This window comes from Marinomonas arctica (genome assembly GCF_003259225.1).
GTDB classification, from domain to species: Bacteria; Pseudomonadota; Gammaproteobacteria; order Pseudomonadales; family Marinomonadaceae; genus Marinomonas; species Marinomonas arctica.
This window is the reverse complement of sequence record NZ_QHJF01000027.1, coordinates 1-57,671: the sequence shown is the minus strand read 5'-3', so window position 1 is coordinate 57,671 and position 57,671 is coordinate 1. Positions and strand designations below refer to the sequence as shown.

Genomic DNA, 57,671 nt, shown 5'->3' with positions numbered 1-57,671 from the left:
GGTTAGGGGTAGCGACTGGCGCCATCTCGATGCTGGTGTTTTGTTTACCACTCATGTCCCATTTAATAAAGATTTCGCCCTTATCGGTATTGCAGCCAAATGCCAAAGTTGAGCTAAATACGGTATTTATTTACGTAATCGGTTTTATGGGTATGTACGGATTAATGTGCGTATACACCAATGGTTTTCTATTGCCGAGTATTATGACGGCCGCGATCTCAGCGATTGCGCTGTTTGTTGCCGGTATTGGTTGGATGGCGTTTAAATTAGGCCGCTCGCTAACATCGGGGGCAACAAGTGGCTGGCAAATTGGGTTAGCGTCTTTGTACCGCCGATTGGTCCCGAATTTATTTCAGCTGCTGGTGTTCACGCTTATCATCATGCTCACCTTGATTTTGATCGGTGTAAAATCTAATTTGATTGCAGACTGGCAACAACAGCTGCCAGAAGACGCACCAAACCATTATCTTTTCAATGTTCAAGCTGAACAAATTGAGTCCATCAATGACGCGACCGACGCGTTAAACGTACCGCGATCAGATTGGTATCCTATGGTCCGTGGTCGAGTTATCGAAGCCAATGGCGAGTCAGTTGAAGCGCTTTATCCAGAAGAAAGAGGAGAGCCTGAGCTGTACGAACGAGAGCTAAACCTTACTTGGTCGGACAGTATAGGAAAAGGCAATGAACTGGTGGCAGGAGATTTTTCGGCCAATGGGCTGTCAGTGGAGCAAAAAGCGGCCCAAGAAGCCAAGCTTTCATTAGGTGATGAGCTTACTATTAACATAGGGGGCAATATTATTACCTTGCCGATTACATCGATACGCACAGTAGATTGGGGCTCGATGCAACCTAACTTTTATCTGATGCTGCCGAAGAGTGCGTTGGAAGATTATCCTGCCAATTTTGTTAGCAGTTTGTTTATCGATGAAACGGCAGCACAACCATTCTACAAAGCTATGTCACAGTTCCCAACTGTGTCTATTTTGAACGTTGGTGACATTCTTAAGCAGATTCAGAGCATTATTGGCCAGTTGTCAAAAGCCATTCAACTTGTGTTGTTTTGCATCTTGAGTGCAGGTGCTCTGGTGCTGCTCGCAAGTGTACGGTCGACGCTAGAAGAAAGGTTGGAAGAAGGGGCCTTGTTACGAGTGTTAGGAGCAAAAAGTGCCTTGGTCAGACAGGCTCTTTTAGTAGAATTTGGTGCGCTTGGCTTCTTTGCGGGTATTATTGCCGCGCTTGGTGCTGAGGCGTGTTTGTTTGGTTTGCAAGTCTTTGTGTTTAACTCACAAGCCAGTGTTCATCCATTACTGTGGGTATTGGGCCCTGTTATTGGTGTGTGTGTCATTTCAACCATTGGTATATTTGCCAGTCGGACTGTGCTAAAAGTGCCTCCCATGCTGTTATTGCGTGGGTTGTAATGACAAGGCTTTGTGACATGGCAACGGATTTGCCAGTCGGACTGTGCTAAAAGTGCCTCCCATGCTGTTATTGCGTGGGTTGTAATGACAAGGCTTTGTGACATGGCAACGGATTTGCCATGTCACAAAGCGGTCTCTGGTACTTTTTCATAGAGTAGACGGGTTGCTATGTTTGTAGAAAAAATGGGCTATATTGTCAGTCGTCAAACGCGTGATGTTGACGGCTACATTGAAATGAGTCTCTTCATAAAAACACCTCAAGGAACCGTTAAAGTTCTTCCTGACCGACAACTGAGTGTGTTTTTTACCAATGCACCGCTTGCTAGTTTGCCACAGGACGTGGTGGGCGTTCAGTGTACTGAAACACATTACCGATCCTTTGATAACGACCCCGTTATATTGGTGCAAAGTCATAGCCTGACGCTCCACCAGCAAATGCTAAACTTCATTAAGCAAAAGAGGTATGCGGTTTTTGAAGAAGATATCAAGGCGCATAATCGTTATTTAATGGAGCGTAATATTCGAGGCGCTGTTCGCTTTATTGGCGTTCCAGATGCAAGCGAGCAGGTTTTTCGTCAAGCCCGTGTCATTCCGAGTAATTGGCAGCCCGAATGGAAGGTTTGGTCACTCGATATCGAGACCTCTGTGTCGAGCAATACCTTGTTGTCTATCGGCATTACCGCTAAAGATCAGCGGGTAGCATTTGTGGTGACTGAACAATCGCCTTCCTCCTCGCTGATTCTGCGCTTCTCTGATGAAAAAAGTTTGTTGTTGGCTTTTATTCGTTTCGTAAAAAAACATTCTCCTGACATTTTTATTGGCTGGAATTTGATTGGCTTTGATTTGCAGTTTATCGATCAACGTTGTCAGGCATTAGGCATTCGTCCAGCATTTGGTGTTAATGGCGAGAGCTGGAGTATTCGTTCGTCTGATAATCAGGGAAAATATTTTGCAAGTATTCCCGGACGAGTCGCCTTAGATGGCATTACTTTATTAAAAGTTGGAGGCTATCATTTTGAATCATATAGTCTGAATCATGTGAGCCAAGAAATTCTAGCTGACGGTAAGTTGCTTCATGGCAGTGAACGTTGGCAAGAAATCGAGCGACTTCACAAAGAAGATTTAGACGCTTTTGTTGCCTATAATCTGCAAGACTGCGATCTGGTTATGCGAATTTTTGAAAAACTAAAACTCATTGAATTGCAACAAACACGGGTTGATTTAACGGGGATTCCGCTTGAACAGACCGGAGGTTCTGTGGCCGCGTTCGAAAATTTGTATTTGCCCAGATTGCATTCTGCGGGTTGGGTCGCTCCAGCCTGGAGTAATGATGAGTTCGTTGCCAGCCCGGGTGGTTTTGTTATGTCCTCGATTCCAGGCCTCTATAAGAATGTATTGGTATTCGATTTCAAAAGCTTGTACCCCAGTATTATTCGGACCTTTCATGTGGACCCTTTAGCGCGAATTATGGCTCAGGTTTTGCCGGTTTCAGTTGAGGTGAAATCAACCACCCAAGCACCGCTTGTTCCTGGGACTCTTGTTCCTGGGACTCTTATTCCTGGGTACTTGGGCGCACACTTTCATCGTCAATACGCTATTTTGCCAGCACTGGTTGGTGAGCTTGCTCAGGCAAGAGAAGTGGCGAAAAAATCGGCCAATAGCATTTTAAGTTACGCCATCAAAATCATTATGAATTCATTTTATGGTGTACTGGGATCAAATGTTTGCCGTTTTTATCATGCTGAATTGGCGAGTTCGATCACCATGCGAGGCCATGAATTACTTGCCAAAACCCAAGCTTGGATGGAAGAACGAGGAGCCAAAGTCATTTATGGAGATACAGATTCTTTGTTTGTCACCTTGGATGATACTGATGAAAATCCTTACCACCAAGGAAAGCAGTTGTGCGCACAAATCAACGCATGTTTATCACAATGGTGCCAAGATTATGCGCAGTTGGATTCTCACTTAGAATTGGAATTTGAACGTGTCTACGAACGTTTTTTTATGCCAACGATCAGAGGTCAAGAGGAGGGCAGTAAAAAGCGCTACGCCGGTAAATCAGACGGGGAGCTGGTGTTTAAAGGTTTAGAGGCGGCTCGCACCGATTGGACACCGCTGGCAAGACAGTTCCAACGTACCTTGTTTGAGAAAATTTTTAACGATGAAAACCCAATTGCTTACATCCAAGAAACCATTGCGAAACTGAGGTCTGGTGAGTACGACGAGCAATTGGTGTACAGCAAACAACTCAGCCGCCCGTTGTCTTCCTATACCAAAAATAAGCCGCCCCATGTCAGAGCGGCCGCCATTATAGATCAAAAAAGAGCAGAACAAGGTTTGCCCTTAGAATATAACAAGGGACGAAAACGAGTTTATTATGTCTATCAGCGGTCTGGCGTGGTGCCTTATGAGAGTGATAAGGACTTAGTGGAACTAGATTATGAGCATTACATCGAAAAACAGATCGAGCCCATTGCCGATAGTATATTGCCGTTTTTTAAGACGAATATGGCCAGTTTGCTATCACAGCAATTTTCCTTACTTTAAATACTTAATGCAATGGGGCTCCCGATGACGTTCTGATGTCAAACTACACGCTAATGCCAAATAGGGTTTCGGCATTCATTGTGGTGGCTTTGATCAATTCGTCTAATGAGATGCCTTTCAATCTGGCAACTTCCTGAGCCACCCAAGGCAAATACTTTGGATGATTTTTTTTCGGACGGGGACGAATGTTTCTTGGTAGAAGATAAGGGGCATCCGTTTCTATAAGTAATCGATCTAATGGTATATGAGGAATAGAGGCCTGTAAGTCGGCGCCACGACGCTCATCGGATACCCAGCCTGTCACCCCGATATACAGTCCTAATGTTAAGTAGTTGTCTAGCTCTGCTTGACTGCCTGTAAAGCAATGGATCACGGACTTTTGTGCTCGCTCTGGGTGCTTACTAAGAATGGCGATCATTTCCGTGTGGGCATCACGTTCGTGAAGGTAAAGTGGCAGCTGATAGTCATAGGCCAATTCAATTTGCTCATTAAATGCATAGCGCTGTTCGTCTGGTGTTGAATAGTTGCGATTGAAATCCAGCCCTGTTTCGCCGATAGCAACGGGTCTCGCGGTTTCAATCAGTGCCGAAAAATGACGTTTGCTGTCAGCGTGCCATGTCTTCGCCTGATGAGGATGGCAACCTAAGGTGTTCCAAATATTAGGGTGAACCTGACTTAACTCTTGAATTTGTTTGCTCTCGTTGAAGTCTGATGCAATACAAATCATGCCTTTTACACCCGTTTGCTGCATGTCTGCCAGCGTGGCATGTAAGTCATCAAGAAACATTCTGTGATTAAGGTTAACACCAATGTCTATCATAAATTACCTATCTGTTTGGCATTGTCCAAGCTTTCAATGTACAAGTCTTTTAGCGTCTGTTGCGAGATGCCTTTGGTTTCAAGGCGATCGAATGGGATTTTTTCCCAGCGTCCAGCTTCGTATTCTTCGACAATTTTTAATACCCCACCTAAATTGCCTTTGTATTCTAACAGGGCCGATTTAATGTGTTGCTCTAACGGTAAATCTTTTAACAACAAAGGCAACTCTTCATCAAGAAAACTAGGCAGATAAGAAAACAGGCCAACCAGGAATGCCCCTTCTAGTTTTGGAAACAGCGCAGCTGAAAGATTTTGACAAAAGCAGGCACGAGATACAGCCATAGAAAACAGACAATCAGGTTTGCCTGATACGCTGCTTAACATGGCGACCCCGACCCATTTTATTAAATCTCTAATGCCGATGATTTCTATGGCGCGTTGCGCATTGGTCACATTAAACTGACTTCTGTAAAGCACCGACTGCGTGAGTTTTATAATACGGTAGGTCAGTGTCGGGTCTCGTTCGATATAGGTAGCTAAAACACGCGGAGAAGACTCGCTATTATTAAGGGCTGCGAGTAGATCAATTAAAATCATTTTATGGGCTAAGATTCGCTTACCTTTTATCGACGTGGTTTTGTGAATAAAATTGCCGCTAAAAAGCCCATCTGGCGACGCTTGTCGAAGCTGATCAAATTGCTCGGAACGCTCTATCGCATCCACCCAAATTGTTTTGGAAGATAAAAAAGGGTGTTCAATTCGGGCTATTGTTGTTTCAAGGTTGATTTGATCTAGACTCAACATGACATAGGAAAAAACGTTGAACAAGTCGATGGATAGCATGTCTGGCTGAGGATCGATAATGCCCAGTTGATAACCTTGCAGGCGCAGTTCGCAGAGCTCATCGAGATGATGATCCGTTAGCATCTTCGCCTCTAAAAAAACCACCATATGGATGTTAGATTGCAAAGGTAAAACGCTTAATTCGTCTAAATTGCTGTGCAAAAAAATAGTTTTTTGCTGTGTTATTTCGATAAGGTTGACATCGACAAATAAGGAGCTTAAAAAAGAGGTCTGTGGCCTTTCTGTTTCATTACTTGGATGCAATAGATAATACGCTGAGGTTTCTGACAATCGGTTTACCAAAGCTTTACGGCAAAAAAGTATATCAGTGTTCTTCATTAAGGGTCCTTGCAAGAAGAGTGACACAAAAAAATACAGTAAGATTTAGCCTTATAGAATATCATGGTTATAATGGATTAATGCCTTAATTTAAAAATGTTTGGAGTAATATATGGCAAGCATGTTAGACGCTGTAGACCAAAGAACCAAGTTGGTTGGTGAAAACCGTTTGGAACTACTGATGTTCCGTCTTGGTGGAATGCAAATGTTCGCAATAAACGTGTTTAAAGTTCAAGAAGTCGTCATGTTGCCTAAATTGAACTTAATGCCTCATAGACATCCATCTGTAGCTGGCGTCACGCATTTTCGCGGTAGAACCGTACCGGTTATTGATTTATCTGAATCTATTGGTATGCGTCCTATTGATCGTACCCAACCATGTAATTTAATTGTGACCGAGTACAATAATACGGTACAAGGCTTTATGGTGGGAGAAGTTGATCGCATCATAAACATGAATTGGAATGAAATTTTACCGCCACCTGACGGAACAGGGCGTCAGCATTACCTGACCGCGATTACTCGGGTGAATGATCGTATCGTCGAAATTATTGACGTCGAAAAAGTACTGGCTGAGATTTCACCTTATGACAGCCGAGTGAGCGACCATATCATCGATAAAGATCTACTCACTTTGGCTAAGGGCTTGGAAGTGTTAGTGGTTGATGATTCCTCAGTCGGTTTGGCGCAATGTCGTTCGACGTTAGACTTTATGGGAATTACGGTTCATGAAGCAACGGATGGTAAACGCGGCCTTGAGAAATTAAAAAAATGGGCTGCTGATGGGGAAATTGTTCCTGAAAAACTACTCATGATGATAACCGATGCCGAAATGCCAGAGATGGACGGTTACCGTCTGACCCGTGAGGTTCGCGAAGACCCTAGATTAAAAGATCTATACATTGTTTTGCATACGTCGCTGAGTGGTAGTTTCAACAAAGCCATGGTGCAAAAAGTGGGTTGTGATGACTTTTTGTCAAAATTCCAACCAGATAAACTGGCCTCCTTGATCCAAGAAAGAATTCGAAGTGTGGTTGAAAGAGAGTAGCTTCTTGTAAATTATATTTGGTGATTTGGATAAAAAGCAGGCAGATGCCTGCTTTTTTTATTCTGCTTTCTTATCGGATAGTGTGCTTGTTATGTTTACCATTGAACTTATCTTTCTATTAATTTTTATTGGTGCTGCCACAGGTGCTGCTTTTGCTTCGGTTCATGTCTCACCAGCACTCATTGCCATTCCTACTATTGGCTTCTTTTTACCTGTCTTTGGACTTTCGTTTTCAGAGTATGTGTTGCCTATTGTCGCCACTTGCATCACCGCGTTCATACCGACGCACTTATATTCTTGGATACAGGCGATGAGACGACAAGACGTCGATTCCCAGTGCCTCATTTACTTTGCGCCTGGAGTGGCAATGGGCGCAGTGATCGGTGCTCAGCTTCTCTCGATCACAAACCTATTAACCTTTAAAGTAGCGTTTTCGTTGATTGCACTCATGGCCGTGATCAATGCTGTATTCGATATGCGTCAACGGCAAAAAACAATTTCATTATTCAACAGGCTGGGGCGTTTGCCTACTGGCCTATTTATTGGTGTTTTATCTCTGTTGTCAGGTAATGGTGGCGGTGTACTGGCTAGAAGCCTTTGTACACAAAAAAACATAACATCAAAGAATCAACAAGGCACCATTGATGGCCTTGTCGTGTTTGCTTCTATTGCGGGTATGGTGGGTTTTATTTATCCTGCTCAGACCATTAATAACCTAGACGAGTCAGGCTTTGCTGGTGCTATACATTTACCTTCTATGTTGATATTGGCATGCTGTCATGGTTTTTTTTATTGGCTTTGTCGCCACCAAAACAGTCGATTGGATAAAAATGTTTTGTTGATCAGCTTTATGATTTTTATTGCTTGCTCTGCCATGCGGATGTGGTTTTTATAGACACGAGCACTGCCATTTGCCACATAGAATTTGAAAAGCTAGCCTCTAAAATGGCGCGTTTTTTCATTATTCTTCACACTCAAATGGCATATAATAGGTCAAGACTTCAAACAAAAAGGTATGACATGAAAAACACGAGCGATTATGGTGTATTGATGATGAATTTAGGGACACCGGATGCACCGCAGACAGCCGAGGTTCGCCGTTATCTAAGAGAGTTTTTGTCTGACTCTCGTGTTGTAGATTTAAATCCTTTACTTTGGCAACCCATTCTTAACCTTATTGTATTAACGTTTCGTCCACCAAAAGTCGCCAAGGTGTATCAGCAGGTCTGGATGGATGAAGGCTCACCACTGCTCGTACTCAGTCAGCGTCTAAAAGAAAATGTCAAAAAAGCCTTGCTTGAAAAAACTGGACACTCTATTCCTGTTGAATTGGCAATGACCTATGGTAATCCCAGTGTTGAAAGTGCCGCCAACAAATTAAGAGAACAGGGCGTTAAAAATATCCTTGTTATGCCTATGTACCCTCAATTTTCGGCGACCACAACGGCGGCCGCCTACGACAGATTGATGAAATCGTTGAAGCGCTGCCCACACTGGCCATCCTTACAGTTGCTCCATGATTATGCGGATCATCCTCTGTATATCAAAGCACTTTGTAATTCCATACGCGCACAATGGGACAAACAGGGAGAGCGGCGTCATCTTGTGTTTTCTTATCATGGCATTCCTAAGCGTTATGTCACCAATGGCGACCCTTATTCGCGTCGTTGCGAAACAACAAGCCGTTTGGTCGCCGAAGAGCTTGAGCTAGGAGATCATGAATGGACGCATGTGTATCAGTCTAGATTTGGTCGAGAAGAATGGTTAAAGCCCTACGCCGATGTTACATTGAAGGCTCTACCTTCTATGGGGATAAAGAAAATAAATGTGATTAGTCCTGCTTTTTCCATTGATTGCATTGAAACACTGGAAGAGGTCACATTAGAGTTAGGCGATGAGTTTAAACATAATGGAGGTTTGGCATTTGACTATATACCTGCATTAAACGATTCGCCTGATCAAGTAGACCTTTATGTGAGTTTAATTGAAAAAAATACCAAGCAATGGGCACCAGATGATCTTAAATAGCACACTAATTGACACCATCGCCTTTGATGCCGACGATACGCTTTGGCGCAATGAAGATATTTTTATTCATGCCCAAGATGCGTTTATTCATCTACTTTTGGCCTATCATGATGAGTCTTACATCCGCTCTCATCTAGGCGAGGTTCAAGTGAAAAATTTAGAGCACTTTGGTTATGGCATCAAAGGCTTTACTCTTTCAATGATAGAGACAGCCATAGAGCTGACAGAAGGGCGAATTACGGGGAATGAAATACACGAGATCATTCAGCTTGCAAAATGCATGCTAGCGTCGCCCGTTGAGTTGTTACCCAATATAAAGAACGTGTTAGAGCAACTAAAAGGACAGTATCGCTTATTGGTGATCACCAAAGGGGATCTTCTTGACCAAGAAAGTAAATTGGCCCGTTCTGGCATAGCGGATTACTTCGATGCCATTGAAATAGTCAGCGAGAAAACCTCCACCGTTTATCAGCAAATACTTCAGCGTCATCAGATACCTGTTGAGCGGTTTTTGATGATTGGAAATTCTTTGAAATCGGACATTTTACCGGTTCTTGATCTTGGCGCCCAAGCGCTTCATGTGCCTTACCACAGCACTTGGGAGCATGAACAAGTCAATGATGAGATATTGTCGCGTTATCGTAATTTGCCTACATTGAGTGATATCAGTCAGCTGATGGATTGGTTAAAAACGCCGTCTCTAGATAACAGGAGGGCTGTATAATGAAACAGATAAAAGCCGTCATTTATTCGCTTATTTTTATTTCCAGCGTTGCGATTGCAGATGAAGAAAGCCGCTTTGACAAGGCCAAAGATGGCGTACAAAAGATGTGGGAAAAAACCAAAACAACCACGTCAGAAATCGCAGATACAGCAACTGAAAAAGCATCAGAGTTTGGCAATAAAGCGTCTGAGTATGGCAGTAAGGCATCGAAAGAGGCTAAAGAGACAGGCGTAATTGTGTGGGATAAGCTGCAAGAGGCTGGAGAAGCAACAGCGGACAGTGCCAGAAAAGGTGCGTCAAAAATTAGAAGTCTAGCAGGACAAGAAGACTGCAAAGAAGACAGTGCGCTTTGTGATCAAAATAAAGAGTAGCGCGTGCAGGAAGAAGACAGCAAGTTAATAAAGGGGTCATCAAGTAACTGGGAGCAAGAGTTCCTAGAGCAGGGTGACGATGCCCATATTAAGACGGCTAAAATTCGTTATCGATGCCCAAAATGTGAGAGCCTGCTAGTGTTAAAAACAGGCGCAAATGGCGAGTTTTGGGGCTGTGAATCCTACCCAAACTGTGACTACACGGCGAATAACGAAAACGGTAAGCCTGTCAGGGCAAAGAGGTATTTTTGCCCTGCTTGTCAGTCGCCTCTTAGAAAAAAAAGCTTCAAAGACAATGTTTTTTGGGGGTGCTCCAATTACCCTGAATGCAAAGTCACCGTTGAAGATGACAATGGCATTCCTTCAAGTACAAAAAAATATCCTTGCCGGGTTTGTGGCCACTATCTAGTGAGAAAAAAGAGCAAAAACGGCTATTTTTGGGGATGTATTACGTACCCAGTTTGTACTAATACATTAAATGATGAAAAAGGGTTACCTGTTTTAAAAAAGAGGCGTTGACCCTTTTTTGCTTGTTGGTGCATTTATTTATTGGCCCATTTAACGCCCGTTCGCAATATCCGATAACGCGTCATCAATATTGTGAAATTGAAAACGAAAACCTCGTTTTTCTAATTTTTGAGGGGCGATTTTGGCACCCTCGGTCAATAAAGAGGCCATCTCTCCAAAAATAAGATTCAGTGTCCACCTAGGAGTGGGCAACACAGCCGGACGATTTAATGAGCTGGCATAGGCTTGGGAGAAGCGCTTCTGGGTAATAAACTGTGGAGCGACTAAGTTGTACGTGCCTTCATAGGATGCATCGCTCATAGCCGCCATAATAGCGCCTATTACATCGGCGATGTGTATCCAAGAAAACCACTGCTGCCCGCCCGCAATCGGACCTCCAAGTCCACATAAAAAAGGCAGGCGCATTTTTTCCAAAGCGCCTCCATTCCCCAATACGACGCCTAACCGAAAGACCACCACTTGGGTTCCGTCATCAATAAACTCATTTGCCGCGTCTTCCCAAGCACGACAAAGCTCATGGGCAAACCCTTGTTTTGGCATGGTTTCTTCAGTAAACGTGCCATGTCGAGAAATGCCATAAAATCCAACAGCTGACATGGATATGAGGCGTTTGACAGGATGCTTAAGTGACAACCGCACTTGCTTAGTCAAAGTAACACGGCTTTGAAAGAGTGCTTCTTTGCGCTTTGCCGTCCAAGGGCGTGCAGCAATATTTTCGCCCGCTAAGTTGATAAACACATCGATTTGTTCATCCAGTGTTTGTAACGATGATAATGTAAGTTGAACTATGCTTGGATCCAAGCGAGTGTCCGACGTCTTTTTAACGAGTGCGTATAGCTGATGATCGTTTTTAAGAAGCTCTTTAGTTAAATACTGACCAACAAAACCTGTCGCCCCAGACAATAGAATCTTCATTTACCTTATCCTGTGGATTGCAATGGTCCTTAGTGTACGCATAAAAAAAGAAATAGGATCAATAACTTCACAAATTCGCTTGAAGGAGCGTTTTTTTATCAATTTCGCCAGAAGATTTTAAGGTTTTTTAATATGCAGCTTCTTTTTCTAAGATAGGATGGCTAAAATGGAGGAATCGAGAAACATTAGGTATCAAAATGCTACGCAAAGAATACGATCACATCATACTTCTTGCACATGGAAGCCCAGACCCTCTTTGGAAACAGCCCTTCGAATCACTCTATCAGCAAGTTGCTCAGGCGTATGGCGAAAACAACGTTAGTTTAGCTTATATGGAGCTTACCGCGCCTTCATTAGAAGATGTGATAGATATATTGGGCAAAGAAGTCCGTCACATTGCTGTATTGCCTTTGTTTTTAGCCGTGGGACGTCATCTTCGACAAGACGTGCCAGCGCAAATAGCATTGCTGCAGTCCGATGATTTGCAAATAGAGTTATTACCACCTATTGGCGATGATGTACTAGTGAAAAACGCCATGCAAACCGTCATTGCCAATCATTTAGGTAAGGTCTAAATATGCCATTAGTTTTTGATCGTTTATGGAGCCGAGTGCATGCTATTTAGACACTTGCCTGATGAAATATTTCAGGCATTAAGCGGCTCAAATAGGGCATTGATTGAAGCGGTACTGAATGATTTGGCGGAGGTTTTTTATGACCATGCTGAAGACCCAATAAAAGACAAATCAACGATTATCGAATCGATTGAAGATACGCTTCACAAATTAGACACCCTCGCTTGGCATGATGAGCAAAAAGAGTCCTTTGACTCGCCAAAAACAATTCATGACTACGCGCTAAGAATTTACCATCGTTTAGTCAATACGGGGTGGCTGGTGGAAGAACAAGAGTTGTATCGTGTCAGTGTACTAATGACACCGCAAATCTCTATGTTACTACGCTCCCTTGTTGAAATCAGTCGCCATGGTAAACGTAATTATGGCGCGACCGTTTTAAGTATTCTTAGTAATTTGGAATCCGTGGCGAAGCATCCAAAAGAGCGTGGCGTCACATTACGCCAGTCTGCGGAGGCATCAAGGGATTTTTCTGCGCATTTGAATCAGATATTGCTGGGCATTCGGAGCTTGCAAAGAGAGCTTTTTGCCAGTCGAGATCCGAAAGCAATCGTGGCTGGATTCTTTGATTTGTTTGTAGAAGGGATATTGATCGCCGATTACAAAACCATCAAGACCAGCAACAACCCATTTCGATTTAGACGTCAAATCCTTGAATTGACTCAAGAGTTTTTAGGTAACCCTGAAACAATGGGGCAGGTCGCGCAATGCTATGTGGACCAACAGTTGATTACCATGGCGGAAGCGCAAGCTATGGTAGAAAAAGACTGCCGGGACATCATTCAAACCTTTAGTAACATAGAGCAACGTCTAGAACGCATTGACGAATATCGTTACCGTCTAGAAAAACGCGCTGCCGATACCGCCCGATACATGGACAGCTCTAGACCTGGTATGGCCAACAAAGTGGCTGGCATCATTACGGATATAGCAAAATACGAGAAATTACCTGTCTTAAAAGAAGTGATTGGTGCACGCTTTGTCGGCATGGCTTCTGCGGCACAACCAACGAAACGTCGAGAGCCACCACCACCTCGCGTGATGACACCATCAGAAGTGTCTGCCGATGCCATAAAAATGCGTGATCAGCAGCGCCGCTTCCATGAAGCCCGTCAGGTCACTATTCCCAAAATGCAGAGCTACTTAGACAAGCAAATCGCAGCAGAGAATAGCAAGCATATTCTGGATTTTACCATTGAATCCGTTGAAGATTTTGTTTGCTTTGACCATTTACGCTACGTCGGCTCTTTGGGGGTAAGCGCTAAAAAAATAGAAGACTTGTTTGAAGTCCAGTTTACCAATCAATATGTAGACGTGCATGATTTTGTTGAATGCCGGGAATTTACTGTCGTACGTAGGAGCAATGCGTAATGCTTAGAGAATTAAAAAAAGTGGTTGAAGAATCCGGCAAAGATGCTCAAGAGTTTCAACAAACAGCAAATTTCGTGATTGCCAACCAATTTGCCAGCGCCTACAAGCACGGTCAACGTAAACATTATTTGCTTTTAGAATCTTATCAGGATTACTTCGATAACCTATTTGATGCCCTAGGGATGAAGCTTTACATTAACGAAAATGAGCGTCTTGCCGGTGTCTTACCCATTCAGAAAGAAGCGTTTGTTCGTTTGAAAACCGACGAGACGCTATTTTTGCTTGTTCTTCGCCAAATCTATGAAGAAAAAATAGAGAATTTCGAAGTCGATAATGGCTTTGTGGCCACTAACACCCACACCATTCTAGATCGCTTTGTGCAGTTGGTTAAACGTGAAATTCCGAATGAGACTCGCTTCAAAGATATTTTGGCGTTATTCAGTCGGCACGGAATCGTCATTCGCGGCAAAACCTATGAAGAAGACAGCAAAAATCAAATGGTCAATATTACGCCTGTGGTTAGACTCATTGTTACCGAAGCGTACCTAAGGCAATTGGAGTCATTTAATGGCACCGATCCGGATGAAGACGAAGTGGCCGATTCAGATGCTGAAACAGAAACAACGCAAGAAACCAATCAAGACTAGGGCCAAAATATGAAAAAGTTAAATCGAATCGTATTAGTAAATTGGTACCTACTTGGTGCAGAAGAAATTAGCATTCGTGGTAATACCGCTATTATTGGACCCACGGGCTCAGGTAAATCGTCTTTACTTGATGCTATCCAAACTGTATTGACGGGCGCCAGTAAGCGTCATCTAAATTACAACGCCAGTGCAAACGATGGTAAAGCCAGCGGACGCAGTATTCGTTCTTATATATTAGGGATGATAGATTCAGGTCAAGCCAATGCAAAAGTCTTTGGCACTCAACCAAGACAAGATGCGACCAGTTACCTTGCCTTGGTATTTGAAGACAGCATCACAGGGAAAGAGTCCACTGTGGGGTTAGCGTTGAGTGCATCGCTAGCGGCCCCTGAAGAAGATGTACTAGGTCGCTTTGTACTGTCGAATTTTGGTGCCAGAAAAACGGATTTTATTGATGCGATGGAAGGTAAGAGCTACAAGGCGAAACCTTGGATCGAAGTACGAGAAACGATGAAAAAGGTGTGCCTAGACCCCTACATTAAATCCGGCAGTGCATCCGCAACGCAATACATTAATCGTTACCTTGAAGAACTCAGCCCAAGTCCAGATCATCTTATTACACTGGACAGCTTCCTAAAAAACTTCAAAAACGCCCTGAAGTTTGTGCCAATTGCGTCACCAACTCGTTTTGTGCAAGATTTCGTTCTGGCAGAAGCCCCCTTGCAGGTTGGGGCCTACCAGAAGTCTTTGAATGAATATCGTCATCTAGAGGCAAAGACGCTTGAAGTGTCTAAGCGTATTGATGACCTAAAACTGATTCAGCAAGATTGTGAAAAAAAGCATCAGCAAGAACAAAGTGCCATCAATTATCAGTGGATTGCCACCGAAGCGCGTTTTGACGAGCTGGGCAGTAAGCAAGATGACATCCAAGATCAATACGAGCTCCAAAAAGAGCGCGAAGAAGAGATTGAAGAAGAACTTGCTACGCAAAGCAGTCTGTTAAAACAGCTGCAAGCGCAGCTACTCCGCTTTGAACAACAATATGAGCATTCTGATGTTGGTTTGAAATTACAGCAGCTAGAGCAAAGTAAAAAGTTACTTACGCTACAAGGGCAGCAGGACCAAAAAGCCATTCTACAAGTACGTCAATTAACTCTGCTGCTTTCTGCACTGAGTTCTTTTGAAGATTTGCTGTCTAAAGAAACCAATACGCTTGTTAAAGAGTTTGCTGGTTTTACCCATTTAATTACTGAAGATGGACGAGTAGAAGGCAACTTAAAACCATTAACGCAAAAGCTTATTGCGCTTAATGAGACACTAGACCTTGAGAAGTCTCAGGTATTTGCGCAACGTTCCGAGTTAAATCGGACCATACTGAATTTAAAAGATGAGTGTAAACAACTAGAGTCTGATGTTTCTTCTTTGAAAGGTGGCGTCAGTCCACTCTCTCAAAATACAAAACGTTTAATGGCTTTATTAAAAGACGCCAACATTACCGCCACACCGTTGAGCCACTTAGCCGAAGTGACGGACAGAAAGTGGCAAGATGCGATTGAAGGTTATCTTGGCGCTCAGCGTGAAGCATTAATTGTAGAGCCCGAAGACGCAGAGGAGTCGATTCGAATATTCCGCGCCCATCGACGTCAGTTAATGGGATGTCGTGTTGTTGATACGACCCAAACTCGACTCTGGTTAAATCGTGGTGATAACAACTCTGCATTACGCTTTATTCGTTGCAACAACGATCATGCTCAGGCTTATCTAAATCGCCGTTTAGGCGGTATTAAACCTGTGGAAACAGAACGCGAGTTATTGCGTGAAGACAGCGCTATGACCGCCGATGGGATGTTGAAGCTAGCGGGGACCATCTCTACCATACGTTTTGTACCTCACATGATGGTGGGCATCAATACAGAAGGTATGCGTGAATCTCGTGAAACACAGCTCGCCAGCTTAAGTAACGAGCTGATGAATTTCCTTAAAGCGGATCAACGCTTAGAGCAAGCCGACTCTTTGCTTGGTCGCGTTATGGCAAATAATCAATTTGACGCGGAAAGCATTGGCAGCGCAAGTCATACGGTTACTCGCTTAGCGCAAGAACTGGAATCAGTTGAAGCAGAAATATTACAGTTACAAAAGCACGATGATACCGACCTTCAAGAACGTATTGAGGAGCTTAAATCACGCATCGCTAATGTGGAATTAGAGCGTAAGAAGCTGGACCGCGAACGTCAGCAAATTGCAGAGCAGTTTGGCGCATTAAATACACAAAAAAGCCAATTGAGTTCAGCATTAGCCGCACTTGATGAGGAGCGAAATCGCTTAACATCAAATCCAAAATACGATGCTGAATTCGCCAGTGAACGTTATGCCTTATTAGAAAGCAGCATGGTTAATGGTGCAGCCATTTATAAGGAAGCAATTAGTCGAGCTGAAAAGGCAAACGAAAAGGCCCGCAGCTTCGATCAAAAAGTGCGTAAAGAAGTCGCAGATCACTATGGTAAATATCACCATGCTAACTTAGACAACGATGTCCAATTAGACTATTTGGAATCTAAGTTTGAAGAGTTTGAACATTATGTGTCCTACCAAATAGACATCTTGAGTGAGACAGAATTGGCGAAATACGCCAAGCGAGCTGAGCTGGCTCGTAAAGAGGCAGAAGAAACGTTCCGCTCCGATTACGTGTCAAAGTTGAAAGACTCTCTTGATCAAGTGGCTCACATTATTCGAGAGCTTAATCACAGTCTGAAACGTCGTCCATTTAACCAAGAAATTTACCAATTTCGCTATTATCCGAATGGTGATATGAAGGATATTCTGGATCTTGTTGAGCGCTTCAGCGCACAAGATCAAGCCAATGTAGGCGGATTATTTGATCCTCATTTAAGCAATGACCCGGATCACATCCGCGCAATTGCTTCCATTCAGGAGCTCATATCGGATGATGAAAAGCAGCAGGATCTTGCAGACTATCGTAAATTCTACAACTTCGAAGTGGACATTTTAGACGCTGAAGGTAATAAGAAAACCACATTGAGTCAGCGCATTCAAACCGGTTCGGGTGGTGAGCATCAAATCCCATTTTATCTGGCGATTGCCGCAGCGCTATCGACTACGTATCGCTTACATGAAACGATGGAAGGTGAGATTGTGGGTGGTTTCTCGTTAGCCATGTTCGACGAAGCCTTTAATAAGATTGATATGGTAAAAACATCGACATGTATGGGATTCATGAAAGACATAGGCCTCCAAGTAATTGCGGCGGCGCCAGACGATAAACGCGCGGTGATGGCGGCTAACATGGATACTATTATCAGTGTATGGCGTGAAGGTGGAGCGGTTTCTATTGATGTGGCTTACCCGAAAGAGAAGGGGCAAGTCCTACTTAACGGTCAGTCTGAAAATCTCACTGTGCCAGTATGAGGGGGCATTCTATGCTAGTGCAAAATCAGATAGAAGAACGCATCAAGGAAAAACTCGCTGTGCATCACATGTCGCTCGAAAATGAGAGCTATATGCATAATGTTCCAGCGGGAAGCGAGTCACACTTTAAATTGGTTCTAGTGAGTGACGAATTTGAAGGGAAGAGATTGGTTCAGCGTCACCAGCTTGTTTACGGGGTTTTGCAAGACGAAATGATGAAAATTCATGCTCTTGCTATGCACTTGTATTCACTTAAAGAATGGAGCGAGCGCAATGCGTTGGCTCCTTCATCGCCAAAGTGCCACGGAGGCGAATAGGGTAAATAACCTTATTTCGGTCAACTAATGAGTATTTCAGTTTCAGTTAATGATGACACTAATGCGGTAACTATTTCTATTGTAGGTAGTTTTGATTTTTCATTATTCAATGATTTTCGAGCCGCGTATTCTAACCTTACAAAAACCTATGCTCTATATGTAATAGATATGAGTACGGTTGAATACTTAGACAGTGCCGCGCTTGGCATGCTGTTAAGCATGCGAAATGCTATTGAACAAGACAGCAACATACAACTCAAAGGGGCGAATGTTTTCATTAAGAACATTTTAATGATTTCTCGTTTCGATAAACGCTTTGATATTCAATAAAGGTCAGATGAATGAAATTATTATGCGTAGACAGTGAACCCGTTTATCGCGAAATCATTTCTTTGTGTGCTGAAAAAGAACATGTCATTGTGCAAAGTGTGGCAAGTTATGACGAGGCCATCACGGCTTTTATCGAGTATGTGCCTGACTTGGTGACACTCGATGTCATTATCAAGGGTGGTAGTGGTTTTGATTTGGTAAAACAGCTTAAAACTCTTTCGGGCAGCCGTTTTGTGCCGATGATTTTTTTGGCTTCTCATACCACAGACTCGGTAATGGATAAGTGCTTTAAAGCTGGCGCGGATGACTTTATTCCTAAGCCCTTTAATGAAGTACTTTTCAATATTCGACTGAAAACTCATATGAGACATGTCGAACTAATGAAAGAAATGTATCGAAAAAACAAAGCCTTAACTTATTATCAGACCATGATAGAGCGTGAGCATGAGATGGCACATCATGTTCTTGATCATATCCAAACGCGCAGTGAGAAAAACTCTGATCAAGTTGCAATAACAAGACTGTCTGCCGCCAGTTTTAACGGTGATTTAGCCTTAGTAAAAACACGTTCTGATGGGGCTCGCCTTGTGTTTGTCGGAGATTTTACTGGCCACGGATTGCCCGCTTCGATTGGTGCATTACCCGTGATGCAAGCTTTTTTTGATGCGGTTGATGATTTGCTCGATATCAATCAATTAGCCATCAAGATAAATAGAATATTATTTGGCATTTTACCAGATTATATGTTTTGTGCTGGCTATCTAATTTTAATGACAAAAACGGGAGAGCTAATCTATTGGGGCGGGGGAATGCCAAATGCTTTTATTCGTCGTATAGATGGCACCTTTGATTATTTGTGTTCAAATCATATGCCGCTCGGAATCTTACCAACACGAGAGTTTGATGCAGACTTACAGTACAATAGACTACACTCTGGAGATACACTGATTATTGTGTCTGATGGGGTTTTAGAGCTGAAAAATGATCAAAACGAGATGCTTGGAGACGAAAAAGTGAAGCACCTTATTGCGCATTCTTATGCCGAGGAAAACTTGTTATTAGCCCAACAATTAACGGAGAGCAAGTTGGCAGAGTATCGCGGAGAATCGGTCCAGCTTGACGATATTACTCTGGTTGCCTTAAGAAGTGCCTGCTTACAATAACTCGTGTAAGCAGGGAGGTCATTAGTTTTTCTTGCCGCTTTTTTTCTTGTTCTTGTTGCCTTGTGCTTTTGGTTGGGCCTTTGGAAATGGTCGTTTTTCAGGTTCAGTTCTTAACACTAAAAACAAATCAGTAACCACTTCAGGTATTTGAGCGATACAGGAGTTTGTCAATTTTTCGCTTTGTCTAATTTGCACAACTTCTTCATCATCAAACAAATCAGACGCTACCATAATCGGCAATAAAAGCTCGGCAACAACTTCTTCTTTTTCAGACTCAAACCAATGGCTTTCTGTCATGAATACGCCTTCCATGAAGCCTGTGGCCCACTCCTGTAATTCACTTAATTCTTCTGGTGATGAGCCCATCTCAAGCTCACAGGGCACCATAAAACCTTCTTCGGACTCTAGTTCAATTTGAATATCAATAAAAAGTCGAGAAAGATACTGAAGTATTTGTTTCTCTTGTTTTTCATTGTCAAATTTGGGAGTCTCTTCAAAAATCACTGGCAGCCACTTTTCTTCGGCTGTCAAAACTGGACAAATAGATAACGCTGTTAAAAAACCATGCGCCATAACAAAGTTCTGACATTCTTCATGAACTTGATCTGACTCCAAAAAATCTTCTAACGTCTCTAACTCAAGATCATCAAGAGGTTGGTGTGCCATGTAGATGTTTCCTTAATACAAATTAAGTGTTTGATTCTAGCGAAAAGAAGAAGAAAAATCGATGCACAAAGTGCTGCGTTAAGAGATAATTACGAAATGAACTTAAAGACACACACTCTTTTACGCCTAGGTCACAGCGAGTATCGCCCGTTGCAAGAGCAGGCGATTGACGCCCTGTGCTCAGGGCAGGACGTTTTGCTTGCCGCCCCCACAGGTGGTGGTAAATCTTTAGTCTACCAAGCTGCGGGGTTGATTAGACCTGGCGTCGCCATCATTGTCAGCCCTTTGTTGTCGCTGATGTCGCAGCAAGTAGAAGAATTGAACACAAAGGGCATTCGAGCCAAATTCCTGAACTCCACTTTGAACCCAGGTGAGCAAGACGACCTTGTTTGGGCGTTGCGTCATCATCATATTGATTTACTGTATCTCTCTCCGGAAAAACTGGTGCAATCTTCCGTTATTGGTTTTCTGCACAGTATAGATATTTCATTATTTGCCATCGATGAAGCACACTGCATTTCACAGTGGGGGCATTTTTTCCGCCCTGAATACAGCCAACTTGGTCAGTTAAAAGCGTTTTTTCCTCATGTGCCGATAATTGCTTTAACAGGAACAGTTGATAGTAAAACCATCAATACGATCCAAGAATCATTACAGCTTGTTGATTGCTTGGTAATGAAACACAGTTTTGATCGAGCCAATATTAAGCTTCAAATTGCCCAAAAACGTAAAGCAAAACAGCAAATATTGTATTTTTTGCACCATGAAGTTCCCGGTGAATCAGGCATCATTTATTGCCGTTCAAGAAAAAAGACCGACGAACTATCAAGTTGGTTACGTGGCTTAGGCTTGCCAAGTTTGAGCTATCATGCGGCTATGACCGACGAAGAGAAACAATCGAATCACGCTGTTTTCATAAAACAACATGGCACGATTATGGTGGCGACCACCGCTTACGGTATGGGAATCGATATTGCGCATGTCAGATTTGTGATTCATTTAGACTTACCAAGCAGTCCAGAAGCTTATTTTCAAGAGGTGGGAAGGGCAGGGCGCGACGGAAAGCCAGCTAAGTCGCTATTGCTTTATGGTTTGCAAGATATGCTCCAAGCCCAGCAATTCGCCGCGTTTAACCCGGTGGCGGCAGAAAAAGAGATGCAGCATTTAGGAAGCTTATTTCGCATTTTAGAGGGGCGAGGATGTCGGCGACAAAATTTACTGTCGCATTTTGATGAAGACATCCCTGCTTGCCAGCATTGTGACCGGTGCTTGACAAATCGGTCTGAGCAAAACATGACAACGGCCTGTCAAAAACTGTTGTCGCTAATTTATCACACAAAAGGTTTACAGCCGTTTGCCCTGCTTATTCAAGTTTTATTAGGCAAAAAAAGCAAATCTGTTTCTGCTATTAAGGGGGAATCCTTGCCGTTGTTTGGTAAAGGTAAGGAGCTCAACGAGGCACAGTGGAAGTCGGTTATTCGATATCTAATAGCATACGAATATATCTCCGTAGGGACGACAAGCTTCTTTACATTATATATCAATGAAAAAGCTCGGGGCGTACTGCAAGGTAAAGTGCAAATTATTATTCCTGCAGAACATTATTATCCTACACTGCCAGAAGATGTGCTGGTATCAGAGAGCACTAATTGGCACAAGATTTTGGCGTGGAAATACGCAGAGGGTATGACTTTAAGTGATACTCAGCTTAGGTTGATCAGTCTACATAAACCAACTTCGGTTGCGTCTTTAAGCCGTTTAACCGGATTGCCAAAAGAAAGTGTGGCGGTTTTTGCCGAATCGCTTATGAAAGTCATCCATGAAACTGACTCAGGTAGGTCTCATCTAGTATGTCCTTGAGTGCAAGAAAAACAACGCCAAATGACGAAATAGCAGCTGCACTTCAGCTTGTTTTTGAGCATGCGAACCAATGCTTTGCGACAGCGGATGCTTTTTTTGGCACGACATTTAAACGGTCAGTATGTAATTTGAAACAAAGAGGCAAGGCGGCTGGCACGGCGCACTTGCAAAAAAACGAGCTGCGTTTTAACTATTTTATGTATCAACAGAATCCGGCTGAGTTTTTAAACAGTGTGGTCCCACACGAAGTAGCGCACATGGTGGTCTACCAAATCTATGGCAACAGCGTAAAACCGCATGGCAAAGAATGGCAAGCGGTTATGTTTAGGGTTTTTGGTATCCGGCCAAACAGGACGCATACTTTTGATGTTCCCCCACAAAAAAGCAGCTATGAATATCACTGCTCTTGTCAAAAACATCATTTTAGCAAGCAACGTCATACTAGGGCTCAAAAAGGAACCGAGTATATTTGTAAAAAATGCCGTTGCTCTTTGCAATTTATGAGTAAAAAAAGCACTGTTGCATCGTAACTAATGATGGTAAAAATAGTGTTTTTTCATACAATTGACCTTAAGTTATCCATTTTTAATGCGATGACATCATCCTTATAGTAAGATAGGCGCGTTTTATTTACAGCGTATATATGATGGATTTATCTAATCGACCTAAAGAAAAATTGGAGCTCAATAAACTCCAAAAACGCCTTCGCAGATTAACAGGCCAAGCCATAGCTGATTTCAATATGATTGAAGATGGTGACAAGGTAATGGTGTGCTTATCTGGAGGCAAAGACTCTTATACTATGCTTGAGATTTTGCGAAACCTACAGGCCAGTGCACCAATAAAATTCAGTATAATTGCTGTAAACTTGGATCAGAAGCAACCAGGCTTTCCCGAGCACATTTTACCTGCTTATTTGGAAGAGCTGGGGGTGGATTTTCATATCTTAGAGCGTGATACTTACAGTATCGTCAAAGAAATTGTACCAGAAGGTAAAACAACGTGTGGGTTATGCTCGCGTTTGCGTCGTGGTTCGCTTTATGGCTTTGCTGAAGAAATTGGTGCGACCAAAATAGCATTGGGCCATCATAGAGACGATATTCTAGAAACATTATTCTTAAATATGTTTTTTGGTGGTAAATTGAAATCCATGCCGCCGAAATTATTGAGTGATGATGGAAAGCACATCGTGATTCGACCTTTGGCATACTGCAAAGAATCTGACATAGAAGTGTTTGCTCAAATGAAGGAATATCCCATTATTCCGTGTAACCTTTGTGGTTCTCAAGAGAATCTACAAAGACAAGTTGTTAAAGACATGTTACAAAAATGGGAAAAAGAGTTTCCAGGAAGAACGGAAACCATGTTCTCTGCTTTGCAAAATGTAGTTCCATCTCACTTAGCAGATACTGAATTGTTTGACTTTAAAGGGTTAAAGCAGTCGCCAGCGGCCTTTGACCGATTAAATATTATTTCATTATAGGATAATAGAAATGAATCTTACACAAAAAGCACTATTACTCACCGCCGGCATTTTGGGGTCTTCCATTGTTAATGCATCCTCTGCAGGGATTAGCTTAAATAACGACACAGTGAAGGGCGATATTGATGTAAATATGGGCTCTTTCGGTGTGAATGGTGGCATTTCCCATGATGATGACGCAAACACTTCAATGGCGCACGTTGGAGTGACCGTTGAAGATTCAGACACTAGCGGCCCACTTCAGGCAGGCTTGGGGATGCGTTTGTATGCAATCGATGCTAATTTAGACAGTAACACGGGCAATGATGATCTTTCTCTTGCGCTGGCATTAGGGGGATGGTACCGATATACATTTCCAGAAGCGAATCGTGTGAGCATTTACGGTTCTGTTTACTATACCCCAGAAGTTTTGGCGTTATCAAATTTGGACCATATGTATACTTACGAATTTCGTGCCGAATACATGACGATGCGCAATGCTCGAGCTTTTGTGAGCTATGGCAAGACCGTCACTGTATACGAGGACGATAGCCGTAAAGACATTAATAAAGGTCTTTCTATCGGTGCTACTGTCGATTTTTAATCTTATTTTGAGCAAATAAAAGGTGGCTTATGCCACCTTTTTATTTGCTGATTTGAATCAATCACCATTGAATGCACAAAGGCTGAAAACAGGGATATCACTGTCTCTAAGCTTTTGACTACCGCCAAGATCTGGTAAATCAATAATAGCAGCGACTTCTTTTATATTTGCTCCTTGTTTTGTTAAAAGTTCAATTGCTGCGAACAAGGTGCCTCCAGTTGCAATTAAATCATCAAATAACAACACGTTATCACCTGTATTCACTGCACCTTCTTGAATTTCTAATTCTGCTTCGCCATATTCCAAAGCGTACTTTTGTGAAATGGTTTTGCCCGGAAGTTTGCCTTTTTTACGCACTAATATAAGAGGCTTTTGCAGCTCATATGCCAATACGGCTGCAATTAAAAATCCTCTCGCATCAATACAAGCGATGTGCGTTATGTCTGTAGAGATGTAACGGTGAACATAAGCATCGACCACCATTCTCATGCCCTTAGGGTCACTGAAAATGGGAGTGATGTCTCGAAAGCTGATACCTTGTTTCGGCCAGTCTTCAACTGTTTGTATCAGTGATTTCACGTAAAAATCGTCATAGAGCATGTTGCAAGCGCCTCATCATATCAATCAAATGTTGGCGATTTTACCACAATCACTCGCAACCCCAACGAGTTTTTGTATCTCAGGGAAATCAATTATCTCAATTTCTTTGCCATCAACATGAATTAATTCACTTTTTTGAAAACGAGTAATGACTCGACTTACCGTTTCTACCGCCAAACCAAGATAATTGCCTATCTCGCCGCGGGACATAGATAAGCGGAAGGCGCTCGCAGAATAACCTCGCTTTTTGAATCGAGTCGATAGGTTCAGCAAAAAAGAGGCGACTTTTTCATCCGCATTTTTTTTGCCTAAGAGAACCATCATTTGCTGGTCATCGGAAATTTTTCGACTCATTACCTTAAATAGCTGATGCTTTAAAGAGGGGATTTGGGAAGATAACTCTTCAAGGTGACTAAAGGGGATTTCACACACCGTGGTTGTTTCTAACGCCTTTGCAGATACAGGATAAATATTGGAATCAATACCGCTTAGACCAACTAGCTCGCTAGGGCAATAGAAGCCTGTTATTTGTTCTTCACCATAGGAGGTGATATTAAAGGTTTTTAGTGTACCGGAACGAACCGCGTAAACAGAATCAAATGCTTCGCCTTGACGAAACAAAAAATCCCCTTTTTTCAATGGCTTTTTGCGTTCAATTATTTGATCCAGTCGATTGATGTCCTCATCCGCTAATGCAATGGGAAGACAAAGCGCACTTAAGCTACAGTTTTGACATTGCGAGGTAAGCGTACTATTAAATCGTGACTGTGTGTGTGTCATGGTCATGTGATTCTCCCTGATCTCGATCTATATAACTTTTGAGTATTTTATGGCGCCATTTAGATACTTATCGAAAACCATGCAAATGCAACGAATGAGTAATCTACCGCGATCTGTTACTTTAATGGTGGTCTGCATTCCACCATCATGGATTTCTAACATACCATCTTCGATCATGGGTGTTAGATTGTCCACTTCTATAGCAAAATAATCAAAGAAGCGGATGCTAAATTTCCTTTCAATCTCGTCGGTGTTCAGCTCAAATTGAGAAATTAGTGTCATTATTACTTGATGTCGAATTCGATCATCCAAATTGCTGATATAGCCTTTAGCGATCGCCAATTGACCTTTTTCAATACTATGTCGATACATAGTTAGGTCTGTATGGTTCTGTATATAAACGCCATTGAGATCACTGATAGCGGAGACCCCAAACGCCACTAAGTCAGTGCCAGCATGTGTTGTATAACCTTGGAAGTTACGCTGCAACTCTCCTTGTTTTTGAGCTTGTGCTAAGGTGTCATCGGGCTTGGCAAAATGATCCATGCCAATGTATTCATAGCCTGCGTCCATTAAGCGCTCAATGCCCATTCTCAATAAAGCGAGTTTCATATTGGAGGTCGGTAGGCTTTCGTCTAACAGACGTCTTTGAGCCGGAAAACGTTCTGGTAGGTGCGCATAATTAAAAAGAGAAATTCGTTCTGGAGACAAGGCGACCACTTTGTCTAACGTTTCTCGAAAGCCTTCTAAAGACTGATAGGGAAGACCATAAATCAGATCAAAATTAATTGATTTTATACCCATTTCACGGGCGTAAGTTACTAGGTTCGTTACCATCTTTAAGGGTTGGATTCTGTGTATTGCTTTCTGAACTTTACCATCAAAATCCTGAACGCCAATGCTGATTCGATTGATCCCCATTTGAGTTAAAAGCTTCAGCTTAGAATGACTGATTTCTCTCGGATCAATTTCAATGCTGTAGTCTTGTGTTCCGTCATTAATAAGAGTGAAATGCTGTTTAATGCTATTAAACAATATTTTAATTAACGCTTCAGTGAGAAACGTTGGCGTTCCGCCACCAAAATGCAGCTGCGTGACGGTTCGGGTATGGTCTAGCATTAAACTACGTAACCTCATTTCTTCACCCAGCAGCTCAACGTATTCAGCGCCTTTATCATATTGTTTAGTAACAATTTTATTACAAGCACAGTAGTAGCAAAGGTGGGCGCAAAACGGAATATGAAAATACAGACTGAGTGGTGCTTCAGACGATGTTAGCATCTTATCGATTAGCGCAATCTTGCTTATATTGGCATCAAATTGTGGCGCAGTTGGGTAAGAGGTATAGCGAGGCCCTGATAAATCATACTTACCAATAAGTTCAGAATCCCAAATCATGATGTGTTCCTATTAAAATTTCTAATAGGAGTTTACTCTTTAGTCCCTAGGCTCTTTCTGACCTAGATCAAGATTTACCACTGTGTTGCAAAAAAATAAGCCATTCAGTGCTAAGCCAGTGCTGCCAATTAGGTATAACGACGGCCATATTGTGCAATAACGCACTCACTATGTTCTCACTCCCTGATAAATTTGCTTTAATAACCCGCTCTTGATCAGCGCAGTTGCTATGCAAAGGTTTTTTCTATGAGCTCACCCTCATTTTATCTCGCTCATGGTGCCGGTGCAGGCCACCATAACGATTTTTTGATTCAGCTTTCGGCCGCTATTTCTGAACAAAGAAAGCAGTCGGTGCTTCCTGTCACTTTTTCCTATATGAAAGAGCAGGAGCATTCCCTAAAAAAAAGGCCACCTCCACGCTTTGTGACACTGGTTCCAGAATACCGTCATTACATCGAGCATGAAGAAGCTTGCGTTGTAGCAGGAAAGTCAATGGGAGGACGAGTTGCGACACAGCTTTCACATCTTCCTATGGTTAAAGCTATTGTGTGCTTTGGTTTCCCTTTTTATCCTGCTGGTAAGCCGGAAAAGAACAGACTGTCCTTTCTTTCTGATCTTAACGTGCCTTGTCTTATTATTCAGGGGACGAGAGATCAATTGGGGGGATACGATTGGGTAAGCCAACAAGACATACCAGAGAACGTTGACGTTGTGTGGATTGAAGGCGCAGACCATGACTTTAAAACATTAAAAAAATACAATAGAAATGTAAGCGATACCGTCACGCAGATCGCAAAAATCACTCACCAATGGCTAGTGAAAAACATCTGATTTTCAGGCTTTTTAACACCGTAGAGGAATATTATGGAACACCAAGCACTTCTTGATGCTACTGGTTTACTTTGCCCAGAACCGGTCATGCTTTTGCATGTAGAAATGCGTAAATTGACCGCCAAACAAGTTTTAAAGGTGATTGCGACAGATTCATCGACAACAAGAGACATTCCAAAGTTTTGTCAGTTTCTTGGTCATAAGCTTATCGAACAAAACCAGCAAGGGGATATTTATACCTATTGGATAGAAAAAAAAGAAAAATAAAAATCCCCCAGACTGGACTCAACAGCGTGGGGGATTCTATTAAGCACTAAAATTAAGCTACTTTTAACTTCTTGCCGTGCTCTTTTTGGCCAAGAATCGCACTTTGATAAATATGCTGAAAGCTTGAGAAAGCGACATCAATATCCAATCTAAGTTGACGAGCAACGTCATTTGATGAAATTAAGCCGCGTATGGTTTTTGTATCTTCATCAATCACTAATAAGTGCTGAAATTTATTGTTACGTTGGCTAAAAAGCAGAGATTCGATATCTGATTTTTGCAGTGATGTATAAGACAAAGCAAGCAGTGTTTCCTTTGCTCTCATCAAGTCGGCAACCATGAGCTCTGAGCGTTGATAACCGTTCGCAACCTGTTTAATGAACACATCTTCTGATAAGTCTTCAAGGCTTATCACTCCAATAAAGTGATTCTTCGCATCAACGACTATCTTCATGCGTACATGCTCTTTTCGCATTAACAAAACGAGCTCATCTGCGCGTGTGCTGGATTCTATGACTCGAGGGCCTGCTTTTTGAAAATCCGTAAAAACCGACAAAGCAGGGGAGTAGAGATTGGTGTTTGCAGTGGTTACAGGCCAAGTAAGATCGTTAACATCTTTTGTAGATACATAAGTTAGTGTTTTCATAATAAAATCCCAATGAAATAAATGAATAAATAAAAATGGGTAAGTTATATCGATGAAAACGGTGGGGCTCTTGGACTTGTACTGCCATTTAAGCGAGGTTTAATTGGGCGATGAAAGTAAGAAAAAGTCAGTGATGACGATGTCAGAGCTCTCTTTAAAAAAAAGCCCAGAGTAACATACGAGTTATCTGAGCTTTTATCTTGATCTGGGACAACGACTTCAGCAAACTTTTGCTCTACTGTAGGTTCAAGCCAGCGCAATTGGCTTCCCTCATGGGCACTAGCGCGTTGCGTTATCATCAATATAGACGATATGACAACAGTAATGATCATGAGTAATTGAATTTTCATAGCAGCGCCTAAACCTGACTTTGTTCTACATCTAGAATATAGGCTTGCCTTTCTGTAAATCCCAGTGTTTTTTATAAAATGACTTATATTTTCACTATCTGATGTTTTATTAATGAATCATGACTTAATGCTACAAAAACACTTAATATTCAAACAAGGGTTAGTAAAAGGGTGGCTCCCTAACCATTATTTGAATAATTAATACTTCTCAACACTACACCGAGGCTGCAGGCAGCATAATGACAGCCTCTCCGGTGACTACCACTTTCCCTTCACATTCACACACCGTTTTTAATGTTGCGCGACGACGACGTTCGTTGATGTCTATGACCGTCACAGTAGTGACCACCTCTTGACCAATAAAGACAGGCGCCCGAAATTTAAGCGATTGTTCAAGATAAATGCAGCCAGGCCCAGGTAGTTGTGTGCCAATTGCCGCGGAGATAAAGCCAGCCGTTAGCATGCCATGGGCAATAGGCTGTCCAAATGATGTGCTTGCAGCGTATTCGGCGTCTAAATGAACGGGGTTTGTGTCACCTGTCACTTCTGCGAAAGCATGCACGTCTGCTTCGGTCACTACTTTACGATATTCAACACTTTGCTCAATGGAAAGTTGCTCTAATGTATAACCAGTCGTCATTACCAATCCTTATTTTGTCATTTTCGGTTATGGTACACTTTCGTTAGACTATTCTTAAGAGGTATCTATGGTTAAGTTGGTAATTTTTGATTGGGACGGTACCTTGTTTGATTCTATTGATAAAATCTGCCTAAGTATGTTGCAGGCTGGGGAATTAGCCAACGCACCCGGCAGACAAACAGACGACGTGAAAAACATCATTGGTCTTTCTCTCGATAAAGCCGTTTCTGTGATTTGGCCAGAACTCAATAAAAATGAGTGTGATGTCATTATCGAGCACTATAAATACCTCTACAGGGCTGCGGACCAAACACCTCCAAAGGCTTACGACGGTGTTATGGACGTATTAGAAAAACTTCACTCAGCGAACATAAAAATGGCGGTAGCGACCGGAAAGAGTCGAAGAGGTCTGGATAGAGTCATGACGGCAACGAAAACGGGGCATTATTTCAGCTCAACTCGCTGCGCAGACGAAACTTTGTCTAAACCTCACCCATTAATGCTTGAACAAATATTGACAGAACTCAGTCTTTCCCCAGATCAAGCTATCATGGTGGGAGACACAGAATACGATTTAAACATGGCAACTAACGCAGGCATGAAGAGTGTTGGCGTTACCTACGGAGCTCACAGTAAAGCTCGTTTAGAAGCGCTTCAACCATACGGTTTACTTAATAACTTCAATCAATTAACGACTATTTTAGGTTTATAACGCCATGAGCTGGACAGAAGACGAAGATCAACAGAAATCCCTTGAAAAAAAGCATGAGACAGCGGAATCGCGTACGGAAGATGCGCAAGATTCAGAACGACTTGATCCAAATAAAGAGATTTGGGCGTTACTGGAAAAAACGCTCAATGACAATTTAATTGAAAAACGACGCGCTAGACGCTGGAGGATATTCTTTCGCTTTACAACGTTAGCGATTTTCTTAGCCGTTATCGGTGGCTGGTTTGCAAAATCCAATTTCCAAGATGTCAGCTTAGAAGGCGATGTGGTGGCCATGATTCCTATGCGGGGTGTGATCGGCGCTGACAGTGAGATTGAATCCTCTGAATTTGTTGGTTTGTTGGATGCCGCTTACCAAAACTCCCGCCTAAAAGGTGTCGTGATTGAAATGAACAGCCCAGGGGGAAGCCCCGTTCATTCTGGCATAATTTATGATGCCATTCGTGCCAAAGAGCAAAGTCATCCTGATATTCCAGTGTTCGTGGTGATTGAAGATATGGCGGCATCAGGAGGCTATTATATTGCTTCCGCTGCCAGTGAGATCTACGCGGATAAAGCCAGTTTAGTTGGCTCAATTGGGGTGATTTCATCTGGTTTTGATGCCAGCAATTTGCTCGAAAAAATTGGCGTAGAACGACGTTCGTTTACAGCGGGTCGCAACAAAGCCTTTTTGGATCCGTTCGCACCAATGACCGAAGAAGCGAAAACCAAATGGCAGGCGGTGCTAGACGAAACCCATCAGCAATTTATTGATGCCGTAAAAGAAGGTCGAGGAGACAGGCTCGTTATCACCGACGATGTTTTCTCGGGTATGGTATTTACTGGCTCGCAGGCCGTAAAGATCGGCTTGATTGATGGCTTAGCGAGTGTCAACGACATCTTAAATACGCGATTCCCCAACGCAGAGCCTCTTTTCTACGAGCCCAAGCAAGACTCTTGGAAGGAGCTTGCGAAAGAGCTTGGTGTGGAGGTAGCGACAAAAGTTCTTAACCGTACCAATCTTCAATAATATGTCATTCATATAACTCAGCCCCTTCGGGGGCTTTTTTGTTGCCAAAAATAACCAGCATCCAGCACTGAGTTGTAATAGGCCATCAAGCTCCAAAGGTTGCATCATATGAAAAATAAAATATATTTGATAATATAAATACATATTTTATTTAATTCGCTTTCATTACTTAATGGATGACATCATGGCTCGCAAAGCAAACATAGCAAGAGAAGAAATCCACCAAGCCTGCTGGCTGTTATTAGAGCAAAATAGCTTCCCCAATATCCCACGCTTGGCAGAGCATTTTTTGCAACAAGATGGTCGACGTTGCTCCAATACCACCCTAATGAATGCCATCGCGAAATGGGAAGACACATACAAAGAATATCAACAACACCAATTAAAAGAGTTAAACGATGTTCTCGGACCGGTTTTTAAGCGTTTTTCACGAGAAGTAACTCAGCAACTTGGGCAATTGTTGGATGAAAAAACGACAGAAATAGAGCAACACCAACTACGTAAGCAAGAGGCAACACAAAGCGGCTACCTTTCCTTATCGTCAGCACTAATCGAACTGCAAACCGCCCATGATACATTGACGATAGAATGTCAAAAAAGAACAGAAGAAGCCGAAAACCTGAAGCAAAAATGGGGGTTTAGCGAACAAAGATACCAAGAGGTGATGGCGCAAAATGCGGTGTTGACCAGCCAGATCCAGCAAGAACAAAAAGACAACTCTGAGCTACGTCTCAACCTCGCTCAAAAAGAAGTAGACTTAGCCAAACAAGACAATCAACTAGCATTGCTAAAAGAAGAAAACGCAAGGCTCGCGACAGAACTCTTCGATCGTCAAAATACGCAACGCGTGGATGAGGACAAAAAATGGCAAGAAATGTCAAAAAAACTGGAGGAAATCACTCACTCAGTGAAAACCATACAACGCAAAGATAGAGGCTCGAAACAATAACCGTTATAATGCCTTACTCGCTGTATTTGCGCATTCATTATTAAGAAGAGAAGATGAGCAACAAACAATCCGCTATTCGTGATTTAACCACCATCAAAGACTTCATTCGCTGGACTTTTAGCCGTTTTCAAAGGTCGGACTTGTTTTACGGTCACGGCACAGATAACCCCTGGGACGAAGCCGTTCACCTTGTCATGGGGGCATTAAAGCTTCCGCTCGACTTTGATCGCGATATGTTAGATTGCGCACTGACCTATAATGAAAAGAAGCATATTCTTAAATTAGTACAAACGCGCATTACCAAACGTGAACCGCTACCATACTTGTTAGGCGAAGCTTGGTTTATGGGGCTGCCATTTAAAGTCACCAAAGACACATTAATTCCACGTTCACCAATCCTGTCTTTATTGGAAAGTGAATTTACGCCTTGGCTGAAAAATTATCCATTTCACATATTAGATATGTGCACAGGTTCAGGGTGTTTGGGGATTGCGGCGGCGTTGGTTTTTGAAGACGCCAACGTCGATATTTCCGATATCAGTGAAGCGGCATTGTTGGTCGCTAATGAAAACATCGCTCGCCACCAAGTGGAAGACCGAGTTCATGCTATTCATTCTGATATGTTTAAAAGCCTAACGGGCAAGCAATACGACCTGATTATTTGTAATCCTCCTTATGTTGATGCGGATGATTTCCAGAATGCCCCGGCAGAATTTCATAATGAACCAGAATTAGCCTTAACATCCGGTGAAGATGGACTTAATTTCACCCACGAATTTTTAGCCCAAGTCGCGCATTATCTGCAAGATGACGGTATATTAGTATACGAAGTAGGAAACACCGAGGTCGCTTTACAAGCCGCTTACCCTAACATTCCATTTATGTGGGTAGAATTAGAGCAGGGTGGCAACGGCGTTTTTATCCTAACGAAAGAACAACTTAGTGAACTATTACAAGAGCAGAAATAAATTATGTCTGGTAATACATTTGGAACACTTTTTAAAGTCACCACCTTTGGTGAAAGTCATGGTCTTGCGCTTGGTGCCATTATTGATGGTTGTCCTCCGGGCCTTGAAATTTGCGAAGCGGATTTACAGCGTGATTTGGACCTGCGTAAACCTGGCACCTCAAAATACACCACTCAACGTCGCGAAGCTGATGAAGTTAAGATTCTATCGGGTGTTTTTGAAGGTAAAACCACAGGAACCCCCATTGGTTTAATGATCGAAAACACCGATCAGCGCTCGAAAGATTATGGCAACATCGCAGACACTTTCCGTCCAGCCCACGCAGATTACACATACGATCAAAAATACGGCTTCCGCGATTATCGTGGTGGCGGTCGTTCGTCTGCTCGTGAGACGGCGATGCGTGTTGCCGCAGGCGCCATTGCTAAGAAATATTTAAAGCAACAATTTGGTATCGAAATCCAAGGTTTCTTGTCGCAACTTGGTCCAATAAAATTGGAAGTCAAAGACCTAAGCCAAGTCTACGACAACAGCTTTTTCAGCCCAGATCCAGATGCGATTCCACAACTTGAAGAATACATGACAGCGTTACGTCGTGAAGGCGATTCAGTGGGCGCGAAGATCACCGTTATTGCAAAGAACGTAATGCCAGGTTTAGGCGAGCCAGTATTTGACCGTCTCGATGCAGACATTGCCAAAGCCATTATGAGTATTAACGCTGTAAAAGGCGTTGAAATTGGTGATGGTTTTGATGTTGTCGAACAAAAAGGCAGCCAACATCGCGACGAAATGACACCAGAAGGGTTTCTGAGTAATCACGCAGGTGGTGTACTGGGTGGCATTTCATCTGGACAGGATATTGTGGTTCACATGGCATTAAAACCAACATCAAGCATCACCATTCCTGGTAAAAGCATTGACCGTGCCGGCAATCCTATAGAAGTCATTACCAAAGGCCGTCATGATCCTTGTGTTGGTATTCGCGCAACGCCCATTGCCGAAGCAATGCTAGCGTTAACCATCATGGATCACTTGCTCAGACACCGAGCGCAAAATGCCGATGTTGTTTGCCCAACGCCCATCATTAAAGGGCAAGCTTAACGCACATACATTAGTGCTTTAACAAGCCGCTATTGATCATTCTAGATGATAATAGCGGCTTTTTTATTCATCTAAAGCCATCAACGAGATTGCCTATATGACCATGAAAGCAGACTCCACTGTCATCAGAATTTGTGTCGGATCCACTAATCCCGTCAAAGTGAATGCTGCGAAACAAGCCTTTTCACAAACGTTTCCCAATCACATCATTCATTGTAAAGAGATGCATGCGCCATCTGGTGTTGCCGATCAGCCAATGACAGAAGCAGACACTCGTCTTGGTGCACAAAACCGAGCACGTTACTGTTTTGAACAGAATGACTTAGCTGATCAGGGCAGTCAAAGTATGGATTTTTGTGTCGCTATGGAAGGGGGGGTTGATGAATTCGAGGAGGGCGCAGCAACGTTTGCGTATGTCGCGATTGTAAATAGTGACGGGGATTTAATGACGGGCCGCTCTGCAAATTTGCCTTTACCTCCGAAAGTGTACGCGCACCTATTAGCTGGTGAAGAGCTTGGGTTAGTCATGGACGCATTATTTAATACCAACAACATTCGACAAAAAGGCGGTGCGATAGGGTTATTAACGAATCATGCCGCCACACGGGAAAGCATCTATACACAGGCTTTAATACTGGCATTAGCGCCAGCATTACACCCACAACATTACCTTTAAACTTTCAAAATGTGCAGTTAAACAATGAAATATCAATGGATCCTATTTGACGCGGATGAAACACTTTTCCATTTCGACAACTTTGCCGGCCTAAAACACATGTTTGCTCAACATAGTATACATTTTGAGCAAAGCGACTTTGATGAGTATCAAGTCGTTAATAAACAGCTCTGGGTAGACTATCAAAACGGCCAAATTAGTGCCGAACAGTTACAAACACGCCGTTTTGCACTGTGGAGCGAACGATTATCCATCAGCACAAAAGAGCTGAATAAGCAGTTTTTAGATGCCATGGCGGATATCTGCAAAACCATACCAGGCGCTGTTGAACTTGTGACACATTTGCATGCAAACAAAGTAAATATGGGCATCATTACCAATGGTTTTGCTCAATTGCAGACAGTGCGTTTAGAGCGTACAGGATTTTTACCGTATTTTTCACCCGTTGTGATTTCCGAGCTCGTTGGTGTTGCCAAGCCACATCCAAGTATTTTTCAATACGCGTTAGAGCAAATGGGATCCCCAGATAAAAATCAGGTATTGATGGTCGGCGACACGTTAGAATCGGACATTCTTGGTGGCAACAACTTTGGCTTCGATACATGCTGGCTCAATCGCCACAACAAAACACACACAGAAGAGATTCGACCCACATACCAAGTCAATTCACTGACTGAATTACTGGAACGATTTAAAGAATAAATAAAAGCTTAAAATTAGGCCATAGCACTGCAATAACAGGCTTATTCACTATTTCCGATAATAACATTTATCGGAAATAGTGAGAGTAAATAGATAGCTTTTAATGCGACTAAGTCTTCCTAATGTTCAACACACAAACAATCATGGTTGGCACTCAGGTTTAATCTCATTTTTTAACCTAAGTACCAACCAACGCCTTTTATTTCAATATATTAAAAATTAGTGCCCACCCATTATTTTTTCGATTTCTTTCGGATCGTTGTGAACAGCAAATTTATCCACCACCGTTTCAGTGGCTGCATTCATACCCACGAGTTCGACGTCAGCACCTTCACGGCGGAATTTAATCACCACCTTGTCTAACGAGGAAACGGACGTAATATCCCAAAAATGCGCATTGGTTAAATCAATCACCACTTTATCGACTGCTTCTTTAAAATCAAAGGATTCAACAAAGGCTTCTGAGGATGCAAAAAACACCTGACCAATTACGCGGTATGTACGCACAGATTGATCACCACTTTGTTCTGCTTTCACTATCATGAAACGGCCAATTTTATTGGCAAAGAACAAGGTAGCCAACAAGACTCCGACGAATACACCCAATGCAAGATTATGAGTCCACACCACAATAACAACCGTTGTCACCATAACAATATTGGTGGATAACGGGTGTTTTTTAAGATTGGTAATGGAGCTCCAAGAGAAAGTACCAATTGACACCATGATCATCACCGCAACCAATGCGGCCATGGGGATTTGTTTTATCCACTCACCCAAAAACACCACCATAATTAAAAGAAGTGTCCCTGCAATAAAGGTGGACAAGCGCCCTCTACCACCCGATTTTACGTTGATAATCGATTGACCTATCATGGCACAACCCGCCATACCACCGAGTAAGCCAGATCCTATATTAGCAATACCTTGCCCCTTACATTCACGATTACGATCGCTCTTTGTATCAGTAAGGTCATCAACAATGGCCGCTGTCATCATGGATTCCAATAAGCCAACCACCGCTAAACCGATAGAATAAGGTAAGATTATTAATAGAGTGTCTAGGTTTAAAGGCACGTCAGGCCACAAAAAGATCGGCAAGGTATCAGGCAGTTCGCCCATATCACCAACGGTACGAATATCTATTCCCACTATCATAGCGAAAGCCGTCAATACCACGATACATACCAAAGGTGAAGGCAAGGTTTTACCAATCACAGGCAGATAAGGAAAAAGATAAATAATGCCTAAACCTGCAGCTGTCATAGCGTAAACGTGCCATGTTACATTGGTGAGCTCTGGTAACTGCGCCATAAAAATCAGTATCGCCAAAGCATTGACAAATCCTGTCACCACAGACCGCGAGACAAACCGCATCAAACTGCCTAACTTTATGTAGCCAGCAATAATTTGAATCACACCCGTTAGCAAGGTGGCCGCTAACAAATATTCCAAGCCATGCTCTTTTACCAAAGTCACCATAAGCAAAGCCATGGCGCCAGTCGCGGCCGAAATCATACCTGGACGACCACCAACGAAGGCAATAACGACGGCGATACAAAAAGAGGCATACAAGCCCACTTTTGGATCAACGCCAGCAATAATAGAGAACGCGATGGCTTCTGGGATTAAAGCCAATGCCACCACAATACCAGCCAATACATCTCCACGAATATTGGAGAACCATTCCATTTTCATTTTTTCGAGCATAAGTTACCTTTTATCAGCACACCAACACAGCCGCATACCTCTGCGAAGCGCTAGTATCTTCCAGTTAGAAACCGTTAAATTACATTAAGAAATAAAAACTACATTTAGATTTGGCATAAAAATGCCTACACACCATCGTCGAACAGACAATGATAGTATTCAGGGGATCGTCTCACAGAGATGTGACGACAAGATGAGAGAACTTAGGGTGGCGTAAGACGCAAAATATTTTCCCTTTTGGGGCTTTTAAAAAAATTCATCTTAACAAAAAACTGACAGTAGTCAACTCAAACGCTGTTGAGCTGACGACTAAAGACACTAACCTATAAGTTAAAGTTTTGATTTATAGCGGTTAATAAACACCATAATCAGCGCTAAAAAAGACAATATGGCAGCAGCTCCCGGGATCCAATCAAAGCCGAAACCAATACTAATGACCAACCCACCTAGAGCCGCGCCTAAAGCATTACCAAGATTAAATGCGCCTATATTAATAGACGAAGCCAATCCTGGAGCCTGATCAGCGATTTTCATCACTTGCATTTGTAATGGTGGTCCACTTCCAAAAATGACCGTTCCCCATAGTAAAACAGTTAGACCGGCACCCATTGTTGTGGTGGCGGTAAAACGAAACATCAGCAATACCAACACTTGCAAAGCAAGGAACACAAACAAGGCTAAATCTGGTGATTTATCCGTTATTTTACCGCTAACATAATTACCTAAAGTAAAGCCAATACCCACCAACATCAGCATAGTCGCAATGGTGTTATCGGTAGCCTGAGCTAATGTTTGCATCACTGGGGTTATATAGGTGTAAAGCGTGAACATGGAACCAGCACACATCACTGTCGTTGCAAAAGCTCGCAAGGCTGCAGGCTGCATGATGGCTTTAAGTTCGGTTTTGACATCGGGTTTTTTCGCTGGCGCCATGGCTGGCAAACTACGACTAATACCCAAAATCGCCACGACACCTAGTACTGCAGTGACGGCAAAGGAAAGACGCCAATCGAAGGTTTGCCCTAACCACGTAGTAATTGGTACGCCTATAATATTCGCAATGGTGAGTCCCAAAAAAATAGACGCCACGGCCGAGCCTTTTTTATGGTATGGCGCTAAATTCATTGCCACCACGGCTCCGATGCCAAAAAAAGCACCATGGGACAAACTGGTAATGATACGAGATACTAAAAAGGTTTCGTAATTCACCGACATCGCAGAGAGAAGATTGCCCACCACAAAAACCGCCATTAAGGCCAGCAAAGAGGTTTTATGGCTGTATTTAGTTAGATATAAGGTGATTAACGGCGCGCCAACCATAACCCCGACAGCATAGGCACTAATCAGCAAACCAGCCGCTGGAATAGAGGCATTTACACCCTCTGCTATCACTGGAAGTAACCCCATGGGCATAAATTCTGTGGTACCTATTCCAAACGTACCCAATGCAATGGCAAAAATGCCCCACTGATATGCAGCAAGCATATAACGACTCCGATCATTCTGATTTATAACCAAGAAAAATAAGCCAAGAGACTTTCTTGGCTTATTCAAAGAAATCGCATTTTACCGTAAACGTGGGCAAATTTCCCTGCTAATTGCCTAGCTCATCGGTCATAGGGAGAATGGAGTCCCGTCACTTACTGCGCTTTTTCGGCCACCAAAACCAGTAAACAACAAACACAATAAGTAAAACGCCAACAAAATTAATGAGTGCGCTCATATTTTATCCTCCATTTTATCTGTAGACGATGATACACGGAACAGTCTGAGTCGATTGGCATTGGTCACCACGGTAACCGATGATAAAGACATGGCCGCTCCAGCGATGACAGGGCTTAACAACCAGCCTGTCAAAGGAAACAAAATCCCAGCGGCAATTGGAATACCTAAAGTGTTGTAGGCAAATGCGCCCCACAAATTCTGTTTGATATTTCTTAATGTCGCCCTGCTGATTTGAATCACGTTAGCGACACTTTTTAAATCGCTGTGTATTAACGTGATGTCTGCGCTTTCCATAGCAACATCGGTACCAGCCCCCATAGCAAAACCGACATCCGCTTGAGCCAAAGCTGGAGCATCGTTAATACCGTCACCAATCATACCAACCACTTCGCCCTGAGCTTGAAGTGTCTTAACCCAGTTTAGCTTATCATCCGGCATCAACTGCGCATGATAGTCTTCGATACCGACAGCTTCTGCGACCGACGCCGCCGTTTCAGGGTTGTCTCCTGTCAACATAATGACTTTTAACCCTTGTTCTTTAAAGCTAGTGATGGCATCTTTCATGCCTCTCTTAACTGGGTCTTCAATATAGAAAATCGATAATAAAGAGGTATCATCTGCAAGATAAACACGAGTGCATCCCTTATATTGGCTGTTCACTTCGTCCAGCTCAAGGTGAATCCCCTTTTCTTTCATGAGACGCTCATTACCGAGATAATACGCCCTTCCCTTAACATGGCCTTTCACTCCCAAACCAATCATTGATTCAAAATGATCAAGCTCCATTGAGCCGTTACTCTCTCGAGTCAACTGGCAGTGTTGCAGCAAAGCATCAGCCAAAGGGTGATTCGCCCGCGCTTCAAGCACGGTAACTAACTCCGCCACAAATGTTTCTTGAGCGCGCTCAGCCATTATCTGGTCGACCACTTTAGGCTTGCCTTCTGTAATGGTCCCCGTCTTATCCAGTACCACCACCGTCAACTCACTTGCTCGCTGTAGCGCATCGCCATTACGAATCAAACCGCCATATTCTGCGGCCTTTCCAATCCCTATCATGGTTGATATAGGCGTCGCTAACCCCAGAGCACAAGGACAAGCAATAATTAATACGGAAATACTGGTAACCAGCATATATGAGAAAACGGCCTCTTCCGCAAAATTAAACCAAGCCAATGCCGTTAAAATAGCGATGATGATCACACTCGGAACAAAGACAGAGGACACTTTATCAGCCAACACACTAATAGGCGGTTTGGAGCCTTGTGCTTTACTCACCATAGTAATAATTTGTGCCAGCAAGGTGTCTGAGCCTATTCGAGTTGCCTTGAAGAGCAGGCTGCCTTGACCATTAATCGTTCCAGCGGATAACAAGCTGCCAAGCTGTTTTTCAATGGGCGCGGCTTCTCCTGTCAACATGGACTCATTTACCGTTGATAAGCCCTCTACAACTTCTCCATCCACCGCAATACTGTCACCGGAACGTACTCGTAAAATATCACCTAACTTAATGTCTGCAACAGGAACCCGTGATTCAACCCCATTTTCAATTCGAGTTGCCATTTTTGGTCTAAGATCTAATAACCGATGAAGAGCTTGACTGGTTTTACGACGTGCCCGTAATTCCAATGCTTGCCCAAGGTTAATTAAGCCTATGATCATAACCGCCGCTTCAAAATACAAATGATGGGTATTCGCTGGCAACCAACTTGGCATGATCACCACAAGCATGGAATATAGCCAAGCGCATCCGGTTCCCAATGCAATTAACATATCCATATTAGCCTGATGTAAACTAAAGGCTTTCCACGCACCACGGAAATAATGCTTACCAGCACGAACCATAATCCACAACGTAATAAGCCCAATGCAAAACCAGACAGCCCTATCGGTGAGCGTGCTCACAACCATGCTTCCACCAAGCACACCATATAACATCAAAGGTATACCAAGGCTTAACCCCAATACAGCCGACTGACGCTTATACTGATATTCCTCTAACTCTCTTTGGTCACGGTCAACTTCACTTTTGCTAGCATCAACCACGAGGCTCGCCTGATAACCCGCATCAGCGACGGCTTGGATGAGTGTCTCCACTGAACCAAAAGTCGCTACCTGCGCGGTATGATTAGCGAAATTTACTTCTGCAGATAAAACCTGATCAGCCTGTGTGAGTGCTTTTTGTACCGAATTAACACAGCTAGCACAGGTCATACCTGCAATAGCCAATTGATAATGTGTCGTCAACCCTGATCGCTCTGCATTACCAATATCAGGTTCTAATTCGAACGCCTCCGCATGTTGCTTGTTATCTAATTGAGCTTGCTCATTTTTATCTAGCAAACCAAACGATTGATACCCCGCCTCTGCCACTATGGCCTCTATTGCAGCCAAAGACAGGTCTGAGGTCACAACAAGTGAGTTTTCTTTTGGGGTGCCAGTAACAACAGCCTCCGGGCTTTGCTGCTGAATTTGTTTACGAACTTTCGACACACACCCTTGGCATGACATGCCTGCCACACTGAGCTCTAACGCTTTAATAGTAGTATCTTTGTTTCTTTTATCTTTCGCATTCATCGTCAGCACCTACTCATTATGCGTGGCTTTTTCTTGCCAATCTTCAATCAAACAACAAATGGAGTGGCCATTGGGGTTGCCATCTGGCATGTCTTCCCACGCCTCTAAAGCTTTTTCCATTTTATGCAGATGGGCTTGTAATTGGGCTATTTTCAGCTTGGTTTCAGGCACTTTTTTCTGCAGCAAATCTCTCACCATCGGGCAAGGCGAATCGCCACTGTCTGATTGCTGAAAAATGTCTTCTATTTGCTTTAAGCTAAACCCTAATTCACTGGCTTGACGAATAAAAACTAATCGCTGCAAAGCCAGCTTGTCGTAGATCTGGTAACCATTATTAGCATCGCGTTCAGCTTGGATCAGCCCTAACCTTGTGTAATGACGCACGGTTTCAGCCGTAACATTGGCTTTATGAGCCAGCTCACTTACTCGCATATGAACTCCTTTGAAAACAAACTAGCCAAACAATGAACAAAGTGTAGAACCTATGGGTAGCACACAGGTCAAGGCATCGGAAAATTAAATAAAAAAAACCGAGATCACGTCTCGGTTTTTATTAAATCCAGTACATGGTAGGTAATTTAATGCAATTTGAGCTTTGGTTTGACCACCTTGCCAATCTTTTGAGCAGCCATAATCACCGTGGCTTTAAACCAACCATGAATCGCAATAAGATGCAGGCGGTATAAAGAAACATACACAAAGCGTGCAATACGTCCCTCAATAAACATCGAGCCCCCCATTAGGTTGCCCATTAGATTACCCACCGTACTGTAACGGCTTAAGTTCACCAAAGAACCATAATCTTTATAGGTGTATTCTTTCAGTGGTTCGCTCAAAAAAGACGCTTTAATATTGTCAAAGACTAAAGATGCCATTTGATGAGCAGATTGAGCACGTGGTGGAACAAACGAGCCATCAGCCTGCTTACAAGCACAACAGTCGCCAATCACATAGATATTATCAAACCCTGTCGTTTGCAATGTTCCCTTGACCAAAATCTGGTTATTTCGGGTGGTTTCAAAACCTTCTATTCGACCAACAAAATCCGGTGCTTTTACCCCTGCAGCCCAAATCATAAGATCGGCTTCAATATTGGTCTCATCCGCCGTCTGAAAACCGCCATCGTAAGCACGAACAACCCGGGTATTTTTACTGACGGTGACGCCTAAACGAAGTAACTCTTTCGTTGCTAAAGCCGCAATACGATCAGGCAATGCCGGTAAAATTCGTGGACCCGCTTCAATCAGTTGAATATTGACACGTTTCCCTGACATTTCCGGCATACCATAAGCTTTTAGCATATCGGCCACATGAAACAACTCGGCAGATAATTCCACGCCCGTCGCACCACCACCGACAATGGCCAGCTTTAGCTTCGCATCGGTGCCTTCCTGGTGAACCCGTAAGAATTGGTTCAGCAAAGCTTGCTGAAAGCGTTCTGCTTGTTTGTGAGAATCGAGAAAATAACAATGAGTGGACACACCAGGCGTACCAAAATCATTACTGACACTGCCCACAGCCATAACAAGAATGTCATAAGAAATCGTACGTTCGGGTAACACTATGTGTCCCATGTCATCCGACAGAGAGTCTAATGTTAAAGTTTTCGCTTCAGGATCAACCGCCATTAAAGTTCCTAGTTGGAACTGATAATGATGTTTTGCCGCATGAGCTCGGTAGTTGACACCATCGTTGTTGATGTCTAAAGAACCCGTTGCCACTTCATGCAATAGCGGCTTCCAGATATGGGTCTGACTTCTATCAATCAGGACGACTTCGGCTTGGCGTTTTTTGCCAAAAGTATGGCCCAACTTGGTGATCAGCTCTAGGCCACCTGCTCCACCACCAACGACTACGATTTTTTTCATGTAAAATCCCCTATAAACCTTGAGTAATCTGGAAAACACTCGGTGAGCCCTTTCCAGATTGCACATATGCTGTTTCCGAAAAAGTGCTATCTGATCCTTTGCGCCAATAACTTATCGAGTGTATTCGCAAAAGCCATCCTGTCTTGCTGACTAAAGGTTGCCGGGCCGCCTGTTTGAACACCTGAAGAACGCATCTGTTCCATAAAATCTCGCATACCCAAACGTTGTTTAATGTTTTCTTTGGTATACAGCTCCCCTCGAGGATTAATAGCCAAAGCACCCTTTTCAATCACCTCAGACGCTAGAGGGATATCCGCCGTGATAACCAAATCCTGAGCATCAATATTGTCAACAATATAATTATCGGCGACATCAAAACCTGAGCTTACTACTCGTCGTTCAATCCATTTAGAGGGTGGGACTGCAATCGCTTGATTTGCGACAAGGATACAAGGAATTTGCACACGTTCAGCTGCACGGAAAAGAATGGTTTTGATAACATTTGGACAGGCGTCGGCATCGACCCAAAGGCGCATAGTGTTCCCCTTTTTGTAGGGCACCATTATTAAACAGCCAGAGAGTGAAATCCAGTAGTGAATAAGAACAAACGGAGCACATATAAGTGATCCGTTTGCTTAAAAAACTGAATTGCTGTTTCCTTAAATGCCCTTAGCCTTAGTTGGGCTTGCCTACAAAATTACATATTAGGGTAATTTGGACCGCCTGCCCCTTCTGGGGTTACCCACGTTATATTTTGTGCTGGATCTTTGATATCGCAGGTTTTACAGTGAATACAATTTTGCGAGTTGATTTGAAAAATTGTCTCGTTAGCTGACTCTACGACTTCATAAACCCCTGCCGGACAATAACGCTGAGCAGGCTCATTATATTTAGGAAGGTTGCTTTGAATCGGAATTGTCGGATCTTTTAGCTTCAAATGACAAGGTTGATTTTCTTCATGGTTGGTATTTGATAAAAACACCGATGAGAGCTTGTCAAAGCTTAACAAACCGTCTGGTTTTTTATAATCTGGCGCAACATGTTTCTCTGCAGGCTCCAGACAAGCATAATCGGGCGTCATATCATTAAAGGTAAAAGGCAAACCGCCAGCAAAAAAGTTTTGATCTAGCCAGTTGTAAGCCCCGCCCCAGAATGTGCCCATTTTGTGCATTACAGGAACAAAGTTACGGGCTTGCTGTAATTCTTTTCCTAACCACGAATTGCGCACAGCATCATTGAATTGAACCAAATCGGCTACCGGTGTTTCAGCTTGTAATGCATCGAAAACATTTTCCGCTGCTACCATACCGCTCTTCATGGCGGTATGCGTGCCTTTAATTTTTGCAGGATTTAGTGTGCCAGCATCGCAACCAATCATTAGGCCGCCTGGAAAACTCATTTTTGGTAACGACGCCCAGCCACCTTTTGCTATGGCACGCGCTCCGTAAGACACACGTTTGGCGCCTTTTAAATGTGCCGCAATAATAGGATGATGCTTATATTTTTGAAATTCATCGTAGGGGCTCAAGTAAGGATTTTTATAATTCAAGTCAACAATCAAACCCACAACCACTTGATTATTCTCTAAGTGATATAAAAAACCGCCACCACCGGCTTCATTTCCTAACGGCCAGCCCGCTGTATGAATAACCGTACCTGGCTTGCTCTGAGCCTCTGGCACATCCCATAACTCTTTAATGCCAAGGCCGTAATGCTGTGGGGCTTTGTCTTCGTCCAAGGCAAATCGAGCAATCAGCTCTTTGCCCAAATGACCTCGGCAGCCTTCCGCTAAAAGTGTGTATTTTGCTTTTAGTAGCATACCAGGCATAAAGCCATCTTTTTCTGAACCGTCTTCAGCCAATCCCATGTCACCAGTAATAATACCTTCGACTTTACCACTTTCATCATAGGCAAGATGAGCCGCCGAAAAGCCAGGAAAAATCTCCACACCCAATGCCTCTGCTTGCTCTGCAAGCCAACGACAAAGATTACCAAGGCTAATGATATAATTGCCGTCATTATGAAGGGTTTTAGGAATCATCCAGTGACTCAGCTGCTTGGCTGCGCTGTCTGAATGTAACCAGTAAAGCTCATCTTGATTCACTTTAGTGTTTAACGGTGCCCCCATAGCTTGCCAATCAGGGAATAATTCAGCTAAGGCTTTTTGATCAACGACAGCACCAGATAGAATATGAGCGCCTATTTCAGAACCTTTCTCAACCAAACACACACTGATCTCTTTTTCTTCGGCTTTGGCTTTTTGCATAATGCGACACGCTGCAGACAGCCCTGCTGGCCCCCCCCCCACGATCACAACATCAAACTCCATAACGTCTCTATCTGTCATATTGCCTCCCTATCGGATACATTTTTATTTTAAGGCATTCTTTCTTATAAAAGACCTTGCTCAATACGCAATACAAAGGTCTATTCGTGTCATGCTTTTTATCGATTGAAAGCATTTTTGTTTAGTTTGTCAACAGTTGTCTTTCCAAACTTTATTTCATGGGCATAACCAAAAGCACGAGGCAATACATGGTCACAATAAAAGCCTACCGAATGTTGCCATGATGCTTTTTGCACATCATCAAGCTTATTATTACCTTGCACGGCATGCAAAGCTCTCATTTGCAACCAGGCACCAATCAGATAGCCCATTAACATCATGTAAGGATACGCTAAGCCCGTTCCCAAAACAGGATCTTCTTGCATAGCCTCTAAACAAGATTGGGTAGCGGCTTTGGCTTGCTGCAGCATTACAGTTACTTTTTCCGTATACGGCGCCATGTCTGTTGCTTGCCAGTGTGTTAATTCGGATTCGATGTCAGCGAGCAATGACATCATCCCTTCGCCCTTATCAGAATGCAGTTTGCGGCCAATGAGATCAATAGCTTGAATGCCATTGGTACCTTCATAAATGGGCAAAATTCGGGCATCACGAGCATGTTGGGCCACGCCAGTTTCTTCAATAAAGCCCATTCCACCATGCACTTGAATAGCCAAGGATGTTATTTCTTGAGCTTGCTCAGTGATCCATCCCTTAACAATAGGTGTATACAAAGCGGTTCTTATCACGGCCTGTTTTTGTACCTCACCCGTTGCAAAATGCGACAAATCGTTTTCGACAGCGGCCACATAAATAAGAGAGCGCATCGCATCAATTTGTGACTTCATGGTCATCAACATACGCAGTACGTCAGGATGTTCAATAATCGCTGCCCGAGCAGTACGACTGGCATTCATGCCTTGTTTACGATCAGTCGCATAAGCAAGAGCTTGCTGATAAGCTCGTTCAGAAATAGCCAAACCTTGTAAGCCAACGCCTTGTCTTGCATTGTTCATCATAGTGAACATGGCTTTAATACCATCGTTTTCTTTGCCAACAAGATAGCCAACAGCGCCTTCTTTATCTCCAAAGCTCATCACGCAAGTGGGTGATGCATGAATCCCCATCTTGTGCTCAACCGACACGACATGAACGTCATTACGCTCAGCAGGTTCACCTTGATTATCTAAGAGAAATTTTGGCACGATAAACAAAGAAATACCTTTCACTCCCTCTGGCGCATCTGGCAAACGAGCCAATACCAAATGAATGATGTTGTCACTCATCTGATGATCCCCCCAAGTGATAAAGATTTTTTGCCCTTTGATACGGAATACATCGCCGTCAGGAATCGCTTTGCAGGCAATAGCGGCAAGGTCAGAGCCAGCAGAGGGCTCGGTCAAATTCATGGTCCCTGCCCATTCGCCTGCTAGCATTTTAGGCAGATAGCGATTTTTCAGTATATCGCTGGCGTGTTGGCTAATGGCTTCAATCGCGCCCAAGCTGAGTAGTGGACAAAGTGAAAAGGCTAAATTAGCAGCTTGTACGCCTTCATTAACCGCGGTAGCAATATACGACGGTAGGCCTTGACCACCGTATTCAGGGTCTCCTGAAAGGCCAATCCAGCCACCGTCAGCATAAGCCTTGAACGCTTTTTTAAAGCCTTTGGCTTCAATGACCTCACCTGACTCCACCCTAGAACCTTCTTTGTCACCACTGGCATTGATTGGTGCAATGACTTGTTCTGCTAACTTTCCCGCTTCCTCAAGAATGGCTTCTAATAGACTATCGTCAACCATATCATGTAAATAAGGAGTCAAACGCTCTATTTGAGCGACAGACTGTAAACTGAATAAAATGTCATTAAATGGGTATTTGTATTCGCTCATTTTTTATTCTCCGATTGTTTATCCGAGCGGATCTAGAAAACGCTCTTATCAGAATGGTAAAAGATGGCAAATATCTCAATAACAATTCAGTGCTTTATTTCTAACAAATACATTCAGCCTCTTAAAAAGAGAACCAAGAACGTACAGATTACGGGCGTTTCATCGCTTTACCAAACTTTAAGTATTCCTCACTTTTTCGATATTCTCCCGGGGTCATACCAGTCCATTTTTTAAAGGATCGAAAAAAAGCACTGGGCTCATCAAAGCCCATTAAGGCGGCAATATCATTGATGCTAAGTTGAGGTGCATTCATATAGGTAATGGCAGCCTCTTTTCGACAATCGTCTTTAATATGCTGGTAAGAGGTTTTTTCATCATTCAGGCGTCGGCGTAATGTAGACACACTCATGTTAAGTGCACTGGCGACTTCTTCCGCACTGGGCATCTCACGAGAGAAATCCTTTCCTAACATGGCCATGACTTGAGATTTAAGACTGTTGTCATTTTCCACCATCACCAGAAGTTGATAAGGGGCGGTTTTCAAAAAGCCTCTTAAACTGTCTTCGGTTTGCACAATCGGCATATCGAGATAACTGGCAGGGAACACTAGGGCATTGGCATGTTGATTAAACTTTACTTCAGATTGAAATAAGGTTTTGTAATATTCGACATCATCAGGACGCTCACTGGTAAAGTACGCGGCTTTTAAATTCAAGCGACGACCAATCAACCAACAGATAAAGTGATGCCACATAGACAATGTGGTTCTAAGTTGCTCCTTTGACTCAGGGACAACCAAACTATCAATATCAGCAACCGACGAGTCTAAAGGCGCAAAAGTGACCATGGCAAAGCGGCCTTTTTTGATCAAAACGGGTTTCACCGTTGGCCCCCGACAAATTTCATAGAAATCACTGCATCGATACAAAGCATGCGCTAAGCTTCTAGCATGAATGATACAAAGACACATCATCCTGAATGTGCCATTGGGCACTTTACCGCCACTGAGCATGCCAAAGGACTCATCCTGCATAAGCCACATAATTTTTTGATATAGCATCCCGTAGCGATAGGCAGGAAAAGCATCACTTTGTTCTATTTCATCTTGCGTGATGTCTAAACTGGCCAATACAGCTTGGCGATCTAGTCCTTGCTCTTCAACAGCTTTTAAGAGATAACGAACACTCGACATTGGCACAGAAGCTTTCACATTACTCACCTTGTAAAACGGATTTTTATTGTGTTGCAAGCCTATAAAACTAAACAAAAAATTGGTATAAAAAAAGGCTGCATCAGCAGCCTTTTTTTATTTTACGCTTTTTTACTTACTTTTCTTCAGTAAAAGCAGATAACAATTCGTCTAGTGACAAATCTTCACTGTCATTGTCTATGTTATTAGACTGAGCTTGCATTTTCGTTTGTTCTGCTTTTTCATCAACAGGCTTTACGAACACAAAGCGACGTGGACGCACAGGTGCAGCTCCCACTTCTTTTTCAGGCAGTAAGCCTAGACGTTCAAGTTTTTTGTGCGCTTGTTCTTTGCGTTCCTTGGCTTTTTTGGTCACAAAACGACGAGTTGGCGATGCCTTACGAGCTTTATTTTGCTCTTTCATCATCTCTTTTGAGCCAGTTTTACCAAGTTTTCCACGCATACTGCGCGATTTTTTAACACGAGCCATAATATCCTCTCTTTATCGCGCGCATTGTAGCAGTGAATTCACTCTAGGTCATCCAGCAGCGCTAGCAATTTGCTTTAAAAGCACCGTGACCAATTTTTCTTTGACCGCCCACTTCACCCAGCCATTTTCTGACATCTGTAGCATTGTCGGTTTGTAATGCATTTTCTAAGTTTTTCAATATCACAATCGTATCATCGACTACTTTTGTGTATTTTTCTTGTTGTTGAGCCAACTCATTGCCCTGCAAGTTTTCAGATGTAAACTTAAATGGGGTTTCCGCACGAGATTTTTCAAAATACGTTATGAGTGTGTTTACTCGTTGCGCAGCGGCTTCATTATCACCAGACTTCACATCTGAAGACATAGCCTGCATTTCATCTTTGATATTACCCATATAACCGTGCAAAACCGTTTCATCACAGGCTTGATTGGCAAACACAGCGGATGAGCAAGATATTGACACTATCGTGGCAGCAAGAAGACCTTTTTTCATAAACACACCTTTTGATTCAAAATAGTAAACAAAGCTTTGTTTAAAATAGCATTCTCTGAAAAAAAAACATCAACTTTATTGTAACGAAAGTCTAGCGTATTATTCAGGCTTATGATTGACAGCAGGCCACATGGGAGTTGGATATTTTCAAAATTAAATGCACATTACTCACTTTGCTGGGCTTTTTTTTAAGCGGCCTAACATTTGCAGAGTGCTCAGACTTTGACGCGAAAATAGAAGCCAATAAAAGTGCACAGAAATACCTAGGCGGCAAAACATTCAAAAACGCACGGGTATTGAAAAAGCACTTACCCAGCAAACGCAAAGAGGTCGCCAGCTATGTTTATGTTAAAGCGGACGACCTCTATTACACCGTGTATTCGCTAGTCAATGCTAAGTGCGAGCCTAAGATCATCAAAAGAACCAATGGCAAACATTAGTCTTTTGATTCATTCATTATTTTTTCACTTTCTCGGGCTTTTTTGGTTTATCGGATTTTTTATGTTTATCCCCTGCGCTTTCCTCTGAATCCTCTTCATCCTCTTCGTCTTCATCTTCCTCTTCGCCAAGTTTAGAGATCTCTTCAAGTCGCTGAATCACTCGGGCTGAGATTGTTCCTTCTGGATAGTCACCTTCTTCGTTGGCCGTACCCGCTTCGATTCCCGTCAAAAGATGCAAGGCTTCGTCAGCGGTTGAAATCGCATAAACATGAAATTGACCCGCCTTAACAGCGTCAACGATATCATCACTTAGCATTAAATTAATGGCATTTGATTTGGGAATAATTACCCCTTGCTTCCCGGTTAAACCGCGAGCATTACAAACACTAAAGAAACCTTCAATTTTTTCATTTACCCCACCAATAGCTTGTACTTCACCGTATTGGTTTAACGATCCTGTGATGGCAAGGTCTTGACGCAATGGCACTTGAATTAATGCGGACAGCAGACAACAAAGTTCTGCCGTGGATGCACTGTCTCCATCCACATATCCATAGCTTTGCTCCATCGCAATTGAAGCGGAAATGTCGAGAGGAAAACGCTGAGCGTATTTATTGCCAAGGTATCCAGAAAGAATCAAAACGCCTTTAGAGTGAATATTTTGACCAAGATTTGACTCTCGCTCTATATCGATAATTCCCTTGCCGCCAGGATAAACCGTGGTGGAAATTCGCGCTGGCGCACCAAAGCTACTGTCGCCAATTTGCATCACGGTTAAGCCGTTGATTTTACCGACGGCGTAACCATCACTTTCTAATAAAACCGTCCCTTCAATAATTTCTTCGATGATCTTTTCACTCACACGACCGGTGCGGTGTTTTTTGGCTTTGAGCGCTCGAGCTATATGATCTGCCGTAATTTCACTGTCTTTCGCCATCTGACGAACAAAATCCGCTTCACCCAATAACTCAAACACATCACCTATTTTTGCCGCCATCTCTCTTTGGTGTTCAGCCAATCGACTGCTGTATTCAATCAACGCGGCAACACCATCGCGAGTTACGTTGGCGTACTCTTCTTTGTCTACGCGATCTTTCATAAGACGGGCAAACGATAATTCAGATTCCTTTGAACGTTTTAACGTATCGTCAAAGTCCACTAGAACACGAAACATTTCTTGAAAATCAGGGTCTGCGTCTTGTAATAAGTAATAAATATCACGGGCACCTATCAGCACAACTTTTACCTGTAAAGGCAAATTCTGAGGCGACAAGGTCATAGTATTCATCAAGCCCATGTCTGCGTAAGGGTGCTCTATTTTGATGGTTTTACTTTTTAAGGCTCGCTTTAGCGCTTCCCACAGATAATGGTCTGTCAGTAATTTTTCGGCGTCCAAAATCAAATAACCGCCATTGGCGGCATGCAAACTACCGGATCGAATCAAGCGATAGTTAGTAACTAACATGCCTTGATCGCTACTGTGCTCCACTTGCCCAAACAAATTACGATACGTCGGATGAGGCTCATAGACTACTGGCTGCCCGCCATTTGGTTTATGAGTAATCGCAATATTCGGCAGATAAAGCTCTTCATAAAACTGCCGACGCCCTACTTCGTCACGATTATCAGACGCTTTGTCATCCGCCATCTGATCAATGATGGTTTTGTCTAGATCTTCTCTAAGTGCGGTTAGATAAGCACTGATATCCGCATTATCTTGATATTTATCGAACAAACCAGACATCAATGGGTCTAGCGCTTCTTTTACCGTGTCTAGGTTAAGCTGACGAATGAGCTCATAAGTCGCACGTTTCCATTGAGGCAACCCCAATAGTTCTTCGTTCAACAGACCTTCAAGTGTTGAGACGCCCTCTTGAAACGCATCGCGCTCATCATCAGTCAAGGAAGCAAATTCATTTTCCTCTAATGCCTTACCCTCTTTCATAGGGGCAAAACTCACAGAAGACGCATCGCGGAACATGGCCACGCCAATTTTGCCCGAGACACGCTCTACTTTGTTGATCGCTGCCTCGTATTGATCATTAAAGGCACGGTCAATAACACTTTTTTGTTGCTGATAAGAAGGGTTTTCAAAGGCCGCAGGAAAGGTCGCCATCAAACCATCAATTAAAGCCCGAATTTCTTTTTCAAACTCAGACGCTTGACCAGGAGCAAACTCGATCGCTTTAGGGCGATGGCTTTCTGTAAAGTTGTTAACATAGGCCCACTCATTTGGTGCTGGGCGACGTTTCGCTTCGCTTCTAAGATAACTCATCACATAAGACGAACGACCCGTACCCGAATCGCCCATAGCGAAAATATTGTAACCTGGACGTTGCATTGCCACGCCAAACTGAATAGCTTCAACCGCACGCTCTTGACCTAAAATGCCATTAAGCGGCTCAATGTCATTTAACGTCTTGAAGTTCAGATGGTCAGTAGGCACTTTGGCTGAAAGAGCGTGATACGGTAGAGAGGTAACCATGTTCGACATCAATGGATTTCCTTTTGTTTGACAAGCTTTTTATAGGTGAAGCCTGCGAAAGAATAAGACTCTTCTTTCAAATATGTTAAGTGAATACAATACGTTGAGACTAACACTCTGACGGCACTTCGCCTATACACAAGATGAATATCATCGTGGTTCTTAACAAAAAACAGAATGGATAATCAACAAGCATGTCATGGATTTTCATCAAGCTGTATTTGATGCTGAGGATTTACTTTACTGAACACACGATGAAAGTTCGCAGCCGTGGCTTCTAATAAAGCTTCATAGCGAATGCCTTTCAAGTCAGCAACGTATTGAGCGACTTCTGACACATACTTAGGCTCATTTTTTTTACCTCGAAAAGGTACGGGAGCCAAATAAGGCGAATCGGTTTCAATGATCAACGCGTCTAGAGGAAGCTTACGGACCGTTTCCTTTAATTCATCAGCCGCTTTGAAAGTGACGATTCCAGAGATAGAAATCAAATAGTTTTCATCTAAAGCCGCTTTGGCCATCTCGTAGTCTTCAGTGAAACAATGCAATACACCAGCGGTAGCTGAATTACCGTATTGTCGAATCAACGACAAAGTGTCTTGTTTGGCATTACGAGTATGCACTATGACTGGCAGTCCTAATTCACCGGCCGTTTGAAGGTGATGGATGAAACTGACTTTTTGAGCATCATGTGCCTGTTCTGACGCTTCATAAAAATAGTCTAAGCCCGTTTCGCCGATAGCAATGACCTTTGGATCATTAGCATATTGACGCAATAAAACATCATCAGTAAGTAGCCCATCACTTTGCAGAGGATGAACACCACAACTGGCATAAATGCCTGCACGCTTAGTAAAGCTGAGCACAGTATCCATTTTATTTAGATCAACACTAATGGTCAGTAATTGTCTGACGCCTTTATGATACGCCGCATCAATGGCGGCTTTTATCTTGTGGTCGTAAGGTGCCAAATCCAGCATATCGAGATGGCAATGGGTATCAATTAACATAGTTGGGTTACCACTGATTCAATTCATGTGTGAGTTGCATTATGGGGTTTAAATTGGTTTTTTGAAGATCTGACTTAAGTTTTTGTAAAGCTTGATAGCGCATCATCAAGGAATGAATGCCCAAACGTGTGATTAATGCCATGTAAATATCTTGCAAGGCTGCATCTAACGGAGCACCTGTAGAGTGGCAAATGCATTGATGCAGTATCGCCGCCAAACCATTGCAATAATCTTCAATATTATTGCTATCCAAACCTTTTAAAACGTCACTGATGGAAGCCGCCCCCTGCAACAGAGCGGACAATTGATTTGGCAAATTGGCATACAACGACAGTTTGCCTTGCTGTTGAATTGATAATAAACGAAATGGCTGGGTCGTTAACCAAAAAAGAGAGCTGAGCGTCTCTCCATCTGGCTGCTGTAGAAGCCATTGCTTTACTTCATAAATGTTTGGCGTTGGGACATTCACCAACAAACAACGACTGCGAATTGTTGGTAAAAGACTGGTAGATTGTGAACTGGTTAGCACAAAATACGTTCGTGCTGCTGGCTCCTCTAACGCTTTCAAAACGGCGTTCGCGGCATTAATATTCATTGCTTGCGCGTGAGTAATGAGCACAACCTTATTTTGCCCTACTTGAGGCTTTTGACTTATTTGTCGCACCAGCAAACGTACTTGGTCTACTTTAATACTGCCAATCTCTCCATCCAACACACGAAAATCAGGATGGGTATCCGCACGCATTAACTGACAAGAATGACACTGCCCACATGCCGCGGCTTGATCGATCTCACACATCAAGTCTTTGACCATCTCTCGGGCAAGTTCTTCTTGACCTACACCATCAGCTCCCATTATTAATAAAGCATGAGACAAGCTATTGGTCTTTTTTAAAACTTGAACTTGCTGCAAGCAAGGCATTAACCAATGTGCAATATTTGACATCTAGACGGCACCAGACCAAGCTTCACTTAACCGCAATAGTTGATCCTCTATTTGTTGTTGTACCAAGGGTAAAGACAAGCTGGCATCAATAATTTTTATTCGTTTTGGATCCATACTAGCACGCTCAAGAAAGCCATCTCGGACTTTTTGATGGAAGACCTGTGACTCTTTATCCAAGCGATCTTGATGTTGACGCTGTATAACACGCGCCTGGCCCAAGTCTACAGGCACATCTAATAATAAGGTCGCATCCGGTTTATTGTCGCCCACCACCCAGTTAGCTAAAAGATCTAACATCGCCATGTCGCCACCACGGGCTTTACCTTGATAAACATAGCTGGAATCTAAGAACCGATCACTGATAACCCAGACGCCTTTTTCTAAAGCTGGCTGTATTTTTTCGGCCAAGTGTTGAGCTCGAGCAGCAAAAACCAACAACAGCTCAGTGGTGTCATTTACCTTCTCATCTCGAGGACTTAGAATTAATTGTCTAATATCTTCTGCCAATGGCGTTCCACCGGGTTCGCGAGTCATGATATAAGGAACATTATGTGCTTCTAGCCACTCACGGATAAAATGCATTGCCGTTGTTTTACCGCTGCCTTCCCCACCCTCAAGCGAAATAAATTTACCTCTCATACAAACACTCCTCTATTTCGCAATTACTGGAGTCGAACGGTAGTCCTCTCGACGCTTGAATTGAAACTCTCTTACCGCTTTATTATGTTCACTTAGGGTTTTAGAAAAAGCATGGGTACCATCCCCCTTTGCAACAAAATACAACGCATCGGTTTTACCAGGATTAAGGGCTGCAGCAATGGCTTCACGACCCACGTTCGCAATCGGAGTCGGCGGCAATCCATAAACCCTGTAGGTATTATAAGGGGAGGAATGTTGTAAACCTTTGCGAGTTAAGTTGCCTTTGAATAGATCACCAAGACCATAAATGACCGTAGGGTCCGTTTGTAAACGCATTCCCTTTTCTAATCGACTTATAAAAACACGGGCAATCAGTGGACGCTCCTCTGGGACCCCTGTTTCCTTTTCAATAATTGATGCCATCACCAACGCCTCATAAGGCGATTTATATGGCAAATCAGCGACTTTACTCTCCCATAAATCCGCTAACGTTTGCACCAAAAGATCATTCGCATGCTTAAGGATGCTGGCGTCAGTATCGCCTTCATGATAACGATACGTGTTAGCAAAAAACTGACCTTCAGAATGTGGAAATGCAAGCCCTAGTGTCTTAGCAATTTCTTCATTCGACATACCGGTTAGTGTCATCGTTATATTGCCGCGCGCCGCCATAGCAGAAAGGAAGTCTTGCGTTGTTTTACCCTCCAATAACGTTATGGAGTAAAAGATAGATTGGCCAGAATCAAACAGAGCCATGACATCCAATAAATTCATAGTCGGTTCTATCGCATATTTACCAACCTTGGGAACCCATTCAGGATTCAACCTTGCCACAATACGCGTCAAAAAAGGGTACTCAACCCAACCTTTTTCGCTCAACTTAACGCCCAAACTGTATGCGGTATCGCCTTTACTTACCTCAAACGTTTCAACAGAATCTAATGGAATAGTTGACGTGATTGATTTGTAAAGATGACCTACCGTCATCGCGATGACAGCAATACTTAAAAAAACAACGCGATAGAACCATTTATTACGATAAAACCATCTTGCAAGATAAGATTTTTTAGCGCGATAAGACTTTCTAGAGCGATAGGTTTTTCTAGAGCGATAGGTTTTTTTCACTCGATGTGATCGTTTAGCACGCTTGAACCATTTATTGAACGCCATGCATATCCTTAGCTTGCATTAAAATTTGTAACTTACGAGTATGAACACCAATCGGAAAAGATTCTCCTAAAACGCGGATAACAGGCACTATACCCATCAGACTATTCGTAATAAAGACTTCATCTGCAGACATTAGATCTCCAAGCACAAAGTGGCCAATTTGAATCGTGTAGTTAAATTGATTCGTTATAATGGCTTTACGATAAGTACCTTGCACTCCCGATAGCGCCAGTGAAGGGGTGTACAAAACGCCTTGCTTACACCAAAAAAGATTACTTTGAATACATTCAACCAATTGCCGCTTATCATTCATCATGATCGATTCAAAATCATCTAATGTCAAAAATTGCTTAGCAACCACATTTTCAAGCCTGTTTAAGTGCTTTATTCCAGCAAGATAACGATTAGAGCTAATAGGTACGGGGGAAACAGAAAGCGAGATGCCTTTATCACGTTGAGGTTGGTAATTCGGTGCAGGAAGAATACCAATAATGATGGAGTGAATGCATTGCTTTGGGGCTAAATAACCTCTTCCACCCTCACCTCGACTCACAATAATTTTCACCACAGACTCTTCATGAATTAAGGGCAAAACATCCGAATACAAAAACGCATACAGATTGTGCTTCTGCTCTAACGTTAACGGCATAGCAAGCTTGGAAAGCCCACGATACAAGCGAGAAAGATGATCTTCGATGTGTAAAAAGTGCTGAGGAAAAACACGAATTGTTTCAAATACGCCATCACCATAAGCCAAACCACGATCAGCAACGGAAATATAATTGTCTAATCTGTAGTTGACAAACCAAGTCATTGCTAAAAACTCAAAAATGAAGGTTAGCTATGATAGCGCAAAAAAGGATGGCGTCCCATAGGGGGTTCGAACCCCTGTTACCGCCGTGAAAGGGCGGTGTCCTAGGCCTCTAGACGAATGGGACATACAAAAACTTTCTTCTTAAAAGAAAGTGGAGCGGGAAACGAGGCTCGAACTCGCGACCCCAACCTT

Annotated in this window: 56 protein-coding genes and 1 tRNA gene (1 of these 57 running past the window's edge); 29 read left to right on the top strand and 28 right to left on the bottom strand. The window is 42.9% G+C overall.

Features of this window, described 5'->3' with window-relative positions:
- On the top strand, window positions 1-1,418 hold the 3' portion of the coding sequence (locus tag DK187_RS15420) for an ABC transporter permease (protein ID WP_111608230.1). The gene continues 1,042 nt to the left of window position 1, outside the view; 1,418 of the gene's 2,460 nt are visible here — the last part of the coding sequence; its start codon lies off the left edge, out of view; the stop codon is at window positions 1,416-1,418.
- A gap of 168 nt (window positions 1,419-1,586) precedes the next feature.
- Window positions 1,587-3,968: a DNA polymerase II gene (locus DK187_RS15415; RefSeq protein WP_111608229.1), complete on the top strand. Its 2,382-nt coding sequence runs from the start codon at window positions 1,587-1,589 to the stop codon at window positions 3,966-3,968.
- A 43-nt stretch (window positions 3,969-4,011) separates the two neighbouring features.
- Here DK187_RS15415 and DK187_RS15410 read toward each other — a convergent pair whose 3' ends face one another.
- Both DK187_RS15410 and DK187_RS15405 read right to left on the bottom strand, forming a co-directional pair.
- The gene (locus tag DK187_RS15410; RefSeq protein WP_111608228.1) at window positions 4,012-4,788 is read right to left on the bottom strand and encodes a TatD family hydrolase; all 777 of its coding nucleotides are present in this window, start codon (window positions 4,786-4,788) and stop codon (window positions 4,012-4,014) included.
- The gene (locus DK187_RS15405) at window positions 4,785-5,969 is read right to left on the bottom strand and encodes an EAL and HDOD domain-containing protein (RefSeq protein ID WP_111608227.1); all 1,185 of its coding nucleotides are present in this window, start codon (window positions 5,967-5,969) and stop codon (window positions 4,785-4,787) included. Before DK187_RS15405 ends, DK187_RS15410 begins: the two co-directional genes overlap by 4 nt.
- A 112-nt stretch (window positions 5,970-6,081) precedes the next feature.
- Here DK187_RS15405 and DK187_RS15400 point away from each other — a divergent pair, with 112 nt between their 5' ends.
- The 6 genes from DK187_RS15400 (at window position 6,082) to DK187_RS15375 (ending at window position 10,659) form a co-directional block, all read left to right on the top strand.
- Window positions 6,082-7,017 (top strand): chemotaxis protein CheV, encoded by a 936-nt coding sequence (locus DK187_RS15400; RefSeq protein WP_111608226.1) that lies wholly within the window; start codon window positions 6,082-6,084, stop codon window positions 7,015-7,017.
- A 91-nt stretch (window positions 7,018-7,108) separates the two neighbouring features.
- Window positions 7,109-7,912: a sulfite exporter TauE/SafE family protein gene (locus tag DK187_RS15395; RefSeq protein ID WP_162623530.1), complete on the top strand. Its 804-nt coding sequence runs from the start codon at window positions 7,109-7,111 to the stop codon at window positions 7,910-7,912.
- A 125-nt stretch (window positions 7,913-8,037) separates the two neighbouring features.
- Window positions 8,038-9,045 (top strand): ferrochelatase, encoded by a 1,008-nt coding sequence (gene hemH / locus DK187_RS15390; protein WP_111608224.1) that lies wholly within the window; start codon window positions 8,038-8,040, stop codon window positions 9,043-9,045.
- The gene (locus tag DK187_RS15385; protein ID WP_111608223.1) at window positions 9,032-9,769 is read left to right on the top strand and encodes an HAD family hydrolase; all 738 of its coding nucleotides are present in this window, start codon (window positions 9,032-9,034) and stop codon (window positions 9,767-9,769) included. The genes hemH and DK187_RS15385 overlap by 14 nt, the downstream gene beginning before the upstream one ends.
- Window positions 9,769-10,140, top strand: a complete 372-nt coding sequence (locus DK187_RS15380) for a hypothetical protein (protein ID WP_223232372.1) — start codon at window positions 9,769-9,771, stop codon at window positions 10,138-10,140. The genes DK187_RS15385 and DK187_RS15380 overlap by 1 nt, the downstream gene beginning before the upstream one ends.
- A 3-nt stretch (window positions 10,141-10,143) precedes the next feature.
- On the top strand, window positions 10,144-10,659 hold the full coding sequence (locus DK187_RS15375) for a DNA topoisomerase family protein (protein ID WP_111608221.1): 516 nt from the start codon (window positions 10,144-10,146) through the stop codon (window positions 10,657-10,659).
- Window positions 10,660-10,698: 39 nt separating this feature from the next.
- Here DK187_RS15375 and DK187_RS15370 read toward each other — a convergent pair whose 3' ends face one another.
- The gene (locus DK187_RS15370; protein ID WP_111608220.1) at window positions 10,699-11,583 is read right to left on the bottom strand and encodes a TIGR01777 family oxidoreductase; all 885 of its coding nucleotides are present in this window, start codon (window positions 11,581-11,583) and stop codon (window positions 10,699-10,701) included.
- Window positions 11,584-11,780: 197 nt separating this feature from the next.
- Between DK187_RS15370 and DK187_RS15365 the strand changes: the two genes are divergently transcribed.
- Genes DK187_RS15365 through DK187_RS15335 form a run of 7 tightly spaced genes read left to right on the top strand, consistent with a single transcriptional unit; the run spans window position 11,781 to window position 19,472 of the window.
- Window positions 11,781-12,158: a sirohydrochlorin chelatase gene (locus tag DK187_RS15365; RefSeq protein ID WP_111608219.1), complete on the top strand. Its 378-nt coding sequence runs from the start codon at window positions 11,781-11,783 to the stop codon at window positions 12,156-12,158.
- 39 nt (window positions 12,159-12,197) lie between these two features.
- Window positions 12,198-13,589: a Wadjet anti-phage system protein JetA family protein gene (locus DK187_RS15360; protein WP_111608218.1), complete on the top strand. Its 1,392-nt coding sequence runs from the start codon at window positions 12,198-12,200 to the stop codon at window positions 13,587-13,589.
- Window positions 13,589-14,236, top strand: a complete 648-nt coding sequence (locus DK187_RS15355) for a DUF4194 domain-containing protein (protein WP_111608217.1) — start codon at window positions 13,589-13,591, stop codon at window positions 14,234-14,236. Before DK187_RS15360 ends, DK187_RS15355 begins: the two co-directional genes overlap by 1 nt.
- Window positions 14,237-14,245: 9 nt before the next feature.
- The gene (locus DK187_RS15350; RefSeq protein ID WP_111608216.1) at window positions 14,246-17,662 is read left to right on the top strand and encodes an SbcC/MukB-like Walker B domain-containing protein; all 3,417 of its coding nucleotides are present in this window, start codon (window positions 14,246-14,248) and stop codon (window positions 17,660-17,662) included.
- An 11-nt stretch (window positions 17,663-17,673) separates the two neighbouring features.
- Complete coding sequence (locus DK187_RS15345; protein ID WP_111608215.1) at window positions 17,674-17,979, top strand: BolA family protein; 306 nt, start codon at window positions 17,674-17,676, stop codon at window positions 17,977-17,979.
- 27 nt (window positions 17,980-18,006) lie between these two features.
- Complete coding sequence (locus DK187_RS15340; RefSeq protein WP_111608214.1) at window positions 18,007-18,309, top strand: STAS domain-containing protein; 303 nt, start codon at window positions 18,007-18,009, stop codon at window positions 18,307-18,309.
- Between the two features lie 11 nt (window positions 18,310-18,320).
- The gene (locus DK187_RS15335) at window positions 18,321-19,472 is read left to right on the top strand and encodes a SpoIIE family protein phosphatase (protein ID WP_111608213.1); all 1,152 of its coding nucleotides are present in this window, start codon (window positions 18,321-18,323) and stop codon (window positions 19,470-19,472) included.
- 21 nt (window positions 19,473-19,493) lie between these two features.
- Here the strand turns inward: DK187_RS15335 and DK187_RS15330 are convergent, their stop codons facing one another.
- Window positions 19,494-20,138: a UPF0149 family protein gene (locus tag DK187_RS15330; RefSeq protein WP_111608212.1), complete on the bottom strand. Its 645-nt coding sequence runs from the start codon at window positions 20,136-20,138 to the stop codon at window positions 19,494-19,496.
- Window positions 20,139-20,234: 96 nt separating this feature from the next.
- Between DK187_RS15330 and DK187_RS15325 the strand changes: the two genes are divergently transcribed.
- The 4 genes from DK187_RS15325 to DK187_RS15310 all read left to right on the top strand — a co-directional run bounded on the left by DK187_RS15325 (window position 20,235) and on the right by DK187_RS15310 (window position 24,064).
- Complete coding sequence (locus DK187_RS15325) at window positions 20,235-21,998, top strand: RecQ family ATP-dependent DNA helicase (protein ID WP_111608211.1); 1,764 nt, start codon at window positions 20,235-20,237, stop codon at window positions 21,996-21,998.
- Window positions 21,995-22,528, top strand: coding sequence for a SprT family zinc-dependent metalloprotease (locus DK187_RS15320; protein ID WP_373289504.1), 534 nt, complete (start codon window positions 21,995-21,997; stop codon window positions 22,526-22,528). Before DK187_RS15325 ends, DK187_RS15320 begins: the two co-directional genes overlap by 4 nt.
- A gap of 113 nt (window positions 22,529-22,641) precedes the next feature.
- Window positions 22,642-23,481, top strand: coding sequence for a tRNA 2-thiocytidine(32) synthetase TtcA (ttcA, locus tag DK187_RS15315; RefSeq protein ID WP_111608209.1), 840 nt, complete (start codon window positions 22,642-22,644; stop codon window positions 23,479-23,481).
- Between the two features lie 10 nt (window positions 23,482-23,491).
- A complete protein-coding gene (locus tag DK187_RS15310; RefSeq protein WP_111608208.1) occupies window positions 23,492-24,064 on the top strand; it encodes a YfaZ family outer membrane protein in 573 nt (190 codons plus the stop codon).
- A gap of 57 nt (window positions 24,065-24,121) precedes the next feature.
- Here the strand turns inward: DK187_RS15310 and DK187_RS15305 are convergent, their stop codons facing one another.
- The 3 genes from DK187_RS15305 to hemN are packed head-to-tail and all read right to left on the bottom strand — an operon-like array spanning window position 24,122 to window position 26,842.
- On the bottom strand, window positions 24,122-24,664 hold the full coding sequence (locus DK187_RS15305; RefSeq protein WP_111608207.1) for an adenine phosphoribosyltransferase: 543 nt from the start codon (window positions 24,662-24,664) through the stop codon (window positions 24,122-24,124).
- A 24-nt stretch (window positions 24,665-24,688) separates the two neighbouring features.
- A complete protein-coding gene (gene fnr, locus DK187_RS15300) occupies window positions 24,689-25,450 on the bottom strand; it encodes a fumarate/nitrate reduction transcriptional regulator Fnr (protein ID WP_111608206.1) in 762 nt (253 codons plus the stop codon).
- Window positions 25,451-25,471: 21 nt separating this feature from the next.
- On the bottom strand, window positions 25,472-26,842 hold the full coding sequence (gene hemN / locus DK187_RS15295) for an oxygen-independent coproporphyrinogen III oxidase (protein ID WP_111608205.1): 1,371 nt from the start codon (window positions 26,840-26,842) through the stop codon (window positions 25,472-25,474).
- 246 nt (window positions 26,843-27,088) lie between these two features.
- Between hemN and DK187_RS15290 the strand changes: the two genes are divergently transcribed.
- Window positions 27,089-27,673: an alpha/beta family hydrolase gene (locus tag DK187_RS15290; protein ID WP_111608204.1), complete on the top strand. Its 585-nt coding sequence runs from the start codon at window positions 27,089-27,091 to the stop codon at window positions 27,671-27,673.
- 33 nt (window positions 27,674-27,706) lie between these two features.
- On the top strand, window positions 27,707-27,940 hold the full coding sequence (gene tusA, locus DK187_RS15285) for a sulfurtransferase TusA (RefSeq protein ID WP_111608203.1): 234 nt from the start codon (window positions 27,707-27,709) through the stop codon (window positions 27,938-27,940).
- Between the two features lie 52 nt (window positions 27,941-27,992).
- On the opposite strand, the gene DK187_RS15280 is transcribed toward tusA, so the two are convergent.
- From DK187_RS15280 to DK187_RS15270, 3 genes are all read right to left on the bottom strand, one after another.
- Window positions 27,993-28,586, bottom strand: a complete 594-nt coding sequence (locus tag DK187_RS15280; RefSeq protein WP_111608202.1) for a CBS domain-containing protein — start codon at window positions 28,584-28,586, stop codon at window positions 27,993-27,995.
- 44 nt (window positions 28,587-28,630) lie between these two features.
- A complete protein-coding gene (locus DK187_RS15275; RefSeq protein WP_111608201.1) occupies window positions 28,631-28,936 on the bottom strand; it encodes a hypothetical protein in 306 nt (101 codons plus the stop codon).
- Window positions 28,937-29,150: 214 nt separating this feature from the next.
- Window positions 29,151-29,576 (bottom strand): MaoC family dehydratase, encoded by a 426-nt coding sequence (locus DK187_RS15270; protein WP_111608200.1) that lies wholly within the window; start codon window positions 29,574-29,576, stop codon window positions 29,151-29,153.
- A gap of 67 nt (window positions 29,577-29,643) precedes the next feature.
- On the opposite strand from DK187_RS15270, the gene DK187_RS15265 reads away from it, so the two are divergent.
- The 7 genes from DK187_RS15265 (at window position 29,644) to yjjG (ending at window position 35,711) form a co-directional block, all read left to right on the top strand.
- On the top strand, window positions 29,644-30,288 hold the full coding sequence (locus DK187_RS15265) for an HAD-IA family hydrolase (RefSeq protein WP_111608199.1): 645 nt from the start codon (window positions 29,644-29,646) through the stop codon (window positions 30,286-30,288).
- Between the two features lie 4 nt (window positions 30,289-30,292).
- Window positions 30,293-31,315, top strand: coding sequence for a signal peptide peptidase SppA (gene sppA, locus DK187_RS15260; RefSeq protein ID WP_111608198.1), 1,023 nt, complete (start codon window positions 30,293-30,295; stop codon window positions 31,313-31,315).
- Window positions 31,316-31,499: 184 nt separating this feature from the next.
- The gene (locus tag DK187_RS15255; protein WP_111608197.1) at window positions 31,500-32,264 is read left to right on the top strand and encodes a hypothetical protein; all 765 of its coding nucleotides are present in this window, start codon (window positions 31,500-31,502) and stop codon (window positions 32,262-32,264) included.
- A gap of 53 nt (window positions 32,265-32,317) precedes the next feature.
- A complete protein-coding gene (gene prmB, locus DK187_RS15250; protein WP_111608196.1) occupies window positions 32,318-33,232 on the top strand; it encodes a 50S ribosomal protein L3 N(5)-glutamine methyltransferase in 915 nt (304 codons plus the stop codon).
- Window positions 33,233-33,235: 3 nt separating this feature from the next.
- Window positions 33,236-34,333 (top strand): chorismate synthase, encoded by a 1,098-nt coding sequence (gene aroC / locus DK187_RS15245; RefSeq protein ID WP_111608195.1) that lies wholly within the window; start codon window positions 33,236-33,238, stop codon window positions 34,331-34,333.
- Between the two features lie 97 nt (window positions 34,334-34,430).
- Window positions 34,431-35,009 (top strand): inosine/xanthosine triphosphatase, encoded by a 579-nt coding sequence (yjjX, locus tag DK187_RS15240; protein ID WP_111608194.1) that lies wholly within the window; start codon window positions 34,431-34,433, stop codon window positions 35,007-35,009.
- Window positions 35,010-35,033: 24 nt separating this feature from the next.
- On the top strand, window positions 35,034-35,711 hold the full coding sequence (gene yjjG / locus DK187_RS15235) for a pyrimidine 5'-nucleotidase (RefSeq protein ID WP_111608193.1): 678 nt from the start codon (window positions 35,034-35,036) through the stop codon (window positions 35,709-35,711).
- Window positions 35,712-35,930: 219 nt separating this feature from the next.
- Here yjjG and DK187_RS15230 read toward each other — a convergent pair whose 3' ends face one another.
- From DK187_RS15230 to DK187_RS15180, 11 genes are all read right to left on the bottom strand, one after another.
- A complete protein-coding gene (locus tag DK187_RS15230) occupies window positions 35,931-37,421 on the bottom strand; it encodes a SulP family inorganic anion transporter (RefSeq protein WP_111608192.1) in 1,491 nt (496 codons plus the stop codon).
- 330 nt (window positions 37,422-37,751) lie between these two features.
- Window positions 37,752-38,906, bottom strand: a complete 1,155-nt coding sequence (locus DK187_RS15225) for an MFS transporter (protein WP_111608191.1) — start codon at window positions 38,904-38,906, stop codon at window positions 37,752-37,754.
- Window positions 38,907-39,140: 234 nt separating this feature from the next.
- A complete protein-coding gene (locus DK187_RS15220; protein WP_111608190.1) occupies window positions 39,141-41,720 on the bottom strand; it encodes a heavy metal translocating P-type ATPase in 2,580 nt (859 codons plus the stop codon).
- Window positions 41,721-41,729: 9 nt separating this feature from the next.
- Window positions 41,730-42,152: a MerR family transcriptional regulator gene (locus DK187_RS15215; RefSeq protein WP_111608189.1), complete on the bottom strand. Its 423-nt coding sequence runs from the start codon at window positions 42,150-42,152 to the stop codon at window positions 41,730-41,732.
- A 146-nt stretch (window positions 42,153-42,298) separates the two neighbouring features.
- A complete protein-coding gene (locus DK187_RS15210) occupies window positions 42,299-43,588 on the bottom strand; it encodes an NAD(P)/FAD-dependent oxidoreductase (protein ID WP_111608188.1) in 1,290 nt (429 codons plus the stop codon).
- Between the two features lie 86 nt (window positions 43,589-43,674).
- The gene (locus tag DK187_RS15205; RefSeq protein WP_111608187.1) at window positions 43,675-44,124 is read right to left on the bottom strand and encodes a YaiI/YqxD family protein; all 450 of its coding nucleotides are present in this window, start codon (window positions 44,122-44,124) and stop codon (window positions 43,675-43,677) included.
- Window positions 44,125-44,285: 161 nt separating this feature from the next.
- Window positions 44,286-45,935: an electron transfer flavoprotein-ubiquinone oxidoreductase gene (locus DK187_RS15200; protein ID WP_111608186.1), complete on the bottom strand. Its 1,650-nt coding sequence runs from the start codon at window positions 45,933-45,935 to the stop codon at window positions 44,286-44,288.
- Window positions 45,936-46,033: 98 nt separating this feature from the next.
- Window positions 46,034-47,803 carry an acyl-CoA dehydrogenase family protein gene (locus DK187_RS15195; RefSeq protein WP_111608185.1) on the bottom strand — a complete coding sequence of 590 codons (1,770 nt, stop codon included), beginning with the start codon at window positions 47,801-47,803 and terminating at the stop codon, window positions 46,034-46,036.
- Window positions 47,804-47,951: 148 nt separating this feature from the next.
- Complete coding sequence (locus DK187_RS15190) at window positions 47,952-49,013, bottom strand: AraC family transcriptional regulator (RefSeq protein ID WP_111608184.1); 1,062 nt, start codon at window positions 49,011-49,013, stop codon at window positions 47,952-47,954.
- A gap of 115 nt (window positions 49,014-49,128) precedes the next feature.
- On the bottom strand, window positions 49,129-49,482 hold the full coding sequence (locus tag DK187_RS15185; RefSeq protein ID WP_111608183.1) for a hypothetical protein: 354 nt from the start codon (window positions 49,480-49,482) through the stop codon (window positions 49,129-49,131).
- A gap of 61 nt (window positions 49,483-49,543) precedes the next feature.
- Window positions 49,544-49,975, bottom strand: a complete 432-nt coding sequence (locus DK187_RS15180; RefSeq protein WP_111608182.1) for a cytochrome b562 — start codon at window positions 49,973-49,975, stop codon at window positions 49,544-49,546.
- A 137-nt stretch (window positions 49,976-50,112) separates the two neighbouring features.
- On the opposite strand from DK187_RS15180, the gene DK187_RS15175 reads away from it, so the two are divergent.
- A complete protein-coding gene (locus DK187_RS15175) occupies window positions 50,113-50,415 on the top strand; it encodes a hypothetical protein (protein ID WP_223232371.1) in 303 nt (100 codons plus the stop codon).
- A gap of 16 nt (window positions 50,416-50,431) precedes the next feature.
- Here the strand turns inward: DK187_RS15175 and DK187_RS15170 are convergent, their stop codons facing one another.
- From DK187_RS15170 to DK187_RS15140, 7 genes are all read right to left on the bottom strand, one after another.
- Window positions 50,432-52,909: a Lon protease family protein gene (locus tag DK187_RS15170; RefSeq protein WP_111608181.1), complete on the bottom strand. Its 2,478-nt coding sequence runs from the start codon at window positions 52,907-52,909 to the stop codon at window positions 50,432-50,434.
- Window positions 52,910-53,097: 188 nt separating this feature from the next.
- A complete protein-coding gene (locus DK187_RS15165; protein WP_111608180.1) occupies window positions 53,098-53,910 on the bottom strand; it encodes a TatD family hydrolase in 813 nt (270 codons plus the stop codon).
- Between the two features lie 7 nt (window positions 53,911-53,917).
- A complete protein-coding gene (gene holB, locus DK187_RS15160) occupies window positions 53,918-54,856 on the bottom strand; it encodes a DNA polymerase III subunit delta' (protein ID WP_111608179.1) in 939 nt (312 codons plus the stop codon).
- Window positions 54,857-55,495 carry a dTMP kinase gene (tmk, locus tag DK187_RS15155; RefSeq protein ID WP_111608178.1) on the bottom strand — a complete coding sequence of 213 codons (639 nt, stop codon included), beginning with the start codon at window positions 55,493-55,495 and terminating at the stop codon, window positions 54,857-54,859.
- Window positions 55,496-55,507: 12 nt separating this feature from the next.
- Complete coding sequence (gene mltG, locus DK187_RS15150) at window positions 55,508-56,665, bottom strand: endolytic transglycosylase MltG (protein ID WP_111608177.1); 1,158 nt, start codon at window positions 56,663-56,665, stop codon at window positions 55,508-55,510.
- The gene (pabC, locus tag DK187_RS15145; protein WP_111608176.1) at window positions 56,652-57,479 is read right to left on the bottom strand and encodes an aminodeoxychorismate lyase; all 828 of its coding nucleotides are present in this window, start codon (window positions 57,477-57,479) and stop codon (window positions 56,652-56,654) included. The genes mltG and pabC overlap by 14 nt, the downstream gene beginning before the upstream one ends.
- Window positions 57,480-57,527: 48 nt before the next feature.
- Window positions 57,528-57,603, bottom strand: a tRNA-Glu gene (locus DK187_RS15140).
- Between the last annotated feature and the right edge of the window lie 68 nt (window positions 57,604-57,671).

Excerpts from the sequence above, each read along its gene's own strand:
- DK187_RS15415 (WP_111608229.1), top strand. The coding sequence starts at position 1,587 with ATGTTTGTAGAAAAAATGGGCTATATTGTCAGTCGTCAAACGCGTGAT.
- DK187_RS15410 (WP_111608228.1), bottom strand. The coding sequence starts at position 4,788 with ATGATAGACATTGGTGTTAACCTTAATCACAGAATGTTTCTTGATGAC.
- DK187_RS15405 (WP_111608227.1), bottom strand. The coding sequence starts at position 5,969 with ATGAAGAACACTGATATACTTTTTTGCCGTAAAGCTTTGGTAAACCGA.
- DK187_RS15400 (WP_111608226.1), top strand. The coding sequence starts at position 6,082 with ATGGCAAGCATGTTAGACGCTGTAGACCAAAGAACCAAGTTGGTTGGT.
- DK187_RS15395 (WP_162623530.1), top strand. The coding sequence starts at position 7,109 with ATGTTTACCATTGAACTTATCTTTCTATTAATTTTTATTGGTGCTGCC.
- hemH (WP_111608224.1), top strand. The coding sequence starts at position 8,038 with ATGAAAAACACGAGCGATTATGGTGTATTGATGATGAATTTAGGGACA.
- DK187_RS15385 (WP_111608223.1), top strand. The coding sequence starts at position 9,032 with ATGATCTTAAATAGCACACTAATTGACACCATCGCCTTTGATGCCGAC.
- DK187_RS15380 (WP_223232372.1), top strand. The coding sequence starts at position 9,769 with ATGAAACAGATAAAAGCCGTCATTTATTCGCTTATTTTTATTTCCAGC.
- DK187_RS15370 (WP_111608220.1), bottom strand. The coding sequence starts at position 11,583 with ATGAAGATTCTATTGTCTGGGGCGACAGGTTTTGTTGGTCAGTATTTA.
- DK187_RS15365 (WP_111608219.1), top strand. The coding sequence starts at position 11,781 with ATGCTACGCAAAGAATACGATCACATCATACTTCTTGCACATGGAAGC.
- DK187_RS15360 (WP_111608218.1), top strand. The coding sequence starts at position 12,198 with ATGCTATTTAGACACTTGCCTGATGAAATATTTCAGGCATTAAGCGGC.
- DK187_RS15355 (WP_111608217.1), top strand. The coding sequence starts at position 13,589 with ATGCTTAGAGAATTAAAAAAAGTGGTTGAAGAATCCGGCAAAGATGCT.
- DK187_RS15350 (WP_111608216.1), top strand. The coding sequence starts at position 14,246 with ATGAAAAAGTTAAATCGAATCGTATTAGTAAATTGGTACCTACTTGGT.
- DK187_RS15345 (WP_111608215.1), top strand. The coding sequence starts at position 17,674 with ATGCTAGTGCAAAATCAGATAGAAGAACGCATCAAGGAAAAACTCGCT.
- DK187_RS15340 (WP_111608214.1), top strand. The coding sequence starts at position 18,007 with ATGAGTATTTCAGTTTCAGTTAATGATGACACTAATGCGGTAACTATT.
- DK187_RS15335 (WP_111608213.1), top strand. The coding sequence starts at position 18,321 with ATGAAATTATTATGCGTAGACAGTGAACCCGTTTATCGCGAAATCATT.
- DK187_RS15330 (WP_111608212.1), bottom strand. The coding sequence starts at position 20,138 with ATGGCACACCAACCTCTTGATGATCTTGAGTTAGAGACGTTAGAAGAT.
- DK187_RS15325 (WP_111608211.1), top strand. The coding sequence starts at position 20,235 with ATGAACTTAAAGACACACACTCTTTTACGCCTAGGTCACAGCGAGTAT.
- ttcA (WP_111608209.1), top strand. The coding sequence starts at position 22,642 with ATGATGGATTTATCTAATCGACCTAAAGAAAAATTGGAGCTCAATAAA.
- DK187_RS15310 (WP_111608208.1), top strand. The coding sequence starts at position 23,492 with ATGAATCTTACACAAAAAGCACTATTACTCACCGCCGGCATTTTGGGG.
- DK187_RS15305 (WP_111608207.1), bottom strand. The coding sequence starts at position 24,664 with ATGCTCTATGACGATTTTTACGTGAAATCACTGATACAAACAGTTGAA.
- fnr (WP_111608206.1), bottom strand. The coding sequence starts at position 25,450 with ATGACCATGACACACACACAGTCACGATTTAATAGTACGCTTACCTCG.
- hemN (WP_111608205.1), bottom strand. The coding sequence starts at position 26,842 with ATGATTTGGGATTCTGAACTTATTGGTAAGTATGATTTATCAGGGCCT.
- DK187_RS15290 (WP_111608204.1), top strand. The coding sequence starts at position 27,089 with ATGAGCTCACCCTCATTTTATCTCGCTCATGGTGCCGGTGCAGGCCAC.
- tusA (WP_111608203.1), top strand. The coding sequence starts at position 27,707 with ATGGAACACCAAGCACTTCTTGATGCTACTGGTTTACTTTGCCCAGAA.
- DK187_RS15280 (WP_111608202.1), bottom strand. The coding sequence starts at position 28,586 with ATGAAAACACTAACTTATGTATCTACAAAAGATGTTAACGATCTTACT.
- DK187_RS15275 (WP_111608201.1), bottom strand. The coding sequence starts at position 28,936 with ATGAAAATTCAATTACTCATGATCATTACTGTTGTCATATCGTCTATA.
- DK187_RS15270 (WP_111608200.1), bottom strand. The coding sequence starts at position 29,576 with ATGACGACTGGTTATACATTAGAGCAACTTTCCATTGAGCAAAGTGTT.
- DK187_RS15265 (WP_111608199.1), top strand. The coding sequence starts at position 29,644 with ATGGTTAAGTTGGTAATTTTTGATTGGGACGGTACCTTGTTTGATTCT.
- sppA (WP_111608198.1), top strand. The coding sequence starts at position 30,293 with ATGAGCTGGACAGAAGACGAAGATCAACAGAAATCCCTTGAAAAAAAG.
- DK187_RS15255 (WP_111608197.1), top strand. The coding sequence starts at position 31,500 with ATGGCTCGCAAAGCAAACATAGCAAGAGAAGAAATCCACCAAGCCTGC.
- prmB (WP_111608196.1), top strand. The coding sequence starts at position 32,318 with ATGAGCAACAAACAATCCGCTATTCGTGATTTAACCACCATCAAAGAC.
- aroC (WP_111608195.1), top strand. The coding sequence starts at position 33,236 with ATGTCTGGTAATACATTTGGAACACTTTTTAAAGTCACCACCTTTGGT.
- yjjX (WP_111608194.1), top strand. The coding sequence starts at position 34,431 with ATGACCATGAAAGCAGACTCCACTGTCATCAGAATTTGTGTCGGATCC.
- yjjG (WP_111608193.1), top strand. The coding sequence starts at position 35,034 with ATGAAATATCAATGGATCCTATTTGACGCGGATGAAACACTTTTCCAT.
- DK187_RS15230 (WP_111608192.1), bottom strand. The coding sequence starts at position 37,421 with ATGCTCGAAAAAATGAAAATGGAATGGTTCTCCAATATTCGTGGAGAT.
- DK187_RS15225 (WP_111608191.1), bottom strand. The coding sequence starts at position 38,906 with ATGCTTGCTGCATATCAGTGGGGCATTTTTGCCATTGCATTGGGTACG.
- DK187_RS15220 (WP_111608190.1), bottom strand. The coding sequence starts at position 41,720 with ATGAATGCGAAAGATAAAAGAAACAAAGATACTACTATTAAAGCGTTA.
- DK187_RS15215 (WP_111608189.1), bottom strand. The coding sequence starts at position 42,152 with ATGCGAGTAAGTGAGCTGGCTCATAAAGCCAATGTTACGGCTGAAACC.
- DK187_RS15210 (WP_111608188.1), bottom strand. The coding sequence starts at position 43,588 with ATGAAAAAAATCGTAGTCGTTGGTGGTGGAGCAGGTGGCCTAGAGCTG.
- DK187_RS15205 (WP_111608187.1), bottom strand. The coding sequence starts at position 44,124 with ATGCGCCTTTGGGTCGATGCCGACGCCTGTCCAAATGTTATCAAAACC.
- DK187_RS15200 (WP_111608186.1), bottom strand. The coding sequence starts at position 45,935 with ATGACAGATAGAGACGTTATGGAGTTTGATGTTGTGATCGTGGGGGGG.
- DK187_RS15195 (WP_111608185.1), bottom strand. The coding sequence starts at position 47,803 with ATGAGCGAATACAAATACCCATTTAATGACATTTTATTCAGTTTACAG.
- DK187_RS15185 (WP_111608183.1), bottom strand. The coding sequence starts at position 49,482 with ATGGCTCGTGTTAAAAAATCGCGCAGTATGCGTGGAAAACTTGGTAAA.
- DK187_RS15180 (WP_111608182.1), bottom strand. The coding sequence starts at position 49,975 with ATGAAAAAAGGTCTTCTTGCTGCCACGATAGTGTCAATATCTTGCTCA.
- DK187_RS15170 (WP_111608181.1), bottom strand. The coding sequence starts at position 52,909 with ATGTCGAACATGGTTACCTCTCTACCGTATCACGCTCTTTCAGCCAAA.
- DK187_RS15165 (WP_111608180.1), bottom strand. The coding sequence starts at position 53,910 with ATGTTAATTGATACCCATTGCCATCTCGATATGCTGGATTTGGCACCT.
- holB (WP_111608179.1), bottom strand. The coding sequence starts at position 54,856 with ATGTCAAATATTGCACATTGGTTAATGCCTTGCTTGCAGCAAGTTCAA.
- tmk (WP_111608178.1), bottom strand. The coding sequence starts at position 55,495 with ATGAGAGGTAAATTTATTTCGCTTGAGGGTGGGGAAGGCAGCGGTAAA.
- mltG (WP_111608177.1), bottom strand. The coding sequence starts at position 56,665 with ATGGCGTTCAATAAATGGTTCAAGCGTGCTAAACGATCACATCGAGTG.
- pabC (WP_111608176.1), bottom strand. The coding sequence starts at position 57,479 with ATGACTTGGTTTGTCAACTACAGATTAGACAATTATATTTCCGTTGCT.